At 43.3% G+C, this 57,671-nt stretch carries 50 protein-coding genes, 1 tRNA gene and 2 pseudogenes (2 of these 53 cut by a window edge); 39 read left to right on the forward strand and 14 right to left on the reverse strand.

All coding sequences use genetic code 11. From position 1 onward, the window contains the following. Together AC1EKL_RS02780 and AC1EKL_RS02785 are read right to left on the reverse strand one after the other, a co-directional pair. On the reverse strand, positions 1-2,072 hold the 5' portion of the coding sequence (locus AC1EKL_RS02780) for a Xaa-Pro dipeptidyl-peptidase (protein WP_480188388.1). The gene continues 328 nt to the left of window position 1, outside the view; 2,072 of the gene's 2,400 nt are visible here — the first part of the coding sequence; it begins with the start codon at positions 2,070-2,072; its stop codon lies beyond the left edge, outside the window. Between the two features lie 139 nt (positions 2,073-2,211). Continuing rightward, positions 2,212-3,606 (reverse strand): amino acid permease, encoded by a 1,395-nt coding sequence (locus AC1EKL_RS02785; protein WP_480189953.1) that lies wholly within the window; start codon positions 3,604-3,606, stop codon positions 2,212-2,214. Between the two features lie 112 nt (positions 3,607-3,718). On the opposite strand from AC1EKL_RS02785, the gene AC1EKL_RS02790 reads away from it, so the two are divergent. The 13 genes from AC1EKL_RS02790 (at position 3,719) to AC1EKL_RS02850 (ending at position 15,070) form a co-directional block, all read left to right on the forward strand. Then, positions 3,719-4,141, forward strand: coding sequence for a bis(5'-nucleosyl)-tetraphosphatase (locus AC1EKL_RS02790; protein ID WP_480188386.1), 423 nt, complete (start codon positions 3,719-3,721; stop codon positions 4,139-4,141). Continuing rightward, positions 4,141-4,695, forward strand: coding sequence for a guanylate kinase (locus AC1EKL_RS02795; RefSeq protein ID WP_480188385.1), 555 nt, complete (start codon positions 4,141-4,143; stop codon positions 4,693-4,695). Before AC1EKL_RS02790 ends, AC1EKL_RS02795 begins: the two co-directional genes overlap by 1 nt. A 12-nt stretch (positions 4,696-4,707) precedes the next feature. Next, positions 4,708-5,151 carry a Fur family transcriptional regulator gene (locus tag AC1EKL_RS02800; RefSeq protein WP_480188384.1) on the forward strand — a complete coding sequence of 148 codons (444 nt, stop codon included), beginning with the start codon at positions 4,708-4,710 and terminating at the stop codon, positions 5,149-5,151. 64 nt (positions 5,152-5,215) lie between these two features. Then, positions 5,216-5,632 (forward strand): hypothetical protein, encoded by a 417-nt coding sequence (locus tag AC1EKL_RS02805; RefSeq protein WP_480188383.1) that lies wholly within the window; start codon positions 5,216-5,218, stop codon positions 5,630-5,632. Positions 5,633-5,644: 12 nt separating this feature from the next. Beyond that, entirely contained in the window at positions 5,645-6,514 is an 870-nt protein-coding gene (locus tag AC1EKL_RS02810; RefSeq protein ID WP_480188382.1) for a DUF6681 family protein, read from the forward strand. Positions 6,515-6,606: 92 nt separating this feature from the next. Continuing rightward, positions 6,607-7,542: a LacI family DNA-binding transcriptional regulator gene (locus AC1EKL_RS02815; protein ID WP_480188381.1), complete on the forward strand. Its 936-nt coding sequence runs from the start codon at positions 6,607-6,609 to the stop codon at positions 7,540-7,542. 160 nt (positions 7,543-7,702) lie between these two features. Then, complete coding sequence (locus tag AC1EKL_RS02820) at positions 7,703-9,049, forward strand: SLC45 family MFS transporter (RefSeq protein ID WP_480188380.1); 1,347 nt, start codon at positions 7,703-7,705, stop codon at positions 9,047-9,049. Between the two features lie 52 nt (positions 9,050-9,101). Next, positions 9,102-11,354 carry a glycoside hydrolase family 65 protein gene (locus AC1EKL_RS02825; RefSeq protein ID WP_480188379.1) on the forward strand — a complete coding sequence of 751 codons (2,253 nt, stop codon included), beginning with the start codon at positions 9,102-9,104 and terminating at the stop codon, positions 11,352-11,354. Between the two features lie 19 nt (positions 11,355-11,373). Next, positions 11,374-12,033, forward strand: a complete 660-nt coding sequence (gene pgmB, locus AC1EKL_RS02830; RefSeq protein WP_480188378.1) for a beta-phosphoglucomutase — start codon at positions 11,374-11,376, stop codon at positions 12,031-12,033. Between the two features lie 130 nt (positions 12,034-12,163). After that, positions 12,164-12,991 (forward strand): exodeoxyribonuclease III, encoded by an 828-nt coding sequence (locus AC1EKL_RS02835; protein WP_480188484.1) that lies wholly within the window; start codon positions 12,164-12,166, stop codon positions 12,989-12,991. A gap of 73 nt (positions 12,992-13,064) precedes the next feature. Continuing rightward, a complete protein-coding gene (locus AC1EKL_RS02840) occupies positions 13,065-13,586 on the forward strand; it encodes an HdeD family acid-resistance protein (RefSeq protein WP_480188377.1) in 522 nt (173 codons plus the stop codon). A gap of 96 nt (positions 13,587-13,682) precedes the next feature. Further along, a complete protein-coding gene (locus tag AC1EKL_RS02845; RefSeq protein WP_480188376.1) occupies positions 13,683-14,249 on the forward strand; it encodes an alpha/beta fold hydrolase in 567 nt (188 codons plus the stop codon). Continuing rightward, a complete protein-coding gene (locus AC1EKL_RS02850; RefSeq protein ID WP_480188375.1) occupies positions 14,246-15,070 on the forward strand; it encodes a hypothetical protein in 825 nt (274 codons plus the stop codon). Before AC1EKL_RS02845 ends, AC1EKL_RS02850 begins: the two co-directional genes overlap by 4 nt. 24 nt (positions 15,071-15,094) lie before the next feature. On the opposite strand, the gene AC1EKL_RS02855 is transcribed toward AC1EKL_RS02850, so the two are convergent. Continuing rightward, positions 15,095-16,003, reverse strand: a complete 909-nt coding sequence (locus tag AC1EKL_RS02855) for a serine hydrolase (RefSeq protein WP_480188374.1) — start codon at positions 16,001-16,003, stop codon at positions 15,095-15,097. Positions 16,004-16,203: 200 nt separating this feature from the next. Between AC1EKL_RS02855 and yjeM the strand changes: the two genes are divergently transcribed. Then, positions 16,204-17,694 carry a glutamate/gamma-aminobutyrate family transporter YjeM gene (yjeM, locus tag AC1EKL_RS02860; RefSeq protein WP_480188373.1) on the forward strand — a complete coding sequence of 497 codons (1,491 nt, stop codon included), beginning with the start codon at positions 16,204-16,206 and terminating at the stop codon, positions 17,692-17,694. Positions 17,695-17,708: 14 nt separating this feature from the next. Further along, the gene (locus AC1EKL_RS02865) at positions 17,709-17,867 is read left to right on the forward strand and encodes a hypothetical protein (protein WP_480188372.1); all 159 of its coding nucleotides are present in this window, start codon (positions 17,709-17,711) and stop codon (positions 17,865-17,867) included. Here AC1EKL_RS02865 and AC1EKL_RS02870 read toward each other — a convergent pair. After that, complete coding sequence (locus tag AC1EKL_RS02870; RefSeq protein WP_480189951.1) at positions 17,845-18,465, reverse strand: CAP domain-containing protein; 621 nt, start codon at positions 18,463-18,465, stop codon at positions 17,845-17,847. The genes AC1EKL_RS02865 and AC1EKL_RS02870 overlap by 23 nt on opposite strands. Positions 18,466-18,539: 74 nt before the next feature. Beyond that, positions 18,540-20,015 (reverse strand): sucrose-6-phosphate hydrolase, encoded by a 1,476-nt coding sequence (locus AC1EKL_RS02875; RefSeq protein WP_480188370.1) that lies wholly within the window; start codon positions 20,013-20,015, stop codon positions 18,540-18,542. Positions 20,016-20,163: 148 nt separating this feature from the next. On the opposite strand from AC1EKL_RS02875, the gene AC1EKL_RS02880 reads away from it, so the two are divergent. The 4 genes from AC1EKL_RS02880 to AC1EKL_RS02895 all read left to right on the forward strand — a co-directional run bounded on the left by AC1EKL_RS02880 (position 20,164) and on the right by AC1EKL_RS02895 (position 25,483). Next, complete coding sequence (locus AC1EKL_RS02880) at positions 20,164-21,198, forward strand: zinc-dependent alcohol dehydrogenase family protein (protein ID WP_480190193.1); 1,035 nt, start codon at positions 20,164-20,166, stop codon at positions 21,196-21,198. A gap of 117 nt (positions 21,199-21,315) precedes the next feature. Continuing rightward, the gene (locus AC1EKL_RS02885) at positions 21,316-23,265 is read left to right on the forward strand and encodes a sucrose-specific PTS transporter subunit IIBC (protein ID WP_480190194.1); all 1,950 of its coding nucleotides are present in this window, start codon (positions 21,316-21,318) and stop codon (positions 23,263-23,265) included. Positions 23,266-23,529: 264 nt separating this feature from the next. Further along, positions 23,530-24,117, forward strand: coding sequence for a peptidylprolyl isomerase (locus AC1EKL_RS02890; protein WP_480188367.1), 588 nt, complete (start codon positions 23,530-23,532; stop codon positions 24,115-24,117). A 10-nt stretch (positions 24,118-24,127) separates the two neighbouring features. Further along, positions 24,128-25,483, forward strand: coding sequence for a flavocytochrome c (locus AC1EKL_RS02895; protein ID WP_480188366.1), 1,356 nt, complete (start codon positions 24,128-24,130; stop codon positions 25,481-25,483). 65 nt (positions 25,484-25,548) lie between these two features. On the opposite strand, the gene AC1EKL_RS02900 is transcribed toward AC1EKL_RS02895, so the two are convergent. From AC1EKL_RS02900 to AC1EKL_RS02915, 4 genes are all read right to left on the reverse strand, one after another. Then, positions 25,549-26,991, reverse strand: a complete 1,443-nt coding sequence (locus AC1EKL_RS02900; protein ID WP_480188365.1) for a sodium:solute symporter family protein — start codon at positions 26,989-26,991, stop codon at positions 25,549-25,551. A gap of 61 nt (positions 26,992-27,052) precedes the next feature. Further along, the gene (locus AC1EKL_RS02905; protein ID WP_480188364.1) at positions 27,053-28,237 is read right to left on the reverse strand and encodes a cation:proton antiporter; all 1,185 of its coding nucleotides are present in this window, start codon (positions 28,235-28,237) and stop codon (positions 27,053-27,055) included. Positions 28,238-28,255: 18 nt separating this feature from the next. Continuing rightward, positions 28,256-28,972 carry a sugar phosphate isomerase/epimerase family protein gene (locus tag AC1EKL_RS02910; protein ID WP_480188363.1) on the reverse strand — a complete coding sequence of 239 codons (717 nt, stop codon included), beginning with the start codon at positions 28,970-28,972 and terminating at the stop codon, positions 28,256-28,258. Between the two features lie 150 nt (positions 28,973-29,122). Beyond that, entirely contained in the window at positions 29,123-29,983 is an 861-nt protein-coding gene (locus AC1EKL_RS02915; protein WP_480188362.1) for an ROK family protein, read from the reverse strand. A 243-nt stretch (positions 29,984-30,226) separates the two neighbouring features. Between AC1EKL_RS02915 and AC1EKL_RS02920 the strand changes: the two genes are divergently transcribed. From AC1EKL_RS02920 to nagA, 5 genes are read left to right on the forward strand one after another with little or no spacing between them, the layout of a single operon-like run. Next, positions 30,227-31,105: an N-acetylneuraminate lyase gene (locus AC1EKL_RS02920; RefSeq protein WP_480188361.1), complete on the forward strand. Its 879-nt coding sequence runs from the start codon at positions 30,227-30,229 to the stop codon at positions 31,103-31,105. Between the two features lie 21 nt (positions 31,106-31,126). Next, positions 31,127-31,816, forward strand: coding sequence for an N-acetylmannosamine-6-phosphate 2-epimerase (locus AC1EKL_RS02925; protein WP_480188360.1), 690 nt, complete (start codon positions 31,127-31,129; stop codon positions 31,814-31,816). A 20-nt stretch (positions 31,817-31,836) separates the two neighbouring features. Then, complete coding sequence (locus AC1EKL_RS02930; protein WP_480188359.1) at positions 31,837-32,694, forward strand: MurR/RpiR family transcriptional regulator; 858 nt, start codon at positions 31,837-31,839, stop codon at positions 32,692-32,694. A gap of 20 nt (positions 32,695-32,714) precedes the next feature. Beyond that, the gene (locus AC1EKL_RS02935) at positions 32,715-33,428 is read left to right on the forward strand and encodes a glucosamine-6-phosphate deaminase (RefSeq protein WP_480188358.1); all 714 of its coding nucleotides are present in this window, start codon (positions 32,715-32,717) and stop codon (positions 33,426-33,428) included. Between the two features lie 11 nt (positions 33,429-33,439). Next, positions 33,440-34,576, forward strand: coding sequence for an N-acetylglucosamine-6-phosphate deacetylase (gene nagA, locus AC1EKL_RS02940; protein ID WP_480188357.1), 1,137 nt, complete (start codon positions 33,440-33,442; stop codon positions 34,574-34,576). 82 nt (positions 34,577-34,658) lie between these two features. On the opposite strand, the gene AC1EKL_RS02945 is transcribed toward nagA, so the two are convergent. Then, complete coding sequence (locus AC1EKL_RS02945; protein ID WP_480188356.1) at positions 34,659-35,549, reverse strand: LysR family transcriptional regulator; 891 nt, start codon at positions 35,547-35,549, stop codon at positions 34,659-34,661. Between the two features lie 139 nt (positions 35,550-35,688). Here AC1EKL_RS02945 and AC1EKL_RS02950 point away from each other — a divergent pair, with 139 nt between their 5' ends. From AC1EKL_RS02950 to AC1EKL_RS02985, 8 genes and pseudogenes are all read left to right on the forward strand, one after another. After that, positions 35,689-37,320, forward strand: a complete 1,632-nt coding sequence (locus tag AC1EKL_RS02950; RefSeq protein WP_480188355.1) for a malolactic enzyme — start codon at positions 35,689-35,691, stop codon at positions 37,318-37,320. A 23-nt stretch (positions 37,321-37,343) separates the two neighbouring features. After that, a pseudogene (locus tag AC1EKL_RS02955) lies at positions 37,344-38,313 on the forward strand (AEC family transporter). Between the two features lie 141 nt (positions 38,314-38,454). Further along, on the forward strand, positions 38,455-39,009 hold the full coding sequence (locus AC1EKL_RS02960) for a TetR/AcrR family transcriptional regulator (RefSeq protein WP_480188354.1): 555 nt from the start codon (positions 38,455-38,457) through the stop codon (positions 39,007-39,009). A gap of 14 nt (positions 39,010-39,023) precedes the next feature. After that, positions 39,024-41,756: a YhgE/Pip family protein gene (locus tag AC1EKL_RS02965; RefSeq protein WP_480188353.1), complete on the forward strand. Its 2,733-nt coding sequence runs from the start codon at positions 39,024-39,026 to the stop codon at positions 41,754-41,756. A 59-nt stretch (positions 41,757-41,815) separates the two neighbouring features. Further along, positions 41,816-43,183, forward strand: coding sequence for a threonine/serine exporter family protein (locus tag AC1EKL_RS02970; protein WP_480188352.1), 1,368 nt, complete (start codon positions 41,816-41,818; stop codon positions 43,181-43,183). 6 nt (positions 43,184-43,189) lie between these two features. After that, the gene (locus AC1EKL_RS02975; protein WP_480188351.1) at positions 43,190-43,846 is read left to right on the forward strand and encodes a uracil-DNA glycosylase; all 657 of its coding nucleotides are present in this window, start codon (positions 43,190-43,192) and stop codon (positions 43,844-43,846) included. A 77-nt stretch (positions 43,847-43,923) separates the two neighbouring features. Continuing rightward, complete coding sequence (locus AC1EKL_RS02980) at positions 43,924-44,913, forward strand: alpha/beta hydrolase (protein WP_480188350.1); 990 nt, start codon at positions 43,924-43,926, stop codon at positions 44,911-44,913. Positions 44,914-44,930: 17 nt separating this feature from the next. Beyond that, positions 44,931-45,500 (forward strand): DJ-1 family glyoxalase III, encoded by a 570-nt coding sequence (locus AC1EKL_RS02985; RefSeq protein WP_480188349.1) that lies wholly within the window; start codon positions 44,931-44,933, stop codon positions 45,498-45,500. Between the two features lie 56 nt (positions 45,501-45,556). On the opposite strand, the gene AC1EKL_RS02990 is transcribed toward AC1EKL_RS02985, so the two are convergent. Further along, complete coding sequence (locus tag AC1EKL_RS02990; protein ID WP_480188483.1) at positions 45,557-46,885, reverse strand: ClC family H(+)/Cl(-) exchange transporter; 1,329 nt, start codon at positions 46,883-46,885, stop codon at positions 45,557-45,559. A gap of 20 nt (positions 46,886-46,905) precedes the next feature. Further along, a complete protein-coding gene (gene mprF / locus AC1EKL_RS02995) occupies positions 46,906-49,494 on the reverse strand; it encodes a bifunctional lysylphosphatidylglycerol flippase/synthetase MprF (RefSeq protein ID WP_480188348.1) in 2,589 nt (862 codons plus the stop codon). A gap of 149 nt (positions 49,495-49,643) precedes the next feature. Between mprF and AC1EKL_RS03000 the strand changes: the two genes are divergently transcribed. Next, positions 49,644-49,718: transfer RNA gene (locus AC1EKL_RS03000), tRNA-Asp, on the forward strand. Between the two features lie 57 nt (positions 49,719-49,775). Further along, complete coding sequence (locus AC1EKL_RS03005; protein ID WP_480188347.1) at positions 49,776-50,669, forward strand: RluA family pseudouridine synthase; 894 nt, start codon at positions 49,776-49,778, stop codon at positions 50,667-50,669. Between the two features lie 37 nt (positions 50,670-50,706). Here the strand turns inward: AC1EKL_RS03005 and AC1EKL_RS03010 are convergent. Beyond that, a pseudogene (locus tag AC1EKL_RS03010) lies at positions 50,707-51,402 on the reverse strand (DUF4811 domain-containing protein). Continuing rightward, positions 51,402-52,883 (reverse strand): MDR family MFS transporter, encoded by a 1,482-nt coding sequence (locus AC1EKL_RS03015; RefSeq protein ID WP_480188346.1) that lies wholly within the window; start codon positions 52,881-52,883, stop codon positions 51,402-51,404. The pseudogene AC1EKL_RS03010 and the gene AC1EKL_RS03015 overlap by 1 nt, the downstream one beginning before the upstream one ends. Before the next feature lie 131 nt (positions 52,884-53,014). Between AC1EKL_RS03015 and AC1EKL_RS03020 the strand changes: the two genes are divergently transcribed. The 5 genes from AC1EKL_RS03020 to AC1EKL_RS03040 all read left to right on the forward strand — a co-directional run. Beyond that, positions 53,015-53,458 carry a MerR family transcriptional regulator gene (locus AC1EKL_RS03020; RefSeq protein ID WP_480188345.1) on the forward strand — a complete coding sequence of 148 codons (444 nt, stop codon included), beginning with the start codon at positions 53,015-53,017 and terminating at the stop codon, positions 53,456-53,458. Between the two features lie 68 nt (positions 53,459-53,526). Then, positions 53,527-53,871, forward strand: a complete 345-nt coding sequence (locus AC1EKL_RS03025; protein ID WP_480188344.1) for a hypothetical protein — start codon at positions 53,527-53,529, stop codon at positions 53,869-53,871. A gap of 69 nt (positions 53,872-53,940) precedes the next feature. Continuing rightward, positions 53,941-55,107: an MFS transporter gene (locus tag AC1EKL_RS03030; protein WP_480188343.1), complete on the forward strand. Its 1,167-nt coding sequence runs from the start codon at positions 53,941-53,943 to the stop codon at positions 55,105-55,107. Between the two features lie 186 nt (positions 55,108-55,293). Then, positions 55,294-57,138, forward strand: coding sequence for a ribonuclease J1 (gene rnjA, locus AC1EKL_RS03035; RefSeq protein ID WP_480190195.1), 1,845 nt, complete (start codon positions 55,294-55,296; stop codon positions 57,136-57,138). A gap of 139 nt (positions 57,139-57,277) precedes the next feature. Further along, positions 57,278-57,671, forward strand: partial view of a CPBP family intramembrane glutamic endopeptidase gene (locus tag AC1EKL_RS03040; protein ID WP_480188341.1) — the 5' portion only. 830 nt of this gene lie beyond the right edge of the window; only the first 394 of its 1,224 coding nucleotides appear in the window; the start codon lies at positions 57,278-57,280; the stop codon falls past the right edge of the window.

The following is a 57,671-nucleotide window of genomic DNA, read 5'->3' on the forward strand; positions in this document are numbered from 1 at the left end:
TTAGCTAAAATAACTGGTGAAACGGTTAAACGTTTGGCACTTCCGCGGTCAACCAGGCGGGCACTAAGCAGTCCGTGATCAGCAGAGGAGGCAATCCGCACTTTCAACGTTGGGGTACCGCGTAATAGCCAGTCCTCTTTTAATGGGGCACTAACAAAGTGAGCGCTAAAGTGACCATCAAAATCATTTAGCAAGGCCTGGGACCATTCGGCGGGCTTGTGACACCACTTTTGGTAGGTCGCATCATCTTGCTGGTCATTGAATTTAACGCGACTAGAAGCAGTGGCATTTTCCGTGGTCAGACTGTTATTTGTTAAATTCAGAGTTGTACTTTGGTTACCCGACCAGTTAGTGTAGGTTGTCCAAGTTTCGGGGTGGACATTATCTTGAACTAAGACATCTGGGAGCAGCTCGTCAGCATGATTATCTAGTTCCCATAGTTTATTAGCAAACCAGAGATTAATCATTTCAGAAAAATCAAGGGAACGGAAGGCATTGATATAAATGTGCTGACCTTGGTGAAAAATTAATTTGCTAGTGTTGGGCATCCCAGAGAGGGCATCGTAGAGGTTCTTCACATTGACTGGCTTAACGTTCCAATCGTTTAAACCATGGACCATCATTACGGAACATTTAATATTATCAACGTTTGGCAGGTAATTACGGTGAGCCCAGAAACCGTTATAGTTACCAGTTGCACGGTCTTCGGCAGCGGCTAAGCCTTTCATATAGCGATTATTGGTTGCTTCAATCCGTCGATAGTCTGCTGGCGACTTGGTCCGACTGAAGGTTTCAGCTGCTAAAACATCCGCGTCTTCCCCTTGGAAACCACCTGGCGCCATGACTAAACCATTTTCTCGATAATAGTCATACCAATTGGAGATGGCTGCTTCACTTACGATGGCCTTTAAACCAGCCACCCCAGTTGTGGCAACGGCAGTGGCTAAGGTTCCAAGGTAGGAACGACCAGTCATCCCCACGTTGCCATTGCACCAGTCCGCGCGGATAGCAACGCCGCTTGTGCGGTCGGTAAAGGCTCGACGATCACCATGCAGCCATTCGACAACGGCTTTCATGGAGTCAGTTTGTTCTGGCGAACCACAAGTTTGTAGGCCATCGGAATCCTTGGTGCCAATTCCAGAGGCATAGACAATGGCATAACCGCGCACGCTTAGGTAAGTGTTAAGTGTATATGCAGGTGTGGTACTGAATGATTCGGCCGCGGTTTGACTCTCACCGTTGACGGTTTGCTTAGTAAAGGTCATTGGGAAATCAGGTTCAGCAGGGGACTGGTCGTGAGGATCCTTATGGGTCAGTGGGACATTAACGTTGTGGGTAATTTCTTCACCCCACTTGTCATTAGTCCCCTGATTGTACGGACTCGCAGTGAAGACTGCTGGCACTTTAAGCCCGTCATTACTATCTGCTGGGCGCATAATTTCAACCTTCACTAGATCAGCTTTTCCATCGTAATCAGTGTCCATGTCGGTTTCAACATAGACCACTTCACGGATGAAACGTGTCGGGTCAAAACTAGCAATGGGCTTACCATTAAAGTAGATTGGTTTTTGACTAGCGGGTAACGCGTAAGTCCACGTGAGCATTCCTTGACTCGTTAAGCGATCGAGCAGATTTTGACCGAGTTTCGTGCGCGTATTTAATAACAGGTAGAAAGCGTCGATCACGTTAGCAGTAGTCCAGTGCTCGTGGTGCTCCATTGACAGTTGGATTTTCTTCATGCCGGTGATGGGATCGTCAATCGCAAAGTCAATTGCTGGTTCGAATTGAAGCAATTGCAGTGCGACCAGGTAGAAGACTTGGTCAGTTAAAGGCAGATTCTGGTCTAACCAATCAGTAATTGATTGATCCGGAGTAGCAAGCAGGCTATTTAACCATTCGTAATCCAAAGCGGGTGTGTGGTCGGCAATGTGGATGCGGGTTAACAGTTTTACCCAAAGCTGGTTAGGGCTTAATTGTTGTTCTTCATCTGGATGCAACAAATGAATGGTTTGTAGTTCGGTCATGCGATGCTGATGGTAAGCAGGAGCGATGGCAAATTGATTATTTTTCATGGAAACGACACCTCGTATCAATATTGTTATTCTTTACTATTGTACTCTCCGTCGGTGGTCAGAGGCTAAATTATTTGTAATAAAAAGGAGCCGGACAGCAGTCATTACTGACTTTGCTATCTAGCTCACTGAACGCAAATTATTTCTCTGACGCAATTGTACTGTGGTGGTAACCATAACTGAAGTAAATAATAATACCGATTACGAACCAGATTCCGGCACCGATAAAGGTGGTTTTACCAAGCTGACAAATCATCCAGATACAAGCCAGACCGGAGATGATTGGCAGAAGCGGGTAAAGTGGCACCTGGAAGCCACCTTGATTATCAATATCTTGCCGGTGACGGAGTGGAATAATCCCGAATGAAACAAAAGTAAATGCTAATAGTGTCCCGATATTAACCAGACTAGTTAATTCGTCAAGGGAAACCAGACCACCCATAATTGCGATGATGATCGTTACGAATAACAAGGCATTTTCTGGAGTTTCACCCTTCTGGGCATTTAACTTACTGAGCGGCTTTGGCAATAAACCATCCCGGCCGATTGAGTACACTAATCGTGAACTGGCAAAAATAGTGGTAATCATCATGGTGAACATCCCAATCAGTGCACCAATGGCTAAGGTATCTGCTAACCAGCCCTGATTAACGAGATTCAAAGCATAGGAGACGGGATTGGCAACGTCCAACTTAGTGTATTTCACCATACCAACTAAGACTGCGGAAACTCCCATGTAGAGAATTGCCGCAATCAACAACGTTCCGAGAATTCCGATTGGCATGTTCTTTTTAGGGTTTTTAACTTCGGCGGCGGAGCTCGAAACGGCATCGAAGCCTAGAAAAGCAAAGAAGACGGTTGTCGCACCCTTCAAAATTCCACTAATCTTGTAGGGCATAAATGGGTGATAATTGGCTGGCTTAATAAAGAAGAGGCCGACACCAATGAATAGTAAAATAATAACGATTTTTAAAATTACCATAGCATTGTTAACCCGCTTGGACGATTGCATTCCTCGTGAAAGAATCAAACTGACTACGAGCACCACGAGTACGGCCACCAGATTAAAGTAGGTGCCATGGGCGGGATCAAATGGTCCAGACACGGCTTTTGGGATGTGCACACCAAAGCTGGCCAACAATGCGTTAAAGTAGGCGGACCAACCAGTCGAAACGGTCGCCACCGCGAGCATGTATTCGAGCACTAGGGCCCAACCCAGAATCCAGCCGATAAATTCACCGAAAATGATGTTTCCGTAAGAGTAGGCACTACCAGCGACGGGGAGAGCGGATGAAAATTCTGCATAACACATTGCCGCAAGCGCACAGACAATTGCGGCTAACAGAAATGAAATAATGACGCCGGGTCCAGCAGCGTTGGCCGCCACCGTCCCTGGCAGGATAAAGATCCCGGTTCCAATGACCGCGCCAACACCCATTGTCATTAAATCAAAAGCGGAGAGCGATTTAACGAAGTGCTGGTCGGCTCCTAAGTAATTTGAAAGACTTTCCTTTCTGAAAATCTTTAAGTGCATAATCACTAACCACCTTTGTTATAATGTTCTATAATATAGATTCCATATTAGGACTATGATAAAGTCAGTTAATATTAAAAGTCAATTAAAAAATCATTAAGGGGTGTTCAGAATGGCAATTGAAGTGACTGCTGGAGCAGTCGTTTACCGACGGAACAATGGTGAACTGCAATACCTATTACTGGAAAGTACAAATAAGGGAAACTTTTGGGGCTTTCCGAAGGGCCATGTTGAGGTGAACGAAACCTTGGAAGCAACTGCCCACCGGGAAATCAAAGAAGAAACTTCGCTAGATTTACCGATTGATACAAGCTTTCATGTGTATACAGAATATGATTTGCCAAATGGTAACCGGAAGCAAATGACCCTTTATACTGCAGCCCTTCCAGAACCAGAAGCACTGGACCTTCAGGCTGCAGAAATTAAGGATGCGGGCTGGTTCAACTATGATGCAGCCCGGCAACGACTAACCTATAGTAACCTCAAAGAACTTTTAGATAAGGTTCACGCCCACCTAGTTAATCAGCAGAGCTAATGGAAAAGAAAAAAGTATTTGTCATTACCGGTGCAACGGGGTCGGGAAAGACAACGGTTGACCGTTATTTAAAGAAAAAGTATGACATGTTTAAGGTGATCACCCATACGACTCGAACACCGCGGTCTAATGAACAAAATGGGATTGATTACTATTTTGAGAATCGTGATTCAATGCAAAAATTACATTTATTGGAGAAGGTTGAATATGACCACCATTGGTATGGTTCTTCATTAGAAGGGTTAAAGCAGGGGTGGCAAAATCATCAATTTGATGTCATTGTGTTGGATACCAAGGGTGCGATTACCTATAAAGAAAAACTTGGCGATCAAGCAGTCATTATTTTTCTGACGGTTTCCCATCTAAAAAAACTGGCTGAACGGCTCAAAGCACGGGGCGATCTGAAAAAGGCGATTACTTCTCGGTTAAATAGTGCCGAATATGAACGCGACCTGACTTTACCGCCAGAACTGAGGGGGAAGGCTCACGTGATTGTGAATGACCGGTGGAAAGAAACAACTGCTAAATTGGACCGGATTCTTCGTCAGAAATAGGGAGTAAATAAGATGACGGAAAATTTAAGACATGCCAAACAGTTAATTAAACAGCAGGGATTACGTTGGACTAAGCAACGAGAATCTTTGATTAATATTTTGGATTCTTTCTTAGAACGGTACGTTGATATTACGGAAGTTGACCTTCAAATGCGTCAACAATACCCAAGTATTAGTCATGACACAATCTACCGTAATTTACAGGAATTTAAAGATCTTAAGTTAGTGGAAACTAAGCAGGGCACGAATGGTTTGATGGTCAAATTAGAATGTGATCCGCACCATCATCACCACTTTATTTGCCAAAACTGTGGCAAAGTGCAAGAAATCAAAATGCCTAATTTTAACTATGCTGCCTATCAAGTTCAGCTACCGGGAGCTAAGATTACTGGTCATAGTTTTGAACTGTATGGCTATTGCGCAGAATGTCAGCGAAAGTTAAAGCGAAAATCTTAGAAGATCCTTAACATTCATCAAGGGGAAAGTTGATTATAATTGGGTACTAAAAGGAGCGTCGAATATGTTAAAAACACCACCATTTGTTACCCCATTTGCGCTAGTGTCATTAGTGTTAGCATTAGGTGCAACGAACGTGGTGGTTAACAAAACCACCCATACGAATGAAGGGGCCAAAGTAACTAATACGCGGACTGATCGTCGGACCCCTGATGATCAGCAGCGCCGTGATGATAGTAACCGCAACAGTAATAGTGATGATCGTGACCGCGATGATCAATCGTCGTCATCATCAGTAACACGCCAGAGTCAATCTAGCACAACAACGAATAATAATACCGGGACGACTGGTCAAAACGAAACCACAACGAATAAGTCGAATTCCACCAACGAAAATACCACCACTACTAATAATGGCACTAATGGTAGTACCAATAATACCCAAACTAATGCGACTGGTGGAACAGAAAGTAATAACTAAGGAGGGTAACGCATGTTTAGTTTCCTTGATATGATTAACCACTCGCTTGGTTACTTTAATATCAATACCAAGTTGAAAAATAAAATCTATACAGTAGTTGCCCTCCTAGGTGATTTTTACCTAATCTATGTCACCTACCGGTTACTTGTTAACCACGCTTGGATGCGGGGGTTACTGTACTGTCTAGCAGTGATTGCCATTACCTACTATGTTTACCTGAATGCGGTTTATTATTTTCTAAACCGTACTTCGCGATTTGACGTCTTATCACCGTGGTTGGTTAAAATTACGGGTTATGACCAGAGTAATGAGAATCGTGGACAAACGCGGGCTGATCGGGCAGCGGCCATGATTAGTAACCAAGCAAATGGCTACTTTACTGATAGTAATCTGATTAGCGCAGACGTATCGATTGATCGTGAGGAGCAGTATAACCTACGTCATTTAGTAGATCAGTTAGTTGAAGAAGGGATCTTTACGGCTGATTATAACGGTAAGGATGCGTCGGCAATTATCGATGAATACAATCAGACTCACCAGCCAGTAAATGCGCTGAATGATCATCAAACACCACCATACTTTGATTTAGTCAATGATGAATTTGGACACCGCTTGGAAATTTATGCCGGTTTGAACCAAATGGAACGAGTAAGGGTTGGTCACATTACAAAGGTCGGCTTGACTGATGTCCACGCGGCTCATGAAAAGTACCGCCTATATTTAGCGAACGTCTTTGTTACTGGCGGGCCACATAAGATTCCAGGGCGGCGGGGAACCACTATCTTGACGGACGGTGATTTTGGTTTAGTTGCCCATGTGGCGTATAAAAATCGTGAGTCACAAGATGCCGCGGAACAGCAACGGCGTAATTTATATCAATAAAGTTATTACAGGCGATGGTGACCTAAAAATGGTCAGTCATTGCCTGCTTTTTTTGTTAAAATAATATTATTACGTTTGTGGAGGAAAATAGGTTGGTTACGATTAGAACAATTGCTGCTAAGGCCGGTGTTTCAACATCGACAGCGTCACGCGCATTAAATGATAATCCCCGGATTAGCAGTAAAACTCGTCAGCATGTTAAACAAATCGCCCGTGAATTAGGCTATCGGCCTAATTTTTCGGCCCGGAATTTAAGTCGTGGGGAAGCTAATATTATTGGGGTGGTTTTCCCAATTCCAGATGCAAAGACGACCCAACCCGCCAACCCATTTCATATTGAAATTATGTGGGGAATTGGTAAGGCGATTCGACGTAAAAATTATGAAATGATGGTGGCGATGGGGACGAACCAAGCAGATTTAGTTCGTCAGGTTGAAGCAATGGCTCAGCAAGCCAAAGTTCATAAATTTGTCCTCCTGTATTCTCAAAAGGATGACCCTGTTGTGGATTACCTACGTCAGCATCAATTGTCATATGTCATTGTGGGTCATCCATATAATGCCTTGGACCGCTTTGTTGATAACGATAACGTTGCGGTCGGTGAGGCAGCCACCCAACGATTGTGTACACTGCACAAGTTACACCGCCCCGTGTTTGTTCAATCTACAACTGACCATTCCTTTGAAACTGATCGACGAAAGGGCTATGAACAAGCGATGCAAGGCAAGTCCTTACCACCAATGGTGGTTCAGCTCTCACCAAAAGATGATTTAATGAAATGGCTAGCTAGTCACCCAGCAGCAGATGGACTAGTTTTTGCGGATGACGTGATTTACCTGCGCTATGCCCGTCAGTTAAAAGAGACCGAACTACCGGTGGCCTGTTTTAATAACAGTCAATGGATTAAAGTCGTCTTTAGCGATCAAAGTGTAATTGATCTGCAACCACAGAAGTTAGGGGCAGAAGCCGTGAAGCTATTGTTTAATCCGCGTCACCACCATATTTATGTACCTTACCAAGTCAGCTAAATCCAGTTAACAGGAGTGCTAATGCATGTAATCCAGGTTAGCTGGATTTTTTATTTTAAATTTTGTGCAAACGGTTGCAATAAAAAATAATGTCTGGTATATTATTAGGCGTAATGTAAAAGCGCTTTCAAAAAACGCGGATTTTTAAGGAGTGTTTGTTATGAGTCAAGAGAATTCACAAACTGCTGGTTTGCCAAGGCTCTCCAGTAGCATGATTTGGATGATCAACTTTGGCTTTTTGGGTGTGCAAACGGCATTTACCCTGCAAAGTTCGCAAATGAGTCGAATTTTCCAAACCATTGGTGCTGATCCAAATAACCTTGGTTGGTTTTTCATTTTGCCACCGTTGGCTGGATTGATCGTTCAACCAATTATTGGTTATTATTCTGATCGAACCTGGGCACCTAAATTAGGCGGTCGGCGGCTTCCTTACTTGTTGTTAGGAACAATTGTGGCGGTGATTGTGATGCTCCTGTTGCCTAACTCAGGCAGCTTTGGCTTTGGGTATGGTTCACTGGCCGCACTTTGGTTTGGGGCAATTACGGTTGCCTTTCTTGATTTATCTTCCAATGTTGCAATGCAGCCATTCAAGATGATGGTTGGTGACATGGTAAATGATGATCAAAAGAGCTATGCCTACGGAGTGCAAAGCTTCTTGTCAAACACCGGAGCGGTGCTGGCAGCAATCTTCCCATTCCTATTAACCTTGTTGGGGGTTGCGAATAAAGCACCGAAGGGTGTGGTACCACAATCAGTTATTATTTCCTTCTACGTGGGTGCTGCTTTGCTGGTAATTACGAGTCTCTTCACGATTTTCCGAGTTCATGAATATGATCCTGCAACTTATGCTAAGTATCACGGCATTTCCGAAGCGGATAACAAAGAAGGCGGTAACTGGTTGGCGCTGCTAAGGCATGCACCAAAGGTTTTCTGGACGGTAACCCTAGTTCAATTCTTCTGCTGGTTTGCTTTCCAATACCTGTGGACTTACTCAGCGGGAGCCATTGCAAGTAACGTTTGGGGAACGACGAATGCTTCAAGCGTTGGTTATCAAGATGCTGGTAACTGGTATGGGGTTTTGGCGGCCGTTCAATCCATCGCTGCCGTGATTTGGTCATACGTCTTAGCTAAGGTGCCAAACAAGTATCACAAATTAGGGTATGCTGGTAGTCTTTTACTCGGGGCCATCGGGTTTATCTCTGTTTTCTATATCCATGACAAGTGGACGTTAATTATTTCGTACACCTTAGTCGGCATTGCCTGGGCCGGCATGAATACCTACCCACTGACCATCGTCACGAATGCATTATCTGGCAAGCATATGGGAACTTACCTCGGATTATTCAACGGCTCTATTTGTCTGCCACAAATTGTTGCTTCACTGCTGAGTTTTGTGCTCTTCCCAATGCTGGGTGGTTCACAAGTCCACATGTTTCTGCTTGGTGGGGTGGTAATGATCTTAGCTGCCTTGTCAGTTGGAACAATTCACGAAACGTATGTCCGCTAGAAAGTTACTAAGAGAATTGAATTAAAGGATTTAAATAAGAAAGGAATTTACCATGAAAAGAACATTTGATATTGCGCCATGGCACGTTGCAACTAAACAATGGGATCCAGAAGATAAACGCCTTCAGGAATCAATGACGTCATTAGCAAACGAAAACTTGGGAATGCGGGGCTTCTTCGAAGAAGGCTACACCGGTGACCATATGCAAGGAGTCTACCTCGGTGGGGTTTGGTTCCCTGACAAGACACGTGTTGGTTGGTGGAAGAACGGTTATCCAAAATACTTTGGTAAGATGATCAACGCGGTTAACTTTATGAAGTTAATCATTAAAGTTAACGGTGAACAACTGGACTTAAACAAACAAACACCAAAAGATTTCAAATTAGATCTTGATATGAAACGGGGCGTCTTAACTCGTGAATTTACCGTTGAAATCGGTGGTACTGAAATGTACTTCAACTTTGAACGGTTCGTTTCGGCCGTCCAAAAAGAATTAGTGGGTCAACGGTTGCACATTAAGAATCACGGTAATGATGATGCAAAGGTCGAAGTTACCAGCATGATTGATGCGGATGTCTATAATGAAGACGCCAACTACGATGAACAATTCTGGAACGTTTTGGGCAAGAATGCTAGTGATGAACATGCCGAATTAACTTCTGAAACGAAGCCGAACGACTTTGGGACGCCACAGTTTACTGTCGGGATGAAGACGACCACGAAGACGGATTTAGCCCACGTCGGTGATGGTACTGATGAGAAGGATGCTTACAATAACTTTGCGGGCACAGTAGCTGCTGACCAAGAAGTAACAATTGAAAAGCGGTCCGTTGTCGTTACCTCTCGGGACTTTGATTCCCAAGCAGCGATCGACAAGCGTTTAGATGATTTAACCGACCAATTAGATGGTCAAAGCTTTGATGATTTATTAGCTCCCCATGTCCAAGAATGGGCCGACCGGTGGACAAAGTCCGATGTTGAAATTGAAGGAGACGAAGGGGCCCAACAAGGGATTCGCTTTAACCTCTTCCAACTCTTCTCAACCTACTATGGTAATGATTACCGGCTGAATATTAGTCCAAAGGGCTTCACTGGTGAAAAGTACGGTGGTGCTACATACTGGGATACAGAAGCTTACTGTATTCCAGTCTACTTAGGGGTTGCCAACCCAGAAATTGCCCGTAACTTATTAATGTACCGGTATAAGCAACTGGATGGTGCCTTTGTAAACGCTAAGGAACAAGGTTTGAAGGGTGCATTATTCCCAATGGTGACCTTTAACGGGATCGAATGCCACAACGAATGGGAAATTACCTTTGAAGAAATCCACCGGAATGGTGACATTGCCTTTGCGATTTACCTATACACTAAGTACACGGGCGACAAGTCATACGTACTCAACGAAGGCGCGGAAGTCCTAACCGAAATTTCGCGGTTCTGGGCAGACCGGGTTCATTACTCACAACGGCAAAACAAGTACATGTTGCACGGGGTAACCGGTCCAGATGAATACGATAACAACGTCAACAACGACTGGTACACGAACCTACTTTGTCAATGGACATTGAAGTACACACTGGAAATCTTGGCAGAAGTTGATGACGATGTTGCCAAGAAGCTCAACGTTTCCGAAGATGAAAAGCGTTACTGGAAGGGTATCGTGGATAATATGTACTTGCCATACGACAAGCAGAAAGATATTTTCCCAGAAAATGATGGCTTCTTAGATAAGGACCTGACCCCAGTTTCTGAAATTCCAAGTGATCAACTCCCACTGAACCAAAACTGGTCATGGGACAAGATTCTTCGTTCACCATATGTTAAGCAAGGGGACGTTATTCAAGGTCTGTGGGACTTTATTGATGACTTTACCAAAGAAGAAAAGAAGAATAACTTTGACTTCTATGAACAATTTACGGTTCATGAATCAAGCCTTTCCGCTTCCGTTTACTCCATTATTGCGGCTGATATTGGCTATGAAGACAAGGCTGTTGAATTATACGAACGTTCAGCCCGCCTTGACCTTGATAACTACAACAATGATACTTCTGATGGTTTGCACATCACTTCCATGACGGGTTCATGGTTGGACATTGTTCAAGGATTTGCCGGCATGCGGGTTCGTGATGATCAACTTCACTTTGCACCATTCTTACCAAAGAAGTGGGATTCATACCAATTCCGTCAAATGTTCCGGGGGCGGATCTTAAAGGTTAAGCTTGATAAGCACGGTACGAAGATTGACTTAGTATCTGGTGACCCAATTACGATTGATTTAGATGGTCAAAAGTTAGAATTAAAGTAATTCAGGAAGGAGATTAACCATGAACTTTTCTGAGATTAAAGGATTTGCCTTCGACATGGATGGGGTAATTGCTGATACTGCCCGGTTCCATGGGCAGGCTTGGCACCAATTGGCTGACAAGGTGGGGACGGAATGGACCCCGGAATTAGCTGATGCACTTAAGGGTGTTAGTCGGATGGATTCCCTCGAGTTGATTCTCAAGGCCGGTGGTCATGAAAATGACTATTCACAGGATGAGAAGGTGGCGTTGGCGACGGAAAAGAATGAGAACTATGTTAAGTTAGTGGAAACTTTAACGCCGGCTGATATCTTACCGGGAATGAAAGCATTCTTAGATGAACTAAAGGCTGCAGGCTATCACTTAGTGTTAGCTTCTGCTTCCAAGAATGCTCCGAAAGTTTTAAAGTACCTGCAATTGACGGACTATTTTGAGGAGATCGTTGATCCAGCAAAGCTTTCTAAAGGAAAGCCGGAACCAGAAATTTATGTTGAAGCGGCCAAGACGATGAATTTGCCAGTTAACGAAGTAGCTGGGGTCGAAGACGCACAGGCTGGAATTCAGGCCATCAACAGCGCTGGAGAACTCTCTATCGGGATAGGCAGTAGTCTGAAGGCCGCAGATGTTAAGTTTAATGAAACGAGCGAGGTTTCATTAGACGCAATTAAAGCACAACTATAGTTATAACTATTCACTCATCGCAACAATCATCAAGGAGGCCGGGAGTTACCCAGCCTCCTTTTTATGTGGAAGATGATAATGCAATTAATGGGCGTTCGGCGTAAGATATTAATCAAAGAGGAGGATCATGATGAAATTTATTTCTTGGAATATTGATTCAATTAATGCTGCGTTGACTGGAACATCGACTCGGGCCGGAGAAACCCGGGAAGTTTTGCACAAAATTGCCGATTTAGCGCCTGATGTGATTGCCATTCAGGAAACTAAGCTTTCCAAAAATGGCCCCACCAAGAAGCACTTGACAGTTTTGAATGAACTTTTCCCAGACTACCAAGTTGCCTGGCGGAGTTCAGTTGAACCCGCCCGGAAAGGGTACGCAGGAACAATGTATCTTTATCGAACTGGTCTCGCACCAAAGATATCTTATCCGCAAATTGGTGCTCCAGAACCCATGGATGATGAGGGCCGGATGATTACTTTAGAATTTCCAGACTTTTTTGTTACGGAAGTGTATACACCGAACTCAGGAACCGGGATCCGTCGCTTGGCTGAACGGCAAATTTGGGATGACCGTTACCGAGAATATCTTCAACAATTAGACCAGCAAAAGCCAGTGATCGCCAGTGGTGATTTTAACGTTGCTCATGAGCCGATCGACCTGGCCCATCCAGAAAATAATCACCATTCAGCTGGCTTTACCGACGAAGAACGTGAGCACTTTACTAAATTATTAAAGGCTGGTTTTACGGATAGTTTCCGTCACCTTCATCCAGAAGAAAAAGGTGCCTATTCCTGGTGGGCACAACGGGTTATTACCAGCAAGCAAAATAACTCTGGATGGCGGATTGACTACTGGTTGGTTAGTGATCGGATCGCCGGTAAGGTAGTGAAATCATCGATGATTGATACCGGAGCACGCCGTGATCATACGCCGATTGAATTAGACATTGATTTATAATTAATTTAGTATAGAGGGCATCCACAATCGTGGTATACTGAATTTGTGATTATAAATGAGAGAAGGAATAATTGTGGAACGAGCAAATAAGCGTTTTGATTGGGCAGCCTTTATTTTAGGTGTCCTATTGGTCATTTTAGGGTGTGTTTCGATGTATCATATCGATAAAACCCTGCGGTTAGTGGCAATTTTGATGGGAATTGGTGCCATCATAAAGGGAATCTATGAAATTTGGCTTCGCCAGACGGTGAATAATTTACTGAATCACCGATCTGCTTGGTTGTTAATTATGGCCATCTTAGATATTATCGTTGGTTTGATTTTCCTGTTTGTACGGGGCGTTGGCGCATTAACAATTGCTTACCTGTTTGCTTTTTGGTTTATTATTGACAGTATTGGTCAATTGCAGGTTTCCAACTTCTACCGGCAATTTGGTAAGGGATACTACTGGCTACTAGTTGTCTTGAACGTCATCGGCGTGATTGTAGGGGTTATCTTACTGTTTAACCCTGCGCTTTCGGCAATTACTCTTGTTTGGTTAATCGCTGCTGCTCTGATCTTGTTAGGAGTAATTGCAATTGTTGCTGCCTTTTAAAGGTGCTAAGTTTTTAAAAAGACGTGAGCTGGTGCTCACGTCTTTTTTGTTGAATCATGCTAAAATAAAAGAAATCATGATGAAAGAGGAATGATTATGGGGACAGTAGTGGTATTACCATCATTCAAACGAGAACATAGTGATTGGCAACAAGTAAATATTGGGCACCGTCAGTTGCAAGTTCTCGATTATCAACAATTTCAGCTCAACCCGTACACATTTTACCAACTAGTTCAAGCGGTAGTTGACTATCTACGAACCGTGGCCCAGCCAGTCATTTTGATTGGAGAAGACTTTGGTGCCTTAGTTGCGTTACGAGCAGCAGTTGATCTTTTGGGACGACTTGATCGGCTAATTTTAGTCCGACCGCATTATCAAGCTTCAATGAATTTGCTAAATTCAGGACTATTTCAACCAGCTCCATTAGACCGCCATCAGCTTAAGTCACTTAAACAATCACTCCAAGGGGTGGATTTAACGGGTGAATTGATGCACGTTCAGGGCTTAACCTACCTCTTTACTGGGGAACAAGATCGCAAAAATCGGCGAGTTGCCCAAGAACTCAAGAATCGTTTAATTGATGGGCACTTAGAAGTAGTGCCGAAAATGGGTAAGACGTTGAATGAAGCGGGAATTAAGGCATTAAGTGAGAACTTGCGGTGATGAAAATGCTTTGTAATCGTGACTTAAATGATCGCGAACGTTTGCAAGTTGCCCAAATGGAATATCAGTTGCTACAGACTGATCAAGTAGTTAAAATCGATCAGCAACCGTTTGGAAGGGTGATCCAGCATTGCCAAACGGCGGATGGTTTTCAAATGTTTGTGATTGAAAATCGGCCACAAAGGGAATATACACTGCTGTTTAAAGGTTCATCTGGATTAATCAAAGGGACGATTGAAACTTGGAATCATGAATGGCTAGCAACGAATTTACCAATTGGTTGGTCTTTATTTGTCCAACGTGGGGTGATTCCGAGTCAATTGCGGACGGCGGCTCGCAAGTTGAATGGGATTTTACGTAAGTATCCAGAAGCGAAGTTCTATTTATATGGTCACTCGCTAGGTTCAATTAATATCCAATATGCGCTCGCCAATTGTCTTAAGCTGGGGCAGATTAAACGGGGCGATATTTATGAAGGCCCCAATATTTATTGGTTACTCAGTCGTCGGCAACAACGACGGGTCCGTAAATTTAAGCATAAGGTCAATAATTATATTGACGTTTATGATCCAGTGACTGCTGGTTTTGTTGATGGACGCCGCCTTGTAGGGCGGCTTCGGTACATAAAAAGTAAGTTATTACCGCCAATTCGTCAACACATGTGGGGCGGTTATCAATTTACCAAAACTGGTCGGTTGTTAGTACAGCCAATTAATGAGCTTTTTAAAATTCGCGCTGATTTTAATCGCCGAGTAATGTTTCGCCACTCACCGGTGGTGATTCGTTCAATAACTACAAAACGACCTGTAAAGTTAGGATAGCGACTTAACTTTACAGATCGTTTTTTAATTTTTATCCATGATTTTTTTAGTAGAACGGGCCAGTTTTTCGATCAATTCTTCTCCAGAGTTCATGGATGAATTGTCGTCGGAGTAAACTGCGATCGTATAGTCATTTTGATCTTTGCCGCTAACGTAACCAATACTATTAACAATCCATTTGTCCGAATCATCCTGATCAAGCCAGCCGTTTTTCAGGGCGTAATTACTACTGCCGGCAGAAATTCCCCATTGCTGTTCACTTTCCACATTTTTCATGAGGGATTGGATATAATTTTGTTCACTTTCCGTTAACTTATTGGAACTAAAGAAAATGTTGTTGAGTAATTTGATTTGGTCACTCGGTGTGGTGGTCGTCATTCCCCAAGCGCTTTCGGCATGGGTGTTGGTCATTTGAAATTGATTAAACGTATCTTGAAGACCATCTGTGCCACCAAGGTAATCGTTAATGAGGGAAGTTGTAGAATCATTATCGGAATTTTCAATCATGGCTTTAGCATATTCACGTCCCTGACTATCCAAATCGCCATAATTTTTAAGGAGAGTTCCCGCGAGGACAGCTACTTTAACGGTACTGGCGGTGTGGTATTGGTGTCTTGGGGTAGTGTTGTACATGTATGTTTCACCAGTCTTGGTGGAATATACGGCAATGGAAACATTGCTATCAACACCTTTGAGGTCCGCTTTCCATTGGTGGTTTAGTTGACTACTTAAACTAGTGGAACGAAATAGATTGGGAACTATATTAATGGGGTTAGCATTTTTGGCTTGGGTGAGCGGATTGTGTCTTTGAAATATTAAGCCAACGTTGAGTAAGAGCGCAAACCCAATAAAGAGTAAGCTGACGATAATGGTTTTTTTATGAAATGTTCGACGTTGCTGATGTCGAATTTCTCGTCGTGATGGTTCACGCAAAATTGTTCCCTCCTGACCAGTAAAATGAGTAACATAATGAGCTTATCATAATTATCGGCCGATTTGTATGAAATAAATGTGAACAATTCATTTCAATCGTAGTAAGAGTGATAATTAAATTGCTTTCTTTGAAATAATATCCACAACTGCTCGGAAAAGTTGTATAATTATTAATATTATTCAAAGAAAGAAGTTTTGACATGGAAAAGAAAACCACCCAAATTGGTTTGAGTGCCTTAGTATTGATGATCTTTTCATCAATCTTTGGCTTTAGTAATTCACTGACGGCCTTTTATCAAATGGGGTATGCCAGTATCATTTGGTACATCGTTACGGCGGTGCTTTTCTTCCTCCCATCTGCATTAATGTTTGCAGAATATGGGGCCTCGTTTAAGGCTGCTAAGGGGGGGATTTTTTCTTGGTTACGGGGTTCCGTAAGTGAGAAAACAGCCTTTATTGGGACCTTCATTTGGCTTGCAGCGTGGGTTGTTTGGCTAGTCTCATCAACTCAATACTTTTTAGTGTCGGATTCAACCATGATTTCAGGAACTGACCGCACCCAGACCTGGCGGTTGTTTGGGTTGCCCGCTAATGAGACTTTGGGGATTTTAGAAATTATTTTTATGATTGTCGTTACCTGGATTGCCTCTCGGGGAATTAATAAGATTGCTAAGATTGCTTCCGTTTGTGGGGTGGCAACCTTAGGAATTTCCGTGATTTTTATTTTGGCGAGTCTCTTATTATGGATGATGAATCATGGCCAACTAGCTGAACCAGTGACGGCACTGAGTTTAGTAAAATCACCTAACTATGCCTTTGTTACACCAATTGCGGTTATTTCGTTCATTGTCTACGCCCTATTTGCTTATGGTGGTTTGGAAACAATGGCTGGTGTGATTGATTCCGTGAAGAAGCCAGAAAAGACTTTCCCTCGGGCATTAATCATTGCCATGATTATCATGACCTTGATTTATATTTTAACGATTTTCTTGTGTGGGGTGAGCGCTAACTGGGAACAGGTTTTAGGAAAGAGCCATGTTAACCTGGCCAATGTTGAGTATGTTTTGATTAATAATATGGGCTTGACGGTTGGTGCTAAACTCGGTTTAGGTCATTCCGGAGCAGTGATGCTCGGTCGGATTTTCTCCCAAATTACGGCGTTAAGTGATGTTTTAGGGGGCTTAGGAGCTGCTTTTGTGATGGTCTATTCACCAATTAAATCCTTTATTGAAGGTTGTGATCCACGGCTTTTACCAAAGCGGCTTACAAAGATGAATGATGTGAATATGCCATCATTTGCAATGTGGTGCCAAGCCATCTTAGTCAGTGCAATTATTCTCTTTATTTCATTTGGTGGGAACGCAGCAACACAGTTTTATACCATTTTGACTGATATGATGAACGTTTCGTCATCAGCACCATACCTGTTTTTGGTAGGGGCGTTCCCATTCTTTAAAATGAAAAAAGATTTAGATCGGCCGTTTGTCTTTTATAAGAGCATGACCTGGACGTGGGTTGTTTCCATCGTTGTTTGGTTGGTTGTGGCAGTCGGGATTCTCTTCACTTGTGTTGAACCAATCTTGGAAGGCCAATACGCGACTGCATTCTGGACAGCGTTTGGTCCCGTCTTCTTTGGCATTATCGCTTGGGCATTCTACACCCACGCTGAGCATAAGAATATTTTAAATTAGACGGATCGATGCAGTTGAAAGAGTTTAAGGACCGATGCTTAAAAAATCTGTGGGCACTATTGGATCTCTTTGCACAAGAAAGCGACTTTATTAATGGCGATCGTCGTCGACAACTCCATGCTCAAGCGCAAAAGCAAGCTCAGGAGTCGCCTAAGCGTTCCAAAAAAGATTAAGTTCCGTTGGCGTTTGCGTTCGCGGATTGTGATCCCAAATGCTTTCTTCTAAATATTGATCAGCGACATCCCAGTAGAAATCTAATAGCTGTTGTCCACTTTCTGAGAGGAAGACGCGTTTGGTGGAATGCTGAATCACAAGCAATTGATGTGTTAGCAGGAAGTCTAATGTGATGACGAGCGTTGGTGAAGTAATCGGCTGTTGATGATTCCAAAATTGTTCATTCCGATATTCAAGCGGGCAATCATTAAATTGACCGAGTTTTTCAATCAGTGAGAGGGCAGCAAAGTGCTGATACGTTAATGGTATTCCTTGTCGGCGATGGCGTAGAAGCTGACGAAGTTGCTGAATTAGGACCACGTCATGAGGATAGGATCGGAGATTGAATGAATAGAGATCGGGGTTTTTTTCCTGCCGGTCGTGAAATGCGAAGCGCAGTTGATACAGGAGATTTTCAAAGAGAATGTCAACGTATAAACTTTCACTAGATTTTGATTGATGAAAGCAGACCACTTGGTAGTCAGCATTGGGTAACGCTTGGTCAATAAGGTAGTGGATGGCTGATTGCCAATTAGCCTGGTCAACACTGTTCTTCATTATTGTTCCTCCCCGTGAATTTAGCTATATTCTAAATAATCCCCGTTCACAAGTCACGTGAACGGGGATTTTGTTTAGATATTTTTAAGTTGATATAGACTTCCAGTCGCATTAATTGGTGTGGCAAACGCAATCTTCTGATGGTGCTGATCAGCAAAGTAGCGAAGCGTCAGCACTTGCTGACCATCATTCACAAATATTTCAGCGAGTGAATGATCTAAGAAAATTTGTAATTTTAGATCCTGGTGAGCTGGTAACTTAATGGAACGAGTCGTACCATACTTTTCGGCAACTGCAGATCCAACTTTGGATCGATCGACGGTGAGTGTACCAGCATTCGTATCAAATTGGATTTGTAAACTAGCACTCAAATCTTCATTGGCGGCAAGGTGTAAGACACCTGTCTGATCAGCACTAATTGTCAGATTTAATTCACATTGTTGACCAGCATGATCGTCAATGATGCTCGTATGATTGGAGAAAACTTTAGTGCCCTTTGGATCGCGGAGGTTGGTCATTGCTGCGACTGGTTGCTGGTAGAGCTGACCGTTACGGATGTGCAATTCCTTAACTTGACTCAAACAGTTTGCCCAAGTTTGATCATCGGTTGGATAACTGATGTCAGGGAGCCCTACCCAACTAATAGCATAAGCTGTGCCGTCCGGGGCGTTAAACGCCTGAGTAGCGTAGACATCAAAACCTTCATCCAGATTTACTGGGACTTGTGAACTACCCTTTAACGTAGCATTTTCAAAATCAAATTCATCCCCAATGATATAGGTGTTGGGGTAAATATTATCGTAATGGGTGATCTTCTGCTCTAATCCCTGCGGGCAGAAAATCAGGACAGCATGATCATCAATCATCACTAAGTTTGGGCATTCAATCATGTAGCCCATTGGATACGGAGTGAAATTAACCAAACCGACATCATGCCAGCCATCTTGCAAGTCATCGCTGGCCCAGAGTGCCAAATGGCCGGTTTCAGTTTTAGCATCCTGTGCTCCTAAGAGGGCATAGTACTTACCATCATGTTCTAGTAGTTGGGGATCACGGAAGTGTTCACTAATGTAATCCGGATTCCGGAACAGGGGCTGTTTTAGTTTAGTAACCTGATTATTTTGGTTCATCCAAGCACCCAGTTGGAAAGGTGTTCGGTTCCAATCCTTATCACGGTGGTTACCGGTGTACATCAAAAATAGCCGATCGCCAATTTGCTTCGCAGATCCAGAGTAGGCACCATGGCTATCGTATTCATTATCAGGAGTGAGAGCTAAGCCACGGGAGTGCCAATGTACTAGATCGGTAGATTGCATGTGCATCCATGATTTAAGACCATGGGCAGCACCAAAAGGAAACGACTGGTAAAAAACGTGCCAGGCATGATTAAAGTATGAGAACCCGTTTGGATCATTTAGTAATCCAGAACTTGGCCGGATATGATACCGGAGTTGTTCAGGTGAATTATCAGCTGCTGCCTGCAAGTGAAGCAATTCGAGGGCCGAATATTGTTGGTAAGGGCGGTAGCGTTGTTCCCGTGTCCATTCCATAATAAGATCTCCTTTATGTAAGTGCTCTAAGATGGTTCTATTTTAAAATGACGGCTGTTGACTGTCAAACGTCTAGCAAAAACAAATTGATCATTATTTCACAAAAGGATTACAATGAAGGTAAATTCGATAAAGGAGACGTTTAAGAATGATGATTCCAAAAACAATGCGGGCTTGGGAAGTTACCACTCCGGGGCCAATTGAACAAGAGCCGTGCCCACTGCAATTGGTTGAGAAGCCGGTCCCTGAACCACAGTCTGGAGAAGTTCTGGTTAAAATTTTAGCATGTGGAGTTTGTCACACCGACTTACACGTTACCGAAGGCGACCTACCAGTTCATCGGCAGCATGTTACTCCCGGCCATGAAATTATTGGCCGGGTCGTTAAGCAGGGACCACAAACTCAACGATTTACGATTGGTGACAAAATTGGAATTCCGTGGTTTAGAAAAGCGTGCGGGGTTTGCCGATTTTGTCGTTCCGGTCGGGAGAATTTGTGTCCCCATTCCATTTACACAGGATGGGATCATGATGGCGGTTATGCAGAGTATGTGACGGTTCCGGAGGGCTTTGCCTACCATCTGCCAGAGGATACTGATCCAGTTAAATCTGCACCATTGCTTTGTGCGGGAATTATTGGTTACCGTTCTTATCTACGCGCCAACGTACCAGCTGGTGGCACACTAGGCCTCTATGGATTTGGTGGTTCCGCACATTTAACTGCCCAGTTAGCAATTAAGCAGGGAATTGAAGTCCATGTTTTCACTCGTGGCCATGATGCCCAAAAATTTGCGTTGCAATTAGGTTGTGCGTCTGCGCAAGGCGCCTATGATGATTCACCAGTTCAACTAGATTCCGCCATTATGTTTTCACCAGCTGGCGAGATGGTTCCCAATGCATTAGCCAACCTCGTTCCTGGAGGGACGCTTGCGTTAGCCGGCATTCGCTTGAGCGATGTTCCAGAACTAAATTATCAGCAGCACCTTTTTCATGAAAAGAACTTAACAAGTGTGGAAAGTAATACGCGCCGCGATGGGGAAGAATTTTTGAAGTTAGCCCATCGTTTGCACATTCAGCCAACGGTGACTGAATACCCGTTTGACAAGGCTGATGAGGCATTGAGACGAGTTGCCAAGGGGAATATCGATGGGGCCTGTGTCCTGAAAATTAGTGAAGATCAGTAAGGCTAAAAGAAAAATTGATAAACGCTTGACATTTAATCTAAATCTAGTATTATCAAATGTGTAAAAAACGCTTACAATTTAAGCGCAAATATCTAGATGAGATAGGGAGTAATGCTCATGGATCACAAACAAGTTGCGACCGACGTCATTAACGCCGTCGGCAAAGACAATTTAGTTGCTGCTGCGCATTGTGCAACGCGGTTACGGTTAGTTTTAAAAGACGAAGCCAAAGTTGACCAAAAAGCATTGGATAACAATGGTGACGTTAAGGGAACGTTTAAGACCAATGGTCAGTACCAAATTATCATTGGCCCGGGAGACGTGAACAACGTTTATGATGAATTAATTAAGCAAACTGGATTGAAGGAAGTTTCCACTGACGATCTGAAGCAAATTGCTGCAAAGAATCAAAAGTTCAATCCAGTCATGGCGTTTATTAAACTCTTATCTGATATTTTTGTACCAATTATTCCGGCATTGGTCGCCGGTGGTTTGCTGATGGCCCTTGATAATGTGTTGACGGCTAAAGGATTATTTGGTCCCCAATCCGTTATTCAAATGTGGCCAGCTTTGAAGGGCATTGAAGGCATGGTGAACGTCATGTCGGCAGCGCCATACGTATTCTTACCGATCTTGGTGGGAATTTCTGGAGCGAAGCGGTTTGGTGCTGACCAATTCTTGGGGGCATTTGTCGGAATGATGATGACCGCGCCGGCTTTAGCGGATGGCGGTTCTTGGAACATCTTCGGGTTAACTGTTCATATTCAGTCTTACACGAGTCAGGTTATTCCAGCATTGGCTGCGGTTTGGATGCTTTCCATCTTCGAAAAGTGGTTGCATAAACGTCTGCCAGCTGCCGTTGACTTTACATTTACGCCACTGATTTCAGTTCTCTTAACTGGGTTCCTGACGTTTATCGTGGTCGGACCGGTGATGAAGGATCTTTCTGATTTACTGACGAACGGAATTGTTTGGTTATACGACACGTTAGGATTTGTAGGAACAGGAATTTTTGGGGCTTTGTATTCGCCAATTGTTTTAACTGGTTTACACCAAAGCTTCCCTGCTATCGAAACGCAATTAGTGACCGCCTTTAAAGCTGGTAAGGGTGCGGGTGATTTTATTTTCATCGTGGCTTCAATGGCCAACGTTGCCCAAGGGGCCGCAACCACTGCAGTTTACTTTTTAACACGGAATGAAAAGATGAAAGCTCTCTCTAGTTCTTCCGCGATTTCTGCTTTGCTCGGAATTACTGAACCAGCAATTTTCGGGGTGAACTTGAAGTTGCGGTTCCCATTCTTCTGTGCATTAGTTGGTTCATGTGTGGCTTCCACGATTGCCGGATTAATGCACGTGGTTGCTGCTTCAATGGGTTCGGCTGGTTTCATTGGTTTCTTATCCGTATACGCTAAATCTATTCCAGGCTACCTATTATGTGAAGTTATTTCATTTGTAATTGCCTTCTTAGTAACCTTCTTCTATGGTAAAGCGCACGATGAACTGGTTAATCCCGCAATGGCGGGTGCAGATGCAGCGGATGGCGCATCTCAAGCAGCGGAAGCATCCGCACCAGTTCAACATGCTTCAGCACCAGCAGACGAAAATGCTAAGAATGAAGTAGTTGCAAGCCCAGTTTCTGGAACTGCCGAAGACATTACTGCAGTAAATGATGAAGTCTTCTCTCAGAAGATGATGGGGGATGGTGCGGCGGTTGTTCCTAATGATGGTACGATTTATGCACCTGTTGATGGTACAATTACAGTTGCTTATGCTACGAAGCATGCGTATGGTTTAACTTCAGATGATGGTGCCGAAGTTTTGATTCATGTTGGTTTAGATACTGTGAACCTCAAGGGTGAACACTTTGAAAGCTTTGTTGAACAAGGCCAAAAGGTTAAGAATGGTGATCGCCTTGGTACCATCGACCTAGCGGCGGTTAAGGCAGCTGGTTATGATACCACCGTGATGGTCGTAGTCACAAACACGACCAATTACACGCAAGTCAAGCGCGTTGCTGATGGTGAGATTAGCCATGGCGATGACTTGATTGAGGTTGTCAGTAAATAATAATTAAAAGTGACACAAAAAGTCCTCAAATCGGATGGAAAGTCCGATTCGAGGACTTTGTATTTGAATCCCCGCAAGGATGGTTACGACGCGTAGCTTGGTCAACTGCTGATTTATCAGCGGTTGAACTGCTAGCCAGTTACTGCGCTGTTACATTTTTACCTTTAAAGTAGCAAAGAGGTTGGAAGACTCCAGCCTCTTTTTTGCTGTAAGCCGCGCTAATCATGATATAATCAACTCCAGAATAAATAGGAGGCGGAACTAATGAGTGACTTTCCACAATTAAACTTAGCAGCGCAAACGGGTACTAAGGCAATAATTCACACTAATCACGGGGATCTGGAGGTTCAACTATTTGACCAACTTGCTCCTAAGACGGTGAAAAATTTTGTTGAATTGGCTAAAAAGGGATACTATGATGGGGTCCTTTTCCATCGGGTTATCCCAGACTTTATGATTCAAGGTGGTGACCCAACGGGGACCGGTGCTGGTGGTGAAAGCATTTATGGTCAAGCTTTCGAAGACGAATTTAGCGACCAGCTTTTCAATTTTAACGGGGCGTTATCAATGGCCAATGCAGGCCCTAATACCAACGGAAGCCAATTTTTCATCGTAACGAACGAAAACCTTACTACGAACTTGGCTGATCAAATGAAGGCGGCTGGTTATCCGCAAGCAGTCATTGACCATTATGTGGCTAATGGTGGAACACCATGGCTCGATCACCATCACACTGTTTTTGGACAAGTCGTTAATGGAATGAAAGTGGCTAAAGAGATTAGCCGCGTTGATCGTGATTTGAGCGATCGCCCAAAGGATGACGTTGTCATTAAATCAATTAGTATTGATTAAGGGTGCTGATATGACAGAAATTGATTATGATTTAATTATAATTGGCAGTGGGGGTGCCGGATTGACCACAGCTGTTCAGGCGCGTGAGCTAGGACTGACAGTTGCTGTTTTAGAAAAGAATTCCCAAGTTGGTGGTAATACTAAGCGGGCATCTTCCGGGATGAATGCAGCGGAAACAACTGTCCAAGCCCGTAATCAAATTGCGGACCGGATGCAGGATTTTTATCAGGAAACTTACCAGGGTGGTGGTAAGCTGAATGATCCAGCAATGCTGAAACAGTTTGTTACCCATGCGCCATTAGCGATTGAATGGCTAACCCAGCATGGCTTGCCACTGGATGATTTGACCATTACTGGCGGAATGTCAGTCAAGCGAACCCACCGTCCTGCTTCGACAGCTCCCGTAGGTGCTTATTTGGTCAAAGGATTACAAAAGTTGGCGGTTGAAGCTGGAGCCCAGATAATTACGGAAGCACACGTCAGTAAATTATTGACCGCTACCGGCGCCGTGTGTGGAGTAGAATATGTTGACGCTGAAAAAGCAGTTCATCAATTCAATTCACGTGCGGTAGTATTGGCAACGGGTGGTTTTGGGGCCTCCAAAGAGTTGATGCGCCGGTATCGACCAGATTTGGCTAATTACCGCACAACCAACCAACCTGGTGCGACAGGGGACGGCTTAAAATTAGCCCAGCATGTTGGTGCACAATTAATGCAGTTGGATCTAGTACAGGTTCACCCAACTGTCCAGCAGGATCAAGACCACGCTTTTTTGATTGGTGAAGCAGTTCGGGGTGAAGGCGCCATTTTAGTGAATGAAAAGGGAACACGGTTTGTAAACGAACTGGCTACGCGGCGCGTAGTTTCGAATGCCATTACTGCGTTAACCAAGCATAGTGCGTACTTAATTTTTGATCAGGAAGTTCGTTCGCGGGTCAAGGCCATTGATTTTTATGATCAAATTGGTTTAGTGCAGACAGGGGCGACAATCGAGCAGCTGGCTGAACAATTGTCTTTGCCAGATTTGCCAACGACCATTCACCAGTGGAATGAGGCAGTTCGTGTCCAAGACGATCGACAATTTAGCCGGACAACTGGAATGAGTTTTCCACTGAGTAAGGCACCATTTTATGCCATTCATGTGGCTCCAGCAATTCATTACACAATGGGTGGCATTCATGTCGATCCGGAGACCCGGGTGTTGGATGCCAATGGACAGGTAATTAATGGATTATATGCTGCTGGAGAGGTTACCGGTGGACTGCACGGCAATAACCGAATTGGTGGTAATTCGATTGCGGAAACAGTGGTGTTTGGTCGCCAATCGGCATTAACAATTCAGCGTGATTTAAAATTTAATCAATAAACAATCGGGGGCAAAGTTCAGTTAATCCGAACTCTGCCCCCTTATTTTGATGAGGAGTAAAATTATTAATGACGAGTGTATTCTTGGTCAACGGTCTTAGCAGTTAGCCCAACAATATTCTTCTTTTGTGGGGTGAATAAGCCGACGAACCATGCGATAAACATGGATGATAAGAAGGAAACACATGAAACCATAAATGGTGACATGCCCTTTGATTGTACATAGTAGGTAAGGGCAGCACTGACAATCAGACCAGTAACAGCCCCAACGGTATTGGCACGTTGGGTAAAGATCCCCGCGGCGAAGATTCCGGCAATTGGGACCCCAAATAAACCAGTAAAGGCTAAGAAGAGGTTCCAGGTTTGGGATTGGTTACCAACTAAGAGGTAAATGGCCATTAGCAAGCCAAGAATTCCGGCAATGAGAATAACAATCCGGGCTAATTGGACGTCGCTAACCCGCTTGAACTTCTTGTCAAAGAAGCGTTGTTTGAAGTCGGTAATCGCACAAGCAGAAATCGCGTTGAGACTGGATGCAATGGTGGATTGCGCAGCCGCAAAGATTCCGGCAATGATCAGTCCGGCTAAACCAGCTGGAACTTCTTTGATGACAAAGTATGGTACAACGGCGCTCGTGTTGAAGCCCTTTGGCAGACTTGCTGAGTGCAAGTAGAAACTGTACAAAATCGTTCCCATCCCGTAAAAGATTGGGATCGTAATGAATGCTAAGAGTCCATTAGTCCAAAGTGACTTAGCGGTTTCTTTCATCGTGGAAGTGGTTTGGTAACGCTGAACCACATCTTGACTACCCGTGTATTGGTAAAGAGAGTTAAAAACGGAACCGGCAAAAATTAATGGAATGAATAATTTCAGGTTGTGAGGGTCCCAGTTAGCTTTTGAGTAAAGTTTATGGTGAACGGCAACGTCATGGGCGATTGTACCAAAACCACCCTTGATGTAGTAAGCACCAATGAAGATGATCAGGAGTGCTCCGCCAAGGAGGAGGAATCCTTGGATAACGTCTGTCCAAATAACCCCTTCGATCCCACCAAGGAATGCGTAGATGATACAAAGACCACCGACGAAGAGGGCAATCAAGATGTGGTTAATTGAGGAAACAGAAGTAATGGCTAAAATTGGTAGATAAATGACAATTGCAATTCTTCCTAAGTGGTAGAGCATAAAGAGTAAACTACCAAGAACCCGCATGATGGGACTAAACCGATCTTCAAGGTATTCATAAGCAGTGGTAACTTGTAATTTACGGAAAAACGGTACATAGTATTTAATCAAAATTGGGATAATCAAAATGATGGTCAAGTTCCCAACTGAGTATGACCAGTCCGTGAGGAATGCTTGCTCTGGTGTTGACATAAACGTGATCGCACTTAGCGTGGTTGCGTAAATACTGAAACCAGTGGCCCAAGCAGGAACAGAACTATTGGCCTTAAAGAAAGCATCGGTATCCTTGCTAGCGCGTTTGGTAAAGTAGGCCCCAATTAGCAACATCGCAAGGAGGTAAACAAGGAGGACGATCCAATTAAACGTCCCAAATCCAGTTTTTGCATAGTTAATCTAATCGCCTTTCATTATTTTGACTATTAACGTTACGTTGAATAAAAATCTTTAAGAGCAGTGGTGCGAGTAAGGTTGTGATGACGGTTACCAGGATTAAAGCAGTAAAGTAGCTTTTATCAATCAATCCTGCCGAAAGGGCCACTTTGATGACCACTAACGCCATTTCACCACGCGATACCATCCCAGCACCGACAATATTGGCTTCCTCCCAATTGAGATGGAAGAGTTTAGCACCAATTCCACAGCCCAGTTGCTTTCCAAGAACCGCGATGACAATCAAGCAGATAATGAAGAGGACGTCATTGCCAATACCATGGAAAGTAACTTCTAGACCGATACTAATGAAGAAGACGGGCGTAAAAATTGCGTAACCAATTGGTTCAATTTTTGGTGCTAATGCTTCTTCATATTTGGTTTGTGAAATAGCTAGTCCGGCACAGTAGGCACCCAAAACATCACTCATGCCACATTTCACTGCGATCCACGCAAAACCAAAGCAGATAATCAAAGCTGCTGTTGGGAGGCTTTCACTAATCCCCATTTTGTCAAAAATCTGTAAGAATCTCGGTACGATGTAACGACCAATCAACAGAACGATAATGAAGAAAAGAATTTGCGGAACGATCATTGAAAGAACTTTACCGCTGAGTGATGAGGCTGAGTGCTGACCAACTAGTTGAACACTGATGCCCAACAAAATGATACAGATGATATCATCAGCAACGGCCGCGCCAAGAATAATCTGGCTTTCGCGAGTGTTGGAATAACCCATTTCACGCAACACCTGAACGGTGATGCTGACGGATGTGGCACTAAGCACGAGCCCCATGAAAGCTGCCGTTTGGACATCAAAGTTGAATACATCGTGGCACAGCAAGTAGGCGGTTCCCGTTGGAAAAATCACGCCCAAGGTGGCCACGGTCAATGATGGTGCCCAGTAGTGGAGGAGTTGGCGGAGATCCCCTTCTAACCCAGCAATAAACATCAGCATAATGACCCCGATGTTAGAGAAATAGTGGATGAAGGTGGTGGGCGTCAACAGATGAAAGACGGCCGGCCCAATTAAGATTCCGGCAATCAATTCACCCATGACTGGAGGCAGACCGATTCGTGAGGAGAGTTCAGAACAAACCTTCCCGACCAATAAAATAAGCACAATTTGTAATAGATAGTTCATTGGTCAATCCTTTAGGAACTAAAGCAATTCATTGACTTTAGCAATTTCCTGATCCAACAACTTGGCAGATGGAATATTGTATTCTAAAAATACTGGTACACCAGCGGGGACCTTCTTAGTTAAGCGTTGCCAATCGGTATCACCATTATCGAGCATGGTCGTATCCCGGTCTTTAATATTCTTTAAATGGAAAACGGTGATTTTAGAACTTAATTGGTTCATTGCTGCTTGAGGATCTTGATCGATCCAATACCAATTGCCAGAATCAAAGGTGTAGCCAAAGTGACCATTGGTAGTATCTAAGAAATTAAAGATTTTTGGTACTTCACCATGATCGTTCGGTTCGTTTTCAACACTGATGGCAACATCATTGGTTGGAATTTGCATCAATAATTGCTTGGTATCTTCAGTTAAGGCACCATAATCGCCTAAACTGATTTTTAAATTTTTAATTCCATATTTTTGGGCCAGCATAATGTAATCGGTGAGGTGAGAATTTAATTCACCATCATTGAAGAGGACTTCGGGAATAGAATAATAAAGTCCCCAATTATTTTGATGAGCGAGTTCACTAATCTTATCTAGTTCCGCTTCTTGACTGGCTGGTTGGAAAAATTCACCACGAACTTCAACATTATCAATCGGTTTGCCGATCAATTCCTGAAGGACATCGTATTGGGAGTGACCCGCATTCATTTGATCAAGAAAAACCGCGGTATTAATTGATACCTTCATGAAATACACCTCTTTAAAAGAAAATGCGGAAATAAAAAAACACACAAAGAAAGCAGCCGTGGATGCGGCGCTTTTTTTGTGCGGTTGAATTAAACTTTAAAACTATTACGGTGTTAACCATAACACGTTTAAAATAAAATGTATACGCTTTCATAAAAAGAATGGTGAAATAGCTCCAAAGACTTGCGCTTGATCTTGGAGAGTTGTTGCCTTGATATCAACGTTTGCTAACCCTTCCGGGAGAAAGTGTTGAACAGCAGATTTAATTTGATGAATGAAAAAATCACCCTGTTGACTAACTGCACCGCCGATTAAAATTTTGGCTGGATCCAGGATTAAACAGATTTGCGCTAGCTGTTTACCGAGCTGTCGACACCAATGTTGAATAATTTCGACAAATTGTGACTGACCATCGCGCGCCCGTTGAAAGGCTTCCGGAACTGAAACGTTGATCGATTCAAGACTGTGTTGCAAAGCCAGGGTAGAAGCTTGACTTTCAAAACACTCTTTTGATTCTGGATCATAGTTAAGGTAGCCAACAGAATTCGCAAGGCCGTGTGCACCTCTGGATAAATGTCCGTTGTGATAGAAGGCACCACCAATGCCGGTTCCTAAAGCAATGCAGTACACGGATTGATCTGCGTGAACGTGACCGCATAGGATTTCACCCATTAGGGCCGCATCAACATCATTCATCACCTGAACTGGTACTTGCGCAGCCTTTTCTAATATTTGTTTTAGTGGGGTACCTTGATAATTTTGGATGGTTGGGCCAGCATAGATAATCTCCCCATGATGACCAACGCGTCCGGCGGTGCTAACCCCAATTCCACTAATTTTAAATTGTCCCATTATTTGATGACTAATGGTTATTAAGGCTTTAACAATGGCTTGGTCTTGATTATGATTGGTAGCTGTTTTACCAGAATTAAGCATTTTTAAATTTGAGTCAATAACAGCATATTTAATTGACGTCCTACCAACGTCGAAAGCAAGATAATTCTTTTGCATCAGGGTCAATCCTTTCTGAAATCCTTGATTAAAACGCTTACATTATATCATGCTTAAGCCTTTCTTTAAATTTATTTTTCAGATAAGAAACGCTATTAAAACGGGTATATGAACGGCTAATGAAAAATATTATCATAAAAATTAATTGCGAAAATAGTTTCCACAACGTATCCTTAGGGTGCGGTTGAAGAAGAACTATTACATGAATTTAGTAACCAGTATTTTAAACAAAGGATGGTAAAAATGACTAAAAAATTATATTCCGCACTATTAACTTCTTTCAACGCTGACGGGACCGTAAATGAAAAAGGAACCCGTGAAATTGTGCGGCATAATATTGATGTTAACCACGTTGACGGTTTGTACGTAGGTGGAAGCACCGGTGAAAACTTCATGCTGCAAACTGCAACTAAGAAGCGGATCTTTGAAATTGTGAAAGATGAAGCCGGCGATGATGTTGATTTAATCGCCCAAGTTGGTTCGATCGACTTACAAGAAGCAAAAGAATTAGCTAATTACGTTGTTAATGACCTGGGGTATAAGACAATTTCCGCAGTTACACCGTTCTACTACAACTTTAGTTTCCCAGAAATTAAGTACTACTACGATGAAATTGTTAAGGATGTCGACGCCAACTTAATTGTTTACTCTATTCCAGCATTAACGGGGGTTTCCCTCTCCTTGGATAATTTTGCTAAGTTATTTGAAAATCCAAAGATTATCGGGGTTAAGTACACCAATGCCGATTTCTTCCTCCTCGAACGGCTCCGAAATCGTTTCCCAGATAAGAAGATTCTCTTCGGAACGGATGAAATGCTCTTACCAGCCCTTTCGTTAGGGGTTGATGGTGCAATTGGCTCCACTTATAATGTCAATGCAGCCCGGGCAAAGGCGGAAATTGAAGCCTTTGAAGCTGGTGACATGCAAAAGGCACTTGATATTCAACATGAAACGAATGACCTGATTTCCGCAATTCTTGGGAACGGTCTTTACCAAACAATCAAGTTATTGCTTCAAGATATGGGAGTTGAAGCTGGCTACACTAAGGAACCAATGCATAAGCCAACTCCAGAAATGAAGACCACGGCAAGTGAAATTTATGCGAAGTTTTTAAAAAACTAATTTAAAGAAGGCACTTAAATAATGGAAAATACTTTTTTGAAGGCCACTAAAGGGAATTTAGTCGTATCCTGTCAGGCACTGCCTGGTGAACCACTGCATAGTTCATTTATTATGGCGCGAATGGCGAGAGCTGCCAAGGAAGCGGGGGCTTCCGCGATTCGGGCTAATTCCGTTGTTGATATTCAAGCTATCCAAGATGAAGCGCATCTGCCCATGATTGGGCTCGCTAAAGTGGACTATGACGATTCACCAGTTTACATTACGCCGACAATGAAAGAAATGCGGGCGGTCGCAAGTACTGGCTGTGAAGTCGTTGCTTGTGACGTTACTGGTCGTCCACGGCCCCATGGTGAAAAATTAGCGGAAATTGTTGACCAAATGCGGAAAGAATTTCCAAACACTTTACTCATGGCAGACACAGACTGCATTGACAGTGTTAAAATTGCTAATGATCTAGGCTTTGATATTATTGGCACCACAATGCACGGTTATACGCCAGCAACTAAAGGGATGAACGTTGCGGACGATGACTTTGCTTACCTCAAAGAGGTGGTCAAAACTGCTGAACATCCGGTGATTGCGGAAGGTAAAATTGACCGCCCAGAAAAGGCAAAACGATGCATTGAACTTGGCTGCCATGCGGTCGTGGTTGGTGGGACCATTACGCGCCCACTGCAAATTGCCACGGGATTTGTTAATGCTCTTAAATAACTAGTAAGGAATGATGATGGATGTCTGCACGTTTTATGGAACAAGTCCAAAACCTCTTTATTAACCTGCCACGACAGGAAAAAAAGGTGGCCCGCGTAACGCTGCAAAAACCAGAGTTGGTACGGCGTATGAACATTACCGAACTCGCTAATCAGGCTGGCGTTGGGGTTGCTACGGTGAGCCGCTTTACCAAACGGGTCGGCTGCAAAAATTTTGCGGACTTTAAACTTGCATTGGTCACACCAGATACGATGCAGCGGGAATCGGAGCAGAATGTTTCCACACCGAATGACATCCATAATTATTATCAAAAAATTCTGGAGGAGACGATGGCGATGGTTTCTACTAAGCAGCTCCGGCAAGCCGCTAATTTGATCCATAGCGCAAAGCGGGTGTATATTTTTGGAATTGGTAGTTCCGGATATAATGCTCAAGAGTTTACCCAACGTTTAATGCGGATGGGTAAGCCCGCTTTTGCGATGACGGAAAGCAATATGATGACGATTGCTAGTGCCACAATGCAAGACAACGATATCGTAATTGCCTTGTCTGTCTCTGGGAGTACCCCAGAAGTATGTTCTGCTGTTCGGGATAGTCGTAAAAATGGGGCAACAATTATTGCGGTGACCGCTTTTAAAAATAGTTTGCTTGGTAAAATGAGTGACTTACTATTTCAGATTAAAAGTACAGAATTAGTGGGTGATTATGACTTTATTAATTCGCAATTTGCGGTGACCTACGTGATTGATATGCTGACGCAAATGTTACTTCAATTTACGGATTTTCGCGCAACAATGAATAAGACGGTGGAAGCCATTTTAGTAACGAAGGAACAAACTACCGGACGAAACCATCACCGCCAGAATCATGATGAATAAAACGGAAAGGAAATTTTGTGATGAATGTAATTGTGGTCAAGAACGCCGCTGAAGGCGGTCAAAAAGGGGCAGAAATCTTCATGACCGCGTGGCAAAATGGAGCGCAAGTCTTTGGCCTCGCCACCGGAAGTACCCCGTTGACGACTTATGCCGAACTTTGCAGCAGTGCAATTGATTTTCGGAAGTGTACGTCGGTTAACCTTGATGAGTATGTTGGCTTGGGGCCGGATGACGAACAAAGTTATGCCTACTTTATGCAAAAACACCTCTTTAACCAAAAACCGTTTGCTCACTCATACATTCCCAATGGGCTCGCGCCTGATTTAGCTAAAGAAGTGGTCCGCTACGATCAAATTATTGCGGATCATCCAGTGGATTTACAGATTTTAGGAATTGGGCGGAACGGGCACATTGGTTTTAATGAACCTGGGACCCCGTTTGAGAGCACCACCCACGAGGTGCAGCTCACGCAATCCACGATTGATGCCAATTCACGGTTCTTTGCTAATGAAGCTGACGTTCCCCGGTCTGCATTGTCCATGGGAATGGCTTCAATTATGCAAGCCCACCAAATTCTTTTAGAAGCATATGGTGATGCAAAAGCGGATGCGATTGCTAAGGCAATTGAGGGCCCCGTCACTGAAGATGTACCGGCAAGTATTTTACAACGGCATCCGAATGTCACCATCATTATTGATGAAGCAGCTGCACAAAAGCTGCATGGACAATACTAAGGAGTCGTAAAATGCAAACTGTCATTAAACATGCTGATATTTATACTGGGGAAGAAGTCATTAAAGATGGTTATATTCGCTTTAACCGACAGGTGCTTGCTGTTGGTCCAATGATCGAATACCAGCCAGAAGCGGCTGATGGAAAGATTATTGATGGTCACGAGCTGATTATAGTTCCCGGCTTCATTGATGTCCATAGCCATGGTGGTTATGGGATTGATACCATGGATGCTGATCCGGAAAAAATTAACCAAATGGTTACCCAAGTCACGAAAAATGAAGGGGTTACTACCTTCTTTCCCACTACAGTCACTCAATCGGTGGAAAATATTAACCGGGCAATGGAAGGGATTCGTGAAGCGGCCAAAATGAATCCGGTAATTAAGGGAACCCATTTGGAAGGACCTTTTGTCTGTGTTGAATATAAGGGGGCTCAGCCCGAACAGTACATTCAGGATCCTGATTATCGACTGCTTGAACATTGGAATGAATTATCCGGTGGGCTTGTCAAGATGATTACTTATGCGCCCGAAAAACCAGGTGCTCGTGAACTGGAAGAATACTGTTTGAGCCATAACATTGTGCCGTCTGCAGGCCACTCGAATGCGACGCGTGAAGGAATGAAGTATTCGCTAGCTAGTCACATTACCCACTTGTATAACGCCCAACGGGGAATGCGGCATCGTGAGCCCGGTCTGACGGGGGACGCTTTGATGGAAGACAATCTCTACACTGAAATCATTGCGGATGGCTTCCATGTTGTTCCAGATATGATCCGGCTAGCCTATCAGATTAAAGGTCCAGATCGAATGGAATTGATTACCGATTCCTTACGGGCAAAGGGAATGCCTGAGGGCATTTCAGAATTAGGTGGTCAGAAGGTCATTGTTAAGGATCATCAAGCTCGACTTGAGAATGGCCACCTGGCCGGTTCCATTTTGCAATATAACCTCGCGTTTAAGAATATTGTTGATTTCACGGATTGTGGGATCGCAAATGCGGTCAAAATGTCATCAGTTAATCAGGCCCGTGAGTTTAACTTGCCTACTAAAGGTGGTTTAACTGTTGGCAAGGATGCCGACTTGAATATATTGGATCAGGACTTAAATTTGCAAACTACCTATAGTTATGGTCACCAAATGAACTAAATTAATAACACTAAACACTCCTTTAGAATACGAAAAAACAAGTCTGCCATTACGGTACGAATCCCGTTTGACAGGCTTGTTTTTATTTGGGCGAATAGTTGGTAAGTAATTTCCAGAGCGTTTGTTTAGCATCGTTGAATGCAGCGGTATTCCGCCGGACGCATGAGATCAAAAATTCAGGTTTTTCACTATCTAACAGGGGAATTTGAACCAGGTCATTCGAGGGCAGAATTGCTAGACTAGTTAGATATGAAATCCCGATGTTTTCAGCGACCATGGATTTAATAACGTGAACGTCGGTAGTTTTATAGACCGTGCGTGGCCGAATATGGTTAATTCTGGCCATCATCCGAAATGCCTGGTTATGGACAAACCCTTCGTCCAAACTAATAAACTTTTCTTTCGCTAGTTCACGAAAATAAATTCCGGTCTTGGCCTTGGCTGCGAGTGGATGGTGACGTGAAACGATGATATTGATTGGTTCTCGTAAAATTGTCGTACTGGTAAGCCGGGGATAGTTTAACGGAACGAGCGATCCCAAGAGCGCTAAGTCAATATCACCACGCCTGAGCATGGATAATAACTCGGTCGATCCATGTTCAAAAACTTCGAGTTGGGTCATTAATTGGCGATGCATTAATAACGGCGTCAGTGGTGGGAAAAAGTAGTTACCAATAATTGGCGGCAGGCCGAAACGAATCTGTTGTTTCTGATTATTTTCAATATCTTTACGGGCAATTTCTAGTTCACTCAGGATGATGGCGACGTGATGGTCAAATTGCTGGCCGTTCTTGGTGATGACAATTTCGTGGTGAGACTGATCACGGATGAAGAAAGAAGTCTGCAATTCGTTTTCTAAACGTTTAATCGCGTTGGTAATGGTGGGTTGGGTAACGTTAAATTTGGCGGCCACTTTAGAAAAGTTTTTTACTTTTGCTAGTTCATGATAATATTCTAAATCATTAATATTCATTTTAAATTGCCTCTATATCAACAAACTAATTCGCTCATATAATTATTTTTTATTATACTACAATAATTTGACTATAGTCTTGGCCGCTTTTTAGAATGATTGCGTAAATTAGTGATGATCATAATTTGTGAGAAAGGAAATGAGATCAATGAAAGCAATGGAAATCTTGAATAACCCTTATTTAAACAAGGGGACTGCGTTTACGATGGATGAACGGAAGAAATTAGGCTTGTTGGGGGCACTGCCAGCTAAGGTGCAAACCTTGCAAGAACAGGCTGATGAAACTTACGCTCAATTCCAAACTAAACCAGCAGGATTACCACAACGGCAATTCTTGATGGAAATTTTTAACACCAATCGGACATTGTTCTTCTACTTAATGGGGCAACACATTGTAGAATTTATGCCGATTGTTTATGATCCAGTCATCGCGGAATCAATTGAAAACTACAGCAATATTTTCATTCAACCGCAACAAGCTGCCTTTTTGTCGGTCGATGATCAAGATAACGTTGAAGAGAGTTTGAAAAATGCTGCTGATGGTCGGGACATTCGTTTAATTGTTGTTACCGATGCTGAAGGGATCCTTGGTATTGGTGACTGGGGTGTCAACGGTGTTGACATTGCTGTTGGTAAGCTGATGGTATATACCGCCGCTGCCGGGATTGATCCATCGCAAGTGTTGGCCGTTTCCCTAGACGCTGGGACAAACAACCAAGCATTGTTGGATGATCCGATGTACCTGGGTAATCGTCACAAGCGGGTTTATGGTGACGAATACTACGCACTGGTGGATAAGTTTGTTCAATCTGCCCGTAAGTTGTTCCCAGAAGCATTACTGCACTTTGAAGACTTTGGGCGTTCCAATGCGGCTGTTATCTTGAACAAGTACAAGGATGAAATGCCAGTCTTCAATGATGACATTCAAGGAACGGGGATTATCGCTTTAGCTGGTGTGCTTGGTGCATTGAACATCTCGAAGGAAAAATTAGTAGATCAAAAGTTCTTAACGTTTGGTGCTGGAACTGCTGGTATGGGTATTGCAAAGATGCTTTATGATGAAATGGTTCGCCAAGGGGCCGATCCAGCAGAAGCAAAGAAGCACTTCTACTTAGTTGACGTGCAAGGGTTACTTTTCAATGACACTCCAGATTTGACACCGGAACAAAAGGAATTTACCCGGGACCGGAGTGAATTTAGCAATGCGGATGAATTAACCGACCTCTTATCAGTGGTTAAGGCAGTTCACCCAACGGTTATGATTGGGACTTCCAAGCAGCCAGGTGCCTTTACTGAAGAGGTCGTTAAAGAAATGGCGGCCCACACTGAACGACCAATTATCTTCCCAATTTCCAACCCAACGAAATTGATCGAAGCCATGCCAGCCGACTTGATTAAGTGGACGGATGGGCGAGTTTTGACCGCTACTGGGATCCCAGTTAATCCCGTTGAACACAAGGGTGTTACTTACACGATTGGTCAAGCCAATAATGCCCTTGTTTATCCAGGAGTTGGTTTTGGGGCGATTGCTGCCAAGGCTAGTCAAGTCAATGAAACGATGCTGGCTGCCGCTGCCCATGCACTGGGTGGGATTGTTGACCCAAGTGAACCTGGTGCGGCAGTGTTACCACCAGTTGCTAAATTGGAAGACTTTACTACCCGGGTATCTGAAATTGTGGCCCAGTCAGCAATTGACCAAGGATTGGCTGGCGATGGTATTACTGATGCTAAGAAGGCTGTTGCAGACCTCAAGTGGGAAGCTAAGTATTAATTCATAGTAAGGGAGATTGAGCAATGTCTGTATTTTTAACGTCCGTTTCGAGTGTCGTTGAAATTGTCCTGATTATGGCGTTGGGATATATTTTGCGACGGAATAATTGGTTTGCAGATTCTTTTGGTGGCAATATTGCATCGTTGATTACGAAGATTGCCTTACCAGCATCCATTTTCATGAGTGTCATGAAGTATTTGACTAAGGATAAGCTCCTTGGCTTAGGAATTGGGATTATTTTCCCAGCATTAGCAGTGATTGTCAGCTACCTAGTGGCTTTTGCAGCTGTGAAGTTGTTCAAGATTCGACCAGGTCGCCGCGGAATCTTTATTAATGCTGTGGCGAACGCCAACACGATTTTTTATCGGGATGCCATTGAACACCGCTTTATTTGGAAATAAGGCCATGTCTTACTTTTTGATCTACTACATCGTTAACACGGTTTCGACATGGGCATTTGGGGTTTACCTAATCCAAAATGACGACCCAACGGCTGATGGGCAAAAGAAGCAACGTGATCATATTAACTGGTCCAAACTATTACCAATGCCACTAGTTGGTTTTATCTTTTCCATCATCTGGCTCTTAATTGGGATTCCAGTGCCAAACTTTATTGGCCAGACGTTATCATACGTGGGTAGTTTAGTTACTCCACTATCGTTGATTTACATTGGGATTGTCTTGTATGATGCGGGATTGAATAATTTCCGTTTCGAACGGGATTCTGTACTAGCATTAATTGGCCGGTTTATTATCTCACCGCTGGCTTTGATTATTTTGATCAAGCTTGGTATGGGAATGGGTGTTCATTTGCCAAGTTTAATGCGGCAAACATTAGTTGTTCAATCAGCAACGCCAATGCTGGCAGTGTTGCCAATTTTGGCTAAAGAAGCCCATGGTGATGTTAAGCACGCTACGGATGTCGTGGTTATGAGCACGATTCTCTTTGTGGTAGTTGTTCCAATTTTGATGGCAATTCTGCAATTTGTTTAAATTAAAGCTATTAAGGCGACGAGTTTTCTCGTCGCCTTTTTTTAATTCGACACTTTCCAAAAATGTTAGATTGTGCTACTATTCTCCTTGTTAGTTTTGAAATAAGACAAATTTAAAATTTGTTTCAGAAGGAGAATGAACATGGCTGAACTTACGAGAACAGAGCGGGACTTTCAGCGGGCACTATTGCACCTGCTAGAAGACCATTCCTTCCTGTCGTTGTCTGTCGAACAGATTTGTCAGGAAACGATGATGCACCGCAGCAGTTTTTATCGCTATTTTAATGATAAATATGATTTATTGAAGCACACGGTTAATACTAAAATTACCAATTTAATTGACGAGAGTGACTCTTCTGCGGATGAATTGGTCAATGTAGTGGATTATCTATGTTCCCATAAAACGGTGATGCGTAATTTAGCGACGAGTAATGCTAATAGCTCACTGTATCCAACGATGGTGAATATTTTAGCTGACATCATGTTGAACCGTTATGAAGCGGGGATTGATGATCGCTTGGTCAAAAGCATTGGGACGTTTGATAATCCCGAAACCACCGCTTACATGCTCAGTTCGAGCATTGTTGGTGCATTTTATTGGTGGCGGAACCAGGATTATGCAACGTCTAAGCAGACCATTATCAAACACGCCAACATGTTTATTGATTGGTTAACCGCTAAGGGGAAGGCTGAATAGTCAAAGGTGAAAATATGAAACAAAATCAACGTTCAATAACCGCTTTGTTAATGCTTGTGGCAATTCTTGCCCCATTAATGTATAGTTTGTTTTTTATTCAGTCAGTTTGGGATCCGTATGGCGGGGCGAAAAACTTACCTATTGCGGTGGTGAACCGGGATGAACCAACTAAATACCAAGGGAAAGTCCTTAATGTTGGTGCACAAACTGTTAAGCAGCTTCGTCATAATCATGATCTCAAATGGCAGTTTGTGAGTGCACAAGCTGCACAGCGCGGAATGCGGAATCATCGTTACTACACGGTAGTGACGATCCCACGGGACTTTTCAGCCAATGCCGCAACGGTCATGTCTAAACATCCCCAAAAGATGGAACTCCATTACCAAACGAATGACTCAAAAAATTATTTAGCCCGTAGTATTAGTGATATTGGGATGAAGCAGCTTAATCAACAGATTCGGTCTTCAGTCACTAAGGCGTATGCAACGGCCATGTTTGATCAGTTGCATGTGTTGGGCAAAGGGATGAACCAGGCCGCTAACGGCGCCCATCAAATCAGTGATGGCACAATGGTGCTACAGGATGGTGCTAGTCAATACTTTGCGGGAGTTTCCAAGGTTAATCGTGGTGTTCAAGAGTTGCAAATGGGTGTGGCACCCCTTGGTGCTGGTGCTCAGCAGTTAGTGAATGGTGGCGAGCAATTACGTCGTGGAGTTAGTCAATTTACGGCTGGGACAAACACGCTGGGGGCTGGATTACAATTGTTAGCGTCAAAGATTCCAGAATTTAATCAAGGAATCGGCCAATTGCAAAGCGGATTAAACGATTACACTGCTGGGACTAAGCAATTGGGAAATGGAATCCAACAGATTAGTAATCAGTCAGACCAACTCCGTGCTGGGGCCAGTCAACTAAATCAAGCGGCCGGTCAGTTTGGCAAACTTAATAATGGCAGTCGTCAAATTGCGGATAACGTTGCGGAATTTAATAATGTTTTGCAGTCAAGCCATTTAATGGAAACCCTTGGTTCAGCTCAACAGTTAGGGGCCGCTGCTACTAATCTACAAACGCAGCTGGCGGGTGTTAATCAATTGTTAGCCTCATTGAAGGGGCTCGATCCGAACCAGTTGACTACGGTTGTTCAGGCGGTGAACTCGTTAACGCCAACGCTAACGAGCAACTTAACTAAAATCGGAACTAACTCACGACAAAGTGCCACAACCGCTGCTCAAATGGCTCAGGCGGTGGCCAGCGATCCGCAAGCGAGTGCAGCGACAAAGAAGACCGTTGCCGATGGTGCCCAAACAATCGCTGCAGCGGCCAGCGATAATGGTAACCAAATTAACCAGATTCAAACCACAATGCGGGGCCTGTCAACGGCCCAGAGTTCATTAGCACCAACTATGCAAAAGCTGCAGACCCTGCAGCGGGGTTTGCCACAGTTATCCCAAACATTGGGTAATGCGCAGCAATTACTGACCCAAACTAATCAAGTTTTAGGGCAGTTAAAAATTAATCAAGCACTGATTACTGCAATGCCAGGGAAAGTGCAACAATTAACAGTTGCAACTAACCAATTGAGTAATGGAACGGCGCAATTAGCCCAAAGCAGTGGCTTAATTAATCAGTTTACAGATGGTGTTAACCAGTATACAGGGGCGGTTGATCAGGCAAATGTTGGTAGTCAACGGTTACTGGCGGCTAGTGGTCAATTAACTGCTGGTGGACAAAAGTTGCAAAATGGCTGGCAACAATATTCAGCCGGCGTGCAACAGGCTAATCAAGGTGCACAACTTTTGAACGCCAATGCCGGAACCCTTAACTTAGGTGCTAGTCAGTTAGCAGCTGGTCTGAGTCAATTAGGCGGTAAGGTACCCGTGTTAATTAGTGGTGTTAACCAGTTAGCGCTGGGGACGAATCAATTAGCAATGAATTCACCTAAGCTAGCAACTGGGATTGCTCAGTTAAATGCAGGAGCAACCACGTTAGCTGACCGGCTTGGTAGTGGTGCTAACCAATTAAATCATTTGCACCCAAATGAGCGAACTGCGACAATGTTTGGGGCACCGACGAAACTTACGCACCGGAGTTACAGTTATGTTCCAAACTATGGACACGCCTTAGCGCCGTTTATTATGGCAACGGGGCTCTTCATTGGGGTGTTAATTTTCACTTTAGAATTTCCATCGAACAAGTACCTGGAACAAACGGCAACGAAGCGTCAATTGTTAGCGCATGAGTTCAAGATTGCGCTGTTAATTAGTGTGTTAATGGCGGCCGTTCAAAACGTAGTCTTAATGTTAATGGGCTTACAAGTACAGAATATTGAACAACTCTTTATGATTAGCGTTATTTATACAGTTGCGCAAATGGCGATTATGCAGTTCTTTACGCTGGTCCTTGGACGTTTTGGAACCATTTTAGGCTTACTGCTATTTGTGGCCCAACTTGGTGGTGCTGGTGGAATGTTCCCAATGGAAGTTACCAACCGGTTCTTTAACCTGATCCACCCGCTATTACCAATGACTTACGGTATTAATGGACTCCGTCAGGCGATTACTGGTGGCTTTGGTACAACGTATCTACAAAGTAACCTTTGGATTTTGGTGGGGTATGCGGTTATTTTCTACTTGTTAATATTATTAGTGGCTGATCGTGGACAATTACGGTTCAAGTTACACCAGATGCCCGCTACCGATGCGCAAAAAACAAAATTTGGTACACAAAGGGATTCGAAACTCGTATAATAGAAATGTTAAATTTGAGATTCTCGTGAACAGATGATCACGAGGGTCTTTTTTCATGAATGAAGAAGAATAATGGGAGAGAAGAAATGAGTAGTCAGGAAATACCAGCCAATCAGTATCATCATCACATGCAGATTGATTGGATGGACTTTGTTACGAGCGATAACATTACACCAGCTACCGAAGCCAACTTAGTGGAACGGGCAGTGATTGTTGGCCGGGTTGGCATTATGATGCTGGCTTGTGGAACAGGATCATGGCGGGTCCGCAATTCAATGAATATTGTGGCACAAACGCTTGGCATGACCTGTTCGGCGGATATTGGTTTAGTGTCGATTGAATATACTTGTATGGACAATCACCGAAGCTACACCCAGGCATTATCATTGCCTAGCACAGGGGTGAACACTACTCGCCTAAACGCTTTGGAACGGTTTATGAAGGATATGGAAGCGGAAGGCGTCAGTTGGACGATTGGAGAAATCCATGCTCGTCTAAACGAAATTCAAAAATCAAAAGGAAATTATCAACCGTGGATGGTTGGTCTGGCCGCAGCATTAGCATGTAGTGCCTTCGTTTTCTTACTCGGCGGTGGTTTGGTTGAAATGCTGTGCTGTTTTATTGGCGCCGGCTTTGGTAATTACGTGCGGCGGAAGATGATTGATCATCACATGACCCTTTTTGCTTGTATCGCGGTGGCTGTAGCGACTGCCTGCATCGCTTATTTGGTTTCATTTATGTCAGTTCGAGCCCTCTTTAATGTGAGTCCTCGTCATGAAGCTGGCTATATTGGGGCAATGTTATTTATTATTCCAGGATTTCCATTCATTACTAGTGGCCTGGACTTGTCCAAGCTGGATATGCGGTCTGGGTTGGAACGGGGTGCCTATGCCGTTATTATCATCACGGTGGCAACCTTAGTGGGCTGGTTGGTCGCCATGCTAGTTCATTTACGACCTGAAGACTTTATGCCCTTATCGTTATCACCATTGATGTACTTATTGCTCCGGTTGCCGGCCAGTTTTTGCGGCGTGTTTGGTTTCTCAATTATGTTTAATAGCAAGTTGAAGATGGCCACCACTGCCGGCTTAATTGGTGCGGTCGCAAATACACTTCGTTTGGAATTAGTTGATTTGGGACATATACCTGCTGGGGCTGCTGCATTCTTGGGTGCTTTGACTGCAGGACTGTTGGCATCAATTGTCCGAAAAAAGGTTGGTTATCCAAGAATTTCCATTACGATTCCATCAATCGTGATTATGGTGCCAGGACTATATATGTATCGGGCAGTTTATAACATTGGTTTAACTTCCATTAGTACTGGGGCCCTATGGATGACGCGGGCGCTCTTAATTGTCGTCTTTTTGCCGCTTGGCTTAATTGCAGCTCGAATCTTGACAGATAAGAAGTGGCGCCATAATGGCTAATTGGAGATGACAAAAGTGCAAATTCAGTATCCACCTAAACTAGTCGCCCAAGTTAAGGAGCGGGTTGCAGGTCACAATTTTACCGGTTTTGTTGCTGGAATGGGGCCAATGCATCCGCGGGTCATGTTACTCGGCGAAGCGCCAGGACGGCAGGAAGCGAAAACTGGCGTTCCGTTTGTGGGTAGTTCTGGCAAAGAGTTAATGAAAATGCTAGCGTTAGCTGGTTTAACCCGTGATGATGTTTATATCACTAGCGTAGTCCGTAGTCGACCATTTTCAATTCGTCAGGTTTGTGATCGAAAAACCGGTGAAATGGTGGAGAAACACCCAAATCGAACGCCAACGAAAAAAGAAGTATTAGCTTATGCGCCATTATTTGATTGGGAAATTAAAACTGTACAGCCACAAATTATTGTGCCATTAGGAAACACCAGTTTACAACGGCTTTTGGGACCCGCTGCTAAGGTAGGAACTTTGCATGGTCACCCTAGAAGGACAGCTATTCTCGAGTCATTACCGGATGATAGTGGTTATCAAAAAGGGCAATTGCAGTACTGGGTATATCCGATGTATCATCCTGCGGCGTATTTATATGCGCGGCGTTTGGAGCCCACGGTTCGCAAAGATTGGCAGGCATTTGGCAACTGGCTACAGCACAATTAACAGCAGTGATGGAGTGCTTTTTACAGACATTTGTTTTACCATACAGGTAGGACGTTTGATTGGATTAAGGAGTTAGCATGAAACACGAATATCGTTTAAACCGTCAGGTGGCCAAATCCGTTGCCAAAAGTTTAAAGGACAGTTTGCAGGAGCAGTTAGACTGCGGGCATAGCCGTTCGCCCAAAGCATCATTAGTTGCGTTAAGTTTGCAGTTATCTGGTTTTAAACAAATGCTTCATCAACCGGAACGGTTGGAAAAAGCGCTAGCTGAAGCTGCACAAGCAGCTGCTGAACCGTTTGTTGTGCCGCAAGAAATTGAAAATCAAGGTGCCGTGATGCGGCAGACGATTGCCGGGGTGCCCGTGGTGGTGCTGAATGCCAATGCAAAGAATGATCAAATCTTTGTGTTCTTATTTGGTGGTGCCTACTTTTTACAACCGACGAAGGATCACTGGCACTTTGCCCAACGACTTGCCCAGCAAACCCACGCTCGGGTGCTTGTTCCGCAATATGCACTTGCGCCAACTCATCAATTTACGGTAGCGTATGATCAGTTACATCGACTATACACGGCACTTTATCAGGACACCCCAGTTTCAAAAATTACACTAATTGGTGATTCAGCTGGGGCCGGCTTGGCAGCTGGTTTTTGTGAATGGTTAGGTCAGCATCAAATGCCCCAACCTGGGCATTTGGTCTTGATTTCTCCGTGGTTAGATTTAACATTAACGAACCCCTTAATTGCTAAATATCAGCAACGTGACGTGGTGTTGGATGTCGATGGTTTACGACGGGTTGGCCAAATCTGGGCTGGAACGACATCATTAGATGATTATCGTCTTTCACCAATTAATGGGCCAGTAGAAGTGTTGAAGAATGTTCTTGTTTTTACGGGGACCAACGAAATTATGTTTCCAGATATTATGAAATTTGTGAAGATGCTGCGTTCGCGGAATGTCCTTGTTGAATCACAGATTGGCCGGCAGTTGTACCATGAGTTCCCACTGACGCCGATTCCAGAATCGACGTCAGCAATCCACCAAATCCAACAGTTTTGTTTTGATTAATTAATGAGGTGATAGTAATGAAAGTTGCAGTAGTATTAGCTAATGGTTGTGAAGAAGTTGAAGCCTTGACGCCAATTGATGTTTTTCGGCGGATGGGAGTCCAAGCTGATATGGTTGGATTAGGCAGTCAGGATATTATGGGTGCTCACCAGATTGCCCTCCACTGTGATCGCATCGTCGATGATCAACTTTTGGACTATGATTGTGTTATTTTTCCTGGTGGAATGGGTGGCGCGCATGCTCTTCGGGATAATGATCAGTTAATGGACTTAATGCAAAAACGGCAGGCCAATGGTCAATGGAATGCGGCCATGTGTGCCGCACCAATTGCTTTTGCGCGGTATGGCCTTCTCAATAACCATGATTACACGTGTTTCCCAGGAATTGATGAGGAAACTAAGCGGGTTGCACCAACCGGTCATTTTAAAGAATCCATTACGGTGGTCGATCATAATGGCCATATTGTTACAAGTCGTGGCCCAGCAACGGCGTTGGCTTATGCTTTTCAGATTGCGGAAGTTTTAGGCTTGGATACTAAAGAAATTAAGCATCAAATGCTGTACGATTATTTAAAGGAAAATATCTAAAATAATAGGGACAGTTAACAGATTTCAGAAATGAAATTTGTTAACTGTCCCTATTTTTATGCGAAAAGTTCTTCCCGAAGTGCGGTATAAATTGGTCGCCCTCCTAGTAAATCATTGATAATATAAGCGACAAAGGTCATGATTGTCATTGGTAGAATTTGTTCAATTGATCCAACCATTTCTGTAATTAAGAGGATCGCAGTGAACGGCGCGTGTTCAATGGCACCAAAATAAGCCGCCATTGAAAAAGCAATGATATTAATATAATCAGTCGCGGGAATAACATTAGTTTGAATCATGATTGGTGCACTAATACACCCAAGCAGTGCTCCCAATACCAGAATGGGCATAAAAATTCCTCCCGGGACTGTGGCACCATAGCTTAACATGGACCAAACGAAACGGATCACTAAAAAGATTAAAAGATACATTATTAGCTGGGAATAATGATGTATTCCAACGTTTGTAACTTTAGCAACGAGGTAGTTTATTAAGACGTGACTGCCACCAAGAATTTTTGGTTGCCAAAGGCCAACGGGAATTATTAATAGCAGGGGGAAAATACTGTGGTACTGTGCTGGAATTTGGCGAATTTTACTAAACCACCAGCGAAGATTTAAAAGACAGTATTGATAACCATAGGCACAAACTCCCAGAATGATTCCCAAAATGATCATGATGGGATAGGAATGGACCGGTAGATTGTTGGTAATGGGGAGAAATAAACAGGGCTTGGTACCGAAAAAGCAAACGGTGACTACATCGGAGCAAATTGCTGCCGCCAGCGCAGTTAGCCAAATTTGCGGCTGAAAATGAAAGACAATTTCTTCCAATAAAAACATCGTTCCAGCCAATGGAGCGCTGAAGGCCGCTGATAAACCGGCAGCAATGCCACAAGAAAGTAAAGTTCTAGTAATGTTACGATTACTGTGAAAGAAATGCTCACTAAAGCCTTGACCGATTGCTGCGCCCATTTGAATACAGGGGCCTTCCCGTCCCAGAAAAAGTCCTGGACAGATTGCCAGCAACCCACCAATAAACTTACGCCACAGAACTTGGCTCCAATTCATGGTGTGTTGGCCAGCCAAAATTGCTTCAATCTGGGGCACCCCTGAGCCAACTAGGTCAGTTTGAAATGGGTGAATAATATAACCAAGCACTAAACATATGATGATTGTTAGACCAGCGTAAGCAAGAATCCACCAGTGGTGCTGTGCCATGGCTGGATAAATGATTTGCAGAACCGATAATGTTTGATCAATAATCCAGCGAAAGAGACTGACTACGAGGCCGGTCAAAATACCAACTAACGATCCTGCAAAAATTAGTTTGAGGAAATTGGAGTGAAATGGTTTGTTTAATACATCAGTTGCTTTTTTCATGATTCGCCTCCTTGGTGGAATCTTTAATTCTTCCACCAAATAAACCAAGGGTGACGGCGTTCTTGTTGGTCCATCCGTTGGTTAACGACGCTTAACAGAGCGAGCATTGAATCAATTAACGACGTCTTTTTACGAAAGACAGTATATTTTGGAAACCAGCAGGAAGCATATTTTTCTTTGTAACGTCGAAGTCCTTGGAATCCGTATAAGTGGTAGCCGTATTCGTAGATGAAGTGCGCCACCTTTTCTTCAATAAAACTGTATTGAGAAGCTCCCACATTTGCTAATGGCGCCATCCCTAAATCGAAGTATTGGTAGCCTTCTTGCTGGCCATATTGGAACATCGATACAAAAATTTTGTCCATGATGCCAGATGGTGCATCGCGTCGGTGACGCATTAGGTCAATTGTTAGTAATTTTTTACCACCGGTTGGCATGAGGGTGGCGAAAGCCACTAATTCACCAGCAGCGGAGTGGACTAATGCAACTGGTGCTTCATTAATATATTGGGGTGAGAAAAAGCCTAAGGAGAATCCCTTTTCGACTTCATGACCTAGCCAATCATCTGAAACATTTTTCATTTCTTGCATTAATTGATCGTTAAAGGGCGGTTGAACAATCTCAAATGTATAGCCTTCGCGGTCAAACTTATGTATCAAGGCGCGTTGGGATCGTTGTTTTTTACCTGCTAGTGTAAAGTCAGCGAGTTTTACCCACCCGTCTTCACCGGTCTTCATAAAGTCAAAACCAAATTCATGCAGGTCAAGTGTTGTATTGCTATTTACTTCATAGAAGACTAATTGATAACCATAGCAATCGGCTTCACGTAAAAATTGTTTGATGGCGGCATTTTTCAGTTCTTGATTACCGACCGGGTCACCCATAATGATTAATTTGTCATTTTTACGGCGATACATGAAAAAGAGTTGATCATGATCATCAACTTGATAATAGTAAATATTTTTATCCCGGAGCAAAGCGAGGGGACTGGTTTCATTACCACCGAATTCATTGATAATGGCCAAAACCCGTTGTTTGTCTAGTGGTTGTTCGCCAGCAAAAGGATCGTTGCCTGCCATAAAATAACGGATGATGATGAACATAATGGCAAAGCCAAGAATCAGGCCGATAAAACCAGATAGCCAAATTTTTTCACCAGGGAATAGTAAAAATTGTGGAATGGAATGATTAGCGGCATAGTGCGGAGTATTAATAACTCCCACGATAATATAGAGAATTAAGCTCCCGACAAAGATAATTCCGTCAACTAAAAACTTTCCCGTAGAATACTGTAACTTTTCACGATAAGGAACGTGCCGCATCAGGAACACCAGAATGAGAATGATAAACAAAAAGATGGTTAGTGTGACGGTGCCTAAGTTAATAATCGTGTTGGTAATGCCGATAACGAGGATAATGACGGTTGGCCAGTAAGCACGTTTTACTTTTGATTGAAGTCCTCGTGCACAAGCCAGCATGGCGATTGCAAATAGGATTGTCGTTAGTTGATGAAGAAAGAAGAAGGTAAAGGGATAGAAGCGCTGCAACAGTCGATTATTATCAGTAAGATCGGGAACGGAGGCCGCTAAAAGCATCAAAATTCCGGAAACATACATAAAACAGGTGATGAGCCAATGAGCAGTTTGCCGAGCGATGGATAGTGGGATGTGATCAAAGAAATTATCAAATTGGGTAAAGATATGGTGAATGAAGAAAATGGCACCAATGATAATCGGGACAATATAGTAGAAGACCCGAAAAAGTAACAGCCAGACAACTGTGGTGGCGCGCGGAACGCCTAACATTGTTAATTCAAGCATCATCATGACATCAAAAGAGCCAATCGCTCCCGGAAGCATCGACACGACCCCGAGAACTTGGGCCACTACGTAAAGTGGGAAAACGGCCATTAGGTTAATTTTGACGCCCATTAAGTAACCAATCAGGATAAAAAAGAGGGCGACTAATAGCCATTCCAAAGTGGAACTAACCGTGAGCAGTGTTTTGAGTTGAGCAGTTAACCCTTGGAACAGCTTTGAATCGTGCCGACGGGTAAAAATAAAGACGATTGGGAAGTAACAACCGCCTCCAATAAGCCAGATGGCATAACGATCAAAATGACCACCATCATGAAAGCCGTACATCACAATTAAGGCTAACCAGCAAAGAATGGATAGTCCTGCAAGCAAGAAGACCGCAATCTTAGCAATTGCCAGGAGAATTTCATTCCGACGGGCTTCTTTACCATAAAAGTAGGCCCGCAGGGTAGCGCCTAAGAGGCCACCAAATCCAGCGATGTTGGTGAGGGTGTTAGTGATCCACCCACTGCGGAACACGTAAAATTTACTAAAGTGACCAGGCAACAACTTGGTAATTGCAACATCGTAACCAAGCATTGGTAATACTGCTAAAAGGCCACAGATGGTCATGATTATGACGTTTGCCAGGGACTGATTTTGAATACCGACACTGACTTGGTGCCAATCAACTTCTTTAAAGAAGTTACTTAAGGCGATCACCACAAAGATGATCACGGAGGCCACAAAAATAGTCTTAATGACTTTAGCGTATTTATTCCAGATATTGGTTAATTTCTGGATCATGGTTTTCATTTTTCACTGACTCCTTCAATAAGCTTACTTCTTTATAATAAAGTAATTAAATGGTAGATACCAGTATCACGGATTGTTTCCGGGTGAAATTTTGAAAAAACAATTGACGGGGTGGTGAAGTTCACGTATACTACTAATTGTTGTTAAATGGTCCGTTGGTCTAGTTGGTTTAGGACGCATCCCTGTCACGGATGAGATCACGAGTTCGAGTCTCGTACGGACCGTTATAAAAAAGCTGGGTGTTACCCAGCTTTTTTAATACCATCAATGAGGAAATAATAATGGAAAATACATGGCAATATCATGGTACCAGTCCGATTAAGATCAAACGATACTTGAGTCAATTGGGGATGGGGCACCGGCTGTTTAATGATATAAAAAATGGGGATGGTCAGTTTTTGGTTGACTACCGCCATGTTCGGCCAACGACCCAGGTGCTACCAAATCAAACTTTAACCATTCAAGTGGATGCTGAAATGCCAGATCCAACGGTCAAAAGTAGTAATCAACCATTGACGATCGTCTACGAAGACGCTAATTGGTTAGTAATTAATAAACCAACGGGAATTGCGTCCATTCCAGGTCCAACAGAAGATAACGACACGATTTTAAACCGGGTTAAAGGGTATTTAGAAAAAAGCGAAGATCCTAATCAACGGCCACATTTAATTACTCGCTTGGATAAGTACACAAGTGGATTATTATTAGTTGCAAAACATCGGGTGGCTTCTAGTATGATTAGCCAACAAGTAGAAAAGCATACTATGCAAAAACGCTATCTCGCAGTAGTTGCTGGCAAGCTTACGAAGCAGCATGGAATGATTGATAAACCAATTAAACGGGTGGCAGGCCAGGCAGCCCGAATCATTGACCCAGCTGGTCAACCAGCTAGAACGGAATATTGGTGTCAGCAGACCAGTGAAGACTACAGTTTGGTTCAATTACAACTTCATAGTGGCCGGACCCATCAAATTCGGGTCCATATGAGTTTTATTGGTCATCCGCTTGTTGGTGATCATCTTTATGGCGGACCGGTGGAAATAGTTCATCACCAAGTTTTACATGCTAGCACATTAAGTTTTCAAGATCCGTTTACAGAACAACAATTACAATTTCGAGCACCAATGTCAAAAGCACAACAAGCAATATTGAAACAATTAAAGCTGGCTAAGTAAAAAAGGAGCACCGTTTTTGCGGTGCTCCTTTTAATCGTTATTGGAGAAGTTTTTTAATTAGTTGGCCTTGAAATTCAAGTTGCGCTTGTTGATTGATTTGCTTTATTTTCTGGGGGTCACGAGTATTAGCAGCGGCAACCTTTTGCTGTACGTAGGTCGTCATTTGCTGCTTGATTGTGGATGTTGCTTGATTTGAATTAGTCATGCGCTTTTTTAATTGATTGGCTTGTTTAACAGTTAGCTGAACGTAACCCTTTGGATAATAAAGGGTATTTGTCCGGTGAATCAGTTTATTCTGCATACCAGTACCAATGAACAAGAATTTGTAAAACCTATTTTGGTAACGCCAACGGGTTTACGTAGTAGTTAAATAGGCGGTGTTAGTGGTACTGACTTTGGTTTGACTATAAGTTCGTTCATTCGCTTGAGTATGAACCGTCTTGCCTTGATGGGGAGTGGTCTTGTAAATGAAAACATTATCTTTACCAGAAGTACCAACGGGTTGGTACAAATTAATCGGCAAGTTCTTTCCCGCTGCTGAGTAAATGCGTTGTGACTTAGTGGTGGTCACTTTTTTCATTCCCCAATGATGGGAGTAATTAGCGGTGACACCCACCGTGGTCAGGACGAACAGGATCGCAAAAATGATCACGCCGACGCGCCGGCCCCTTTTTAAGAACATTGAACAGAGGTAGAGACCGACGGCCATGATAAATGAAAGATAGATGAGCATTAATCATTGACCTCCTTATCGATTAGTAAATCGTGTGCATTCTGATTTTTGAGTAAGAACGTTGCTAGAAAACCAATGAGAGAGAAGGCAACGGCAAACCAGAACGAAGCTTGGTACCCTTTGAGCGTCGCATTAATCATTGCTGATTTGTATTGTAGTGGGGCACTCGTGAGAAGTGACTTAGCTGGTTGCGCATGTTTAGTAACGTTAGTCAATACCGACATGAGGATAGCTGTCCCAACGGAAGTTGCAACTTGCCGCATTGTGTTGTTGACAGCGGTCCCGTGGGCGATTAATGACAGTGGTAGGGCGTTCATTCCTGAAGTGGTGACGGGCATCATAACCATGGAAATTCCAAACATCCGAATCCCGTAGAGAATTACGATGTCAACGGTTGGTGTATCTCGGTTAACGAATGCAAATGGCAAGGTCCCGATTAGTAAAATGAACATTCCAGTTGAAGCAAGGCGGCGTGCACCATAGCGGTCGAAGAGGTTCCCGGTAATCGGACTCATAGCACCCATGAATAAGGCACCAAACAGCAAGGTTAATCCAGAATGGAAAGCAGAAAGGCCATGCACAATTTGGAGATACATTGGAATGACTAATTCCACGGCAACCATGGCCATCATTGTAATCGAACTTAGAACGGTGGCTAAAGAAAATTCAAAAGTCTTGAAGACACGGAAATCTAAGAAACGATTTTCAAGATGATTTTGGCGAAGAATTAATACGCCGACTAGTATAAAACCAACGATAATGGTGATGATTACTTCAGGATCGAGCCAGCCCTTATCGCCAACGGTAGAAAATCCGTAGAGCATACTACCAAAGCCAATCGTTGAAACGATTAATGATGGTAGGTCTAATTTAGGATGGCTAGTTTGGATGACACTCTTTACAAGAAATGGTGCCAAGATAATGACCACTGCGACGATTGGGATAATCATCGCAAAAAGATATCGCCATGAGTAATTATCAATTACCCAACCAGATAAAGACGGGCCAATCGCAGGAGCAAGGCCAATTACTAGTCCGTTAATCCCCATCGCTGCACCACGGTGTTCTGGTGGGAAGATTGTCAGCATAATGGTCTGCATTAGTGGCATGGTAATACCAACACCCACCGCTTGAATCAAGCGCGCAATCAAGAGCGTGGCAAAATTTGGCGCGAGCCACGCAATAATGGTACCAAGTTCAAAAATAATCATTGCCGACATGTACAGTAACTTGGTATTAAAACGATTGCTTAAATAGGCACTGACCGGAATCATAATCCCATTTACCATTAAAAAGCCTGTAGTTAGCCATTGAACTGTCGAAGTATTCACATTAAAAGCATTCATTAATGCTGGAAAGGCAGTTGCCAGAATGGTCTGGTTTAAAAAGGTACAAAATGAGCCGATTAGCAAAATTGCCACCATGAGTGGCCGATTATATGGCTGGCCATTGATATCAATAGGTTGATCTTGAGTAGCCAATTAAACCCCTTCTTTCTTTTCACAGTATTTACCAATATAAGATTGTTTGGGTTAATTGTCAAATTATTTGACAAAGAGATTAAAAAAAGTGATACTCATTATATCAACATAAAAAGTTCGGGGGAAAATCTATGAGTTCAATGGTCAACGAATTACGCAGGGTCTTCTTTGACGATCGGTTATTAATCACACTTAGTGAATTATGTGAGGCCAGCGAAGTTTCACCAAGTCAGATTCGTTATTGGGAAAAGAAGGGGTATATCCATTCGCGGCAGAATCAGAAAAATCAAAGCCATAAATACACGTTAAAAACTCTGGCGACGGTTGCTGGAATTAAATTTTACTTGGATCAAGGTTTTACTTTGGCAACCGCATTCCAAAAACAAAACCAGCAACGGGACCTTCATCAAAGTGTGAAGACGTTTATGATGAAAAGAATCCATGACGTCCAGGAAAAAAGTAAGCAGGTCGAAATTGATCTGGGAGTGGTAGCTAATGCCCCAGGAAAACGAGTAGTGGCGATCGTTGATCAGAATGGTGAGACTCAGCTAGTTTTACGGGAACAACAGAATTAATTTAACGAAATCGTTTTCATGGTGGTATTCTAGATTTAACGAGATTAACTTGAAAGGAAATGACAATTGTGAGTGAGCAATTAGTTAATTATACGGATTTAACTGCGGATGCCCAAAAGCAGGCCCGCCAAGATTTTATTAACTACTACGTTCGTGAATTTAAAAATGATAATTTAGAAGTAATTTCCAATTTGGCTGATGATCGCGATTTGGCAATGATTAACCATTTACTTGGTGAAAATAGTTACCAAACTGTTGATCAATTGGCACCGCTAAGTGCGCGGATGGTTGGCTCGTCATTTGATCGGGTGTTAGCAAAACTTGATATGAAATATCAACCAAACGGTGAAGCGGTAAAAACGTGGACGGCTTGGGAAAAAGCAATTCATGAACAATTACCGGTTGAAGATTAGTTGTGAATGTAAGAGTGTGGCAATTTGGCGCCCACTCTTTTGTTTTTAATAAGGGTAAGGAATAGTTGAATGGAGAAAACAAAAGTATATAGTCGAGATGTTGTGCTAGTGATGTCCGCCTCGTTCTTTTTTATGTTCAGTACAATGTTTGTGACCCCATTAATGAATGGCTATGCGAGGAGTTTAGGCGCCGGACCGACTCTGGCTGGAGTAATCGTTGGTATTATGAGTATTGCCGCGATGTTTCTCCGCCCGGTCGCCGGAAACCTAACGGACCGTTTTTCAAAGTATGGTTTGTCATTTATCGGCGGCATCTTTATTTTAGTTGGTGTCTTAGGTTATGTGATAACCCCGAATAGTCAATTACTGTTGGTCTTTCGACTCATTAATGGCACTGGGTACGTTTTGGATACCGTTTGTATGACGACCTGGTTGGCGTACTTAGTACCGAGGGAGCACGTTGGTGAAGCAATGGGCTTTTATGGATTGATGAATGCTCTGGCGATGGCCATTGGCCCCGCAATTTCGATTAACATTTATCAGAAGGTGGGCTTCCGGGTTGCCATGCTTTTTTCTGCAGTAGCGGCGTTATTAATGGTGGTAATGATTCAATTTGTTGGTCAAAAGGGCCAACCAATTAGCGCCGCTCATCACAAACAGTCGTTTAAAATAATTCAGTGGGATGCCTTACCGGTCGCAATCTTGATTACGCTCTTTGCGTTGCCTTATTTTGCAACCCAAGCCGATATAGTGACGTATGTGGCTCAACGCCGGTTAGATGTAGCGGTTGGTGCTTACTTCTTGATTTATGCCGTAATTTTATTGGTTCTGCGGATCGTGCTTAAAAATTTATTTGATACGGTTAAGTTTGGTTGGTGGCTGTTGGCCAGTACGGTAGCGATGGTCTTTTACTTAATTATGTTGGCAATGATGCATAATAATTGGCAAATGGCTTTGGGAGCTGCGGGCATGGCAGTTGGTTACGGAATCATTTATTCGGTTCTTCAATCAACAGCCTTGCTCTTGGCTCCGTTAAATGAACAAGGATTAGCATCATCAACATTTTATTTGGGGTTAGATATCGCAATGTCACTAGGGCCCATTATGGGTGGCATTATTGATAGTGCGTTACCAGTTCGGTGGTACTATCCAGTAATGATGCTCTTAGTACCCATTATTATCATTGTTTATCTGTTTTATCACCGTTCATTAGATGGAGCAATCCACAATCATTAAGACAAGGTTCTTCTCAAGAAATCACACTTGTGGTAAACTAACACTAGTTACTTTGAACGGAAAAATATAACGAGTTTGTTTCACATATTAATCAATTCAGTAGCCAGTAATCTATGGCTGCTCTTTTGCCGTACCCTTTTTGGGTAATACATACAAGTTATAAAATAAAGATAAAGGGAAGGTATTATGCAAAAGTTAAAAATTAAGAATAATGAAGTTTCCTTTTACGCAGTCGGTGGACTGGGTGAAATCGGTAAAAATATGTATTGTGTGCAATTCCAAGATGAAATCGTCATTATTGATTGCGGGGTTCTTTTTCCCGAAGACGAGTTGTTTGGGGTGGACTACGTTATCCAAAATTATGATTACTTAGTGGAAAATAAGGACAAGATTAAGGGGATCTTTATTACCCACGGGCATGAAGACCACATTGGTGGACTACCGTTTTTCTTGCAAAAGGTCAATGCCCCAATTTATGCAGGTCCGTTTGCAATGTCCTTAATTAAGGGTAAGTTAGAGGAAAAACATTTACTCCGTGATGCCGAATTACACGAAGTTGATGAATTTGATACAGTACATTTCAAAAAATTATGGGTTAGTTTCTTCAGGACTACACACTCCATTCCAGATACGCTTGGGGTAGCAGTTCATACTCCACAAGGAACAATTGTCCAAACTGGGGATTTCAAGTTTGATTTGACACCGGTTGGTAACTTGCCAGCACCTAATTTCCAACAAATGGCGAAATTGGGTGAAGAAGGCGTTTTGCTATTGACTTCAGACTCCACAAACGCTGAACGACCACAGTTCACGAAGTCGGAACGTTGGGTTGATATTCATATTCGGCGGGTATTTGAACGAATTAAGGGCCGGATTATCTTCGCATCATTCGCTTCTAATGTCTACCGTCTCCGGGAAGCAGTGGATGCAGCTTTAAAACAGGGACGGAAAATTGCTGTTTTTGGCCGGAGTATGGAGAATTCCATTGAGGCTGGTCAACGGCTTGGGTACTTGAAGATTCCAGAAAAGTCATTAATTGATCCAAATGAGATTAACTCCTATCCGCCAGAAGAAGTTATGATTATGTGTACCGGTTCACAGGGTGAACCAATGGCAGCATTGAGCCGGATTGCTAACGGTAATCACCGACAAATCAGTATTCAACCAGGAGATACCGTTGTCTTCTCCAGTAACCCGATTCCAGGGAACACCATTAGTGTCAATGCCCTCATTAATAAATTAGAGGAAGACGGTGCGGAAGTTATTCATGGATATGTGAACAATATCCACACTTCTGGGCACGGTGGCCAGATTGATGAAGAATTAATGCTTCGCTTAATGAAGCCGAAGTTCTTTGCGCCAGTTCATGGTGAGTTCCGGATGCAGAAGATCCATACCAAGCTAGCGCAACTGACGGGAGTACCGAAGGATCACTGTTTTATTTTGCAAAATGGTGATGTTTTAGCACTGACCAAGGATACCTGTCGAATTGCTGATCATATTGATAGCATGGGTGACGTATATATTGATGGTCGGGACGTCAATGATTCTGTTGGGAACCCTGAAATTCGTGAACGGCGGATGCTTTCAGAAGAAGGGGTTGTAACGGCGATTGCGGTAATTGATATGAAGGATAAGCAAATTGTTGCTGGTCCAGATATCGTTTCCCGTGGCTTCGTTTATATGCATGAATCGCAAGAGTTGATCAAGGCCGCTAATCATGAAGTTTTCTGGGCGATTCTCAATACTTTCAAGAACCATGCCCATGCGGACCGGCGAGCAATTAACCGTACGATTGTTAGCCGTTTACAAAAATTGCTTTACCAACGGACCGGACGTCGGCCAGTGATTATTCCCATGGTTACTATTTTAAATGATGATGAACGTCGTAAAGAAGGCGGTAACCATCGTGAACATCATGGAAGTGGTCACCGTCGGAATCATCGTGCTCATCGTCCACAAAAGGATGGTCAACGTCACGCCAAGGATGATTCTAAGAGAACCCAAAAAAAGACGCCGGTTACGGAGTAGTCATATAAAACATTCCCCCGAGGTTCGGAAGATTCGAGCTTTGGGGGTGTTTTTGTGCGCAATTTTAAATTAGGCTTTTGATTAGTTCCGTAGTTTGTTATTATCGAAGTAGCAATTATTTTTGAATGGAGGAACTAAAATGTCAGGAAGAGATTACCTCCACATTTGGTACTTAGCTCAATCGGCAGTAATTTTATTCTTATTACTATTGATTGACGCATGGGAAGCTTATCATGGAATTCGCATGGTCGTTGTCATTATCCCAGTTGCGGTAATAATGCTATTGGCAATTGTAAGTTCGATTTTAGATCGGCAACCCCATTGGTTAGAATTAATTAATCGTTGGGTGCAGGCACTTTGCCAACCATTGATTTTAACGGTAGTCTGGGGAATGGTAACACGGATCTTGATTGTCCGTTTACAATTACCCGCGCGGGGAATTGTTGCGCTCGGGATGATTTATTATGTTGTAATGTTTGCACCATTTGCTAGTGAGATTGGTGGACAGTTGCAGTGGACAGTTGCCCGTATCT

This window comes from Limosilactobacillus sp. C0001E2 (genome assembly GCF_056590915.1).

Coding starts and splice junctions, on each gene's coding strand:
- AC1EKL_RS02825 (WP_480188379.1), top strand. CDS start 9,102: ATGAAAAGAACATTTGATATTGCGCCATGGCACGTTGCAACTAAACAA.
- AC1EKL_RS02915 (WP_480188362.1), bottom strand. CDS start 29,983: ATGCAAAAGAATTATCTTGCTTTCGACGTTGGTAGGACGTCAATTAAA.
- AC1EKL_RS02890 (WP_480188367.1), top strand. CDS start 23,530: ATGAGTGACTTTCCACAATTAAACTTAGCAGCGCAAACGGGTACTAAG.
- AC1EKL_RS02930 (WP_480188359.1), top strand. CDS start 31,837: ATGTCTGCACGTTTTATGGAACAAGTCCAAAACCTCTTTATTAACCTG.
- AC1EKL_RS02895 (WP_480188366.1), top strand. CDS start 24,128: ATGACAGAAATTGATTATGATTTAATTATAATTGGCAGTGGGGGTGCC.
- AC1EKL_RS02975 (WP_480188351.1), top strand. CDS start 43,190: ATGACAAAAGTGCAAATTCAGTATCCACCTAAACTAGTCGCCCAAGTT.
- AC1EKL_RS02905 (WP_480188364.1), bottom strand. CDS start 28,237: ATGAACTATCTATTACAAATTGTGCTTATTTTATTGGTCGGGAAGGTT.
- AC1EKL_RS02910 (WP_480188363.1), bottom strand. CDS start 28,972: ATGAAGGTATCAATTAATACCGCGGTTTTTCTTGATCAAATGAATGCG.
- AC1EKL_RS02790 (WP_480188386.1), top strand. CDS start 3,719: ATGGCAATTGAAGTGACTGCTGGAGCAGTCGTTTACCGACGGAACAAT.
- AC1EKL_RS03005 (WP_480188347.1), top strand. CDS start 49,776: ATGGAAAATACATGGCAATATCATGGTACCAGTCCGATTAAGATCAAA.
- AC1EKL_RS02925 (WP_480188360.1), top strand. CDS start 31,127: ATGGAAAATACTTTTTTGAAGGCCACTAAAGGGAATTTAGTCGTATCC.
- AC1EKL_RS02785 (WP_480189953.1), bottom strand. CDS start 3,606: ATGCACTTAAAGATTTTCAGAAAGGAAAGTCTTTCAAATTACTTAGGA.
- AC1EKL_RS02945 (WP_480188356.1), bottom strand. CDS start 35,549: ATGAATATTAATGATTTAGAATATTATCATGAACTAGCAAAAGTAAAA.
- AC1EKL_RS02875 (WP_480188370.1), bottom strand. CDS start 20,015: ATGGAATGGACACGGGAACAACGCTACCGCCCTTACCAACAATATTCG.
- nagA (WP_480188357.1), top strand. CDS start 33,440: ATGCAAACTGTCATTAAACATGCTGATATTTATACTGGGGAAGAAGTC.
- AC1EKL_RS02920 (WP_480188361.1), top strand. CDS start 30,227: ATGACTAAAAAATTATATTCCGCACTATTAACTTCTTTCAACGCTGAC.
- AC1EKL_RS02985 (WP_480188349.1), top strand. CDS start 44,931: ATGAAAGTTGCAGTAGTATTAGCTAATGGTTGTGAAGAAGTTGAAGCC.
- AC1EKL_RS02800 (WP_480188384.1), top strand. CDS start 4,708: ATGACGGAAAATTTAAGACATGCCAAACAGTTAATTAAACAGCAGGGA.
- pgmB (WP_480188378.1), top strand. CDS start 11,374: ATGAACTTTTCTGAGATTAAAGGATTTGCCTTCGACATGGATGGGGTA.
- AC1EKL_RS02820 (WP_480188380.1), top strand. CDS start 7,703: ATGAGTCAAGAGAATTCACAAACTGCTGGTTTGCCAAGGCTCTCCAGT.
- AC1EKL_RS02900 (WP_480188365.1), bottom strand. CDS start 26,991: ATGTTGCTAATTGGGGCCTACTTTACCAAACGCGCTAGCAAGGATACC.
- AC1EKL_RS02810 (WP_480188382.1), top strand. CDS start 5,645: ATGTTTAGTTTCCTTGATATGATTAACCACTCGCTTGGTTACTTTAAT.
- AC1EKL_RS02960 (WP_480188354.1), top strand. CDS start 38,455: ATGGCTGAACTTACGAGAACAGAGCGGGACTTTCAGCGGGCACTATTG.
- yjeM (WP_480188373.1), top strand. CDS start 16,204: ATGGAAAAGAAAACCACCCAAATTGGTTTGAGTGCCTTAGTATTGATG.
- AC1EKL_RS02845 (WP_480188376.1), top strand. CDS start 13,683: ATGGGGACAGTAGTGGTATTACCATCATTCAAACGAGAACATAGTGAT.
- mprF (WP_480188348.1), bottom strand. CDS start 49,494: ATGAAAACCATGATCCAGAAATTAACCAATATCTGGAATAAATACGCT.
- AC1EKL_RS02950 (WP_480188355.1), top strand. CDS start 35,689: ATGAGATCAATGAAAGCAATGGAAATCTTGAATAACCCTTATTTAAAC.
- AC1EKL_RS02970 (WP_480188352.1), top strand. CDS start 41,816: ATGAAGAAGAATAATGGGAGAGAAGAAATGAGTAGTCAGGAAATACCA.
- AC1EKL_RS02805 (WP_480188383.1), top strand. CDS start 5,216: ATGTTAAAAACACCACCATTTGTTACCCCATTTGCGCTAGTGTCATTA.
- AC1EKL_RS02880 (WP_480190193.1), top strand. CDS start 20,164: ATGATGATTCCAAAAACAATGCGGGCTTGGGAAGTTACCACTCCGGGG.
- AC1EKL_RS03030 (WP_480188343.1), top strand. CDS start 53,941: ATGGAGAAAACAAAAGTATATAGTCGAGATGTTGTGCTAGTGATGTCC.
- AC1EKL_RS02885 (WP_480190194.1), top strand. CDS start 21,316: ATGGATCACAAACAAGTTGCGACCGACGTCATTAACGCCGTCGGCAAA.
- AC1EKL_RS03020 (WP_480188345.1), top strand. CDS start 53,015: ATGAGTTCAATGGTCAACGAATTACGCAGGGTCTTCTTTGACGATCGG.
- AC1EKL_RS02795 (WP_480188385.1), top strand. CDS start 4,141: ATGGAAAAGAAAAAAGTATTTGTCATTACCGGTGCAACGGGGTCGGGA.
- rnjA (WP_480190195.1), top strand. CDS start 55,294: ATGCAAAAGTTAAAAATTAAGAATAATGAAGTTTCCTTTTACGCAGTC.
- AC1EKL_RS02870 (WP_480189951.1), bottom strand. CDS start 18,465: ATGAAGAACAGTGTTGACCAGGCTAATTGGCAATCAGCCATCCACTAC.
- AC1EKL_RS02980 (WP_480188350.1), top strand. CDS start 43,924: ATGAAACACGAATATCGTTTAAACCGTCAGGTGGCCAAATCCGTTGCC.
- AC1EKL_RS02935 (WP_480188358.1), top strand. CDS start 32,715: ATGAATGTAATTGTGGTCAAGAACGCCGCTGAAGGCGGTCAAAAAGGG.
- AC1EKL_RS02835 (WP_480188484.1), top strand. CDS start 12,164: ATGAAATTTATTTCTTGGAATATTGATTCAATTAATGCTGCGTTGACT.
- AC1EKL_RS02965 (WP_480188353.1), top strand. CDS start 39,024: ATGAAACAAAATCAACGTTCAATAACCGCTTTGTTAATGCTTGTGGCA.